51 protein-coding genes (2 of these 51 running past the window's edge) are annotated in these 56,089 nt (G+C 68.6%); 31 read left to right on the top strand and 20 right to left on the bottom strand.

From position 1 onward, the window contains the following. From EES48_RS13500 to EES48_RS13480, 5 genes are all read left to right on the top strand, one after another. Nucleotides 1–994, top strand: partial view of a DUF2254 domain-containing protein gene (locus EES48_RS13500; protein ID WP_122468216.1) — the 3' portion only. The gene continues 242 nt to the left of window position 1, outside the view; 994 of the gene's 1,236 nt are visible here — the last part of the coding sequence; the start codon falls outside the window, past its left edge; its stop codon occupies nucleotides 992–994. Between the two features lie 126 nt (nucleotides 995–1,120). Then, entirely contained in the window at nucleotides 1,121–1,933 is an 813-nt protein-coding gene (gene phnC, locus EES48_RS13495) for a phosphonate ABC transporter ATP-binding protein (protein WP_122468213.1), read from the top strand. Continuing rightward, complete coding sequence (phnD, locus tag EES48_RS13490; RefSeq protein ID WP_122468209.1) at nucleotides 1,930–2,940, top strand: phosphate/phosphite/phosphonate ABC transporter substrate-binding protein; 1,011 nt, start codon at nucleotides 1,930–1,932, stop codon at nucleotides 2,938–2,940. Before phnC ends, phnD begins: the two co-directional genes overlap by 4 nt. Further along, a complete protein-coding gene (gene phnE / locus EES48_RS13485; RefSeq protein ID WP_240623366.1) occupies nucleotides 2,937–3,764 on the top strand; it encodes a phosphonate ABC transporter, permease protein PhnE in 828 nt (275 codons plus the stop codon). Before phnD ends, phnE begins: the two co-directional genes overlap by 4 nt. A 143-nt stretch (nucleotides 3,765–3,907) precedes the next feature. Next, complete coding sequence (locus EES48_RS13480; protein WP_122468205.1) at nucleotides 3,908–4,969, top strand: substrate-binding domain-containing protein; 1,062 nt, start codon at nucleotides 3,908–3,910, stop codon at nucleotides 4,967–4,969. Between the two features lie 10 nt (nucleotides 4,970–4,979). Here EES48_RS13480 and EES48_RS13475 read toward each other — a convergent pair whose 3' ends face one another. Beyond that, nucleotides 4,980–5,462 carry an RNA pyrophosphohydrolase gene (locus tag EES48_RS13475; protein WP_122468201.1) on the bottom strand — a complete coding sequence of 161 codons (483 nt, stop codon included), beginning with the start codon at nucleotides 5,460–5,462 and terminating at the stop codon, nucleotides 4,980–4,982. A gap of 122 nt (nucleotides 5,463–5,584) precedes the next feature. Between EES48_RS13475 and prfA the strand changes: the two genes are divergently transcribed. Next, on the top strand, nucleotides 5,585–6,655 hold the full coding sequence (prfA, locus tag EES48_RS13470; protein WP_122468198.1) for a peptide chain release factor 1: 1,071 nt from the start codon (nucleotides 5,585–5,587) through the stop codon (nucleotides 6,653–6,655). On the opposite strand, the gene EES48_RS13465 is transcribed toward prfA, so the two are convergent. Beyond that, the gene (locus EES48_RS13465; RefSeq protein WP_122468195.1) at nucleotides 6,652–7,902 is read right to left on the bottom strand and encodes a YihY/virulence factor BrkB family protein; all 1,251 of its coding nucleotides are present in this window, start codon (nucleotides 7,900–7,902) and stop codon (nucleotides 6,652–6,654) included. The two genes, prfA and EES48_RS13465, sit on opposite strands and share 4 nt — an antisense overlap. Before the next feature lie 95 nt (nucleotides 7,903–7,997). On the opposite strand from EES48_RS13465, the gene prmC reads away from it, so the two are divergent. The 5 genes from prmC to EES48_RS13440 all read left to right on the top strand — a co-directional run bounded on the left by prmC (nucleotide 7,998) and on the right by EES48_RS13440 (nucleotide 12,707). After that, a complete protein-coding gene (gene prmC, locus EES48_RS13460) occupies nucleotides 7,998–8,891 on the top strand; it encodes a peptide chain release factor N(5)-glutamine methyltransferase (RefSeq protein WP_122468191.1) in 894 nt (297 codons plus the stop codon). A gap of 252 nt (nucleotides 8,892–9,143) precedes the next feature. After that, complete coding sequence (locus EES48_RS13455) at nucleotides 9,144–10,094, top strand: DUF4167 domain-containing protein (protein ID WP_122468188.1); 951 nt, start codon at nucleotides 9,144–9,146, stop codon at nucleotides 10,092–10,094. 74 nt (nucleotides 10,095–10,168) lie between these two features. Beyond that, nucleotides 10,169–11,452, top strand: coding sequence for a sensor histidine kinase (locus EES48_RS13450; protein WP_122468185.1), 1,284 nt, complete (start codon nucleotides 10,169–10,171; stop codon nucleotides 11,450–11,452). Between the two features lie 38 nt (nucleotides 11,453–11,490). Beyond that, nucleotides 11,491–12,234 (top strand): DUF4893 domain-containing protein, encoded by a 744-nt coding sequence (locus EES48_RS13445; RefSeq protein ID WP_122468182.1) that lies wholly within the window; start codon nucleotides 11,491–11,493, stop codon nucleotides 12,232–12,234. A 56-nt stretch (nucleotides 12,235–12,290) separates the two neighbouring features. Further along, nucleotides 12,291–12,707, top strand: coding sequence for an SPFH domain-containing protein (locus EES48_RS13440; RefSeq protein ID WP_122468178.1), 417 nt, complete (start codon nucleotides 12,291–12,293; stop codon nucleotides 12,705–12,707). A gap of 4 nt (nucleotides 12,708–12,711) precedes the next feature. On the opposite strand, the gene EES48_RS13435 is transcribed toward EES48_RS13440, so the two are convergent. The 4 genes from EES48_RS13435 to EES48_RS13420 all read right to left on the bottom strand — a co-directional run bounded on the left by EES48_RS13435 (nucleotide 12,712) and on the right by EES48_RS13420 (nucleotide 19,933). Beyond that, the gene (locus EES48_RS13435) at nucleotides 12,712–14,556 is read right to left on the bottom strand and encodes a pilus assembly protein TadG-related protein (RefSeq protein WP_122468175.1); all 1,845 of its coding nucleotides are present in this window, start codon (nucleotides 14,554–14,556) and stop codon (nucleotides 12,712–12,714) included. Between the two features lie 124 nt (nucleotides 14,557–14,680). Then, nucleotides 14,681–16,546, bottom strand: a complete 1,866-nt coding sequence (locus tag EES48_RS13430) for a M2 family metallopeptidase (protein WP_122468170.1) — start codon at nucleotides 16,544–16,546, stop codon at nucleotides 14,681–14,683. Between the two features lie 90 nt (nucleotides 16,547–16,636). Beyond that, nucleotides 16,637–18,289 carry a M28 family peptidase gene (locus EES48_RS13425; protein ID WP_122468166.1) on the bottom strand — a complete coding sequence of 551 codons (1,653 nt, stop codon included), beginning with the start codon at nucleotides 18,287–18,289 and terminating at the stop codon, nucleotides 16,637–16,639. A gap of 90 nt (nucleotides 18,290–18,379) precedes the next feature. Beyond that, nucleotides 18,380–19,933, bottom strand: a complete 1,554-nt coding sequence (locus EES48_RS13420) for a helicase HerA-like domain-containing protein (protein WP_122468162.1) — start codon at nucleotides 19,931–19,933, stop codon at nucleotides 18,380–18,382. Between the two features lie 105 nt (nucleotides 19,934–20,038). On the opposite strand from EES48_RS13420, the gene EES48_RS13415 reads away from it, so the two are divergent. From EES48_RS13415 to EES48_RS13395, 5 genes are all read left to right on the top strand, one after another. Next, entirely contained in the window at nucleotides 20,039–21,184 is a 1,146-nt protein-coding gene (locus tag EES48_RS13415) for an AI-2E family transporter (RefSeq protein ID WP_162998174.1), read from the top strand. A gap of 283 nt (nucleotides 21,185–21,467) precedes the next feature. After that, nucleotides 21,468–22,307: an outer membrane protein gene (locus EES48_RS13410; RefSeq protein ID WP_240623365.1), complete on the top strand. Its 840-nt coding sequence runs from the start codon at nucleotides 21,468–21,470 to the stop codon at nucleotides 22,305–22,307. Nucleotides 22,308–22,451: 144 nt separating this feature from the next. Then, nucleotides 22,452–27,377 carry an NAD-glutamate dehydrogenase gene (locus EES48_RS13405; protein WP_122468155.1) on the top strand — a complete coding sequence of 1,642 codons (4,926 nt, stop codon included), beginning with the start codon at nucleotides 22,452–22,454 and terminating at the stop codon, nucleotides 27,375–27,377. Between the two features lie 16 nt (nucleotides 27,378–27,393). Further along, a complete protein-coding gene (locus tag EES48_RS13400) occupies nucleotides 27,394–27,858 on the top strand; it encodes a universal stress protein (RefSeq protein WP_122468152.1) in 465 nt (154 codons plus the stop codon). Between the two features lie 10 nt (nucleotides 27,859–27,868). Then, nucleotides 27,869–28,741 carry an isoaspartyl peptidase/L-asparaginase family protein gene (locus EES48_RS13395; protein WP_122468150.1) on the top strand — a complete coding sequence of 291 codons (873 nt, stop codon included), beginning with the start codon at nucleotides 27,869–27,871 and terminating at the stop codon, nucleotides 28,739–28,741. Here EES48_RS13395 and trmB read toward each other — a convergent pair. Then, nucleotides 28,738–29,454, bottom strand: coding sequence for a tRNA (guanosine(46)-N7)-methyltransferase TrmB (trmB, locus tag EES48_RS13390; RefSeq protein ID WP_122468147.1), 717 nt, complete (start codon nucleotides 29,452–29,454; stop codon nucleotides 28,738–28,740). The two genes, EES48_RS13395 and trmB, sit on opposite strands and share 4 nt — an antisense overlap. A 151-nt stretch (nucleotides 29,455–29,605) precedes the next feature. On the opposite strand from trmB, the gene EES48_RS13385 reads away from it, so the two are divergent. Next, on the top strand, nucleotides 29,606–30,046 hold the full coding sequence (locus tag EES48_RS13385; protein ID WP_162998173.1) for a hypothetical protein: 441 nt from the start codon (nucleotides 29,606–29,608) through the stop codon (nucleotides 30,044–30,046). 5 nt (nucleotides 30,047–30,051) lie between these two features. After that, a complete protein-coding gene (locus tag EES48_RS13380; RefSeq protein ID WP_240623364.1) occupies nucleotides 30,052–30,606 on the top strand; it encodes a hypothetical protein in 555 nt (184 codons plus the stop codon). Nucleotides 30,607–30,616: 10 nt separating this feature from the next. Here EES48_RS13380 and ku read toward each other — a convergent pair whose 3' ends face one another. Further along, on the bottom strand, nucleotides 30,617–31,480 hold the full coding sequence (gene ku, locus EES48_RS13375) for a non-homologous end joining protein Ku (RefSeq protein WP_122468140.1): 864 nt from the start codon (nucleotides 31,478–31,480) through the stop codon (nucleotides 30,617–30,619). Nucleotides 31,481–31,576: 96 nt separating this feature from the next. Here ku and EES48_RS13370 point away from each other — a divergent pair, with 96 nt between their 5' ends. Genes EES48_RS13370 through trpS form a run of 4 tightly spaced genes read left to right on the top strand, consistent with a single transcriptional unit; the run spans nucleotide 31,577 to nucleotide 37,042 of the window. Next, nucleotides 31,577–32,626 (top strand): ligase-associated DNA damage response exonuclease, encoded by a 1,050-nt coding sequence (locus EES48_RS13370; RefSeq protein WP_122468267.1) that lies wholly within the window; start codon nucleotides 31,577–31,579, stop codon nucleotides 32,624–32,626. Further along, the gene (locus EES48_RS13365) at nucleotides 32,627–34,234 is read left to right on the top strand and encodes a cisplatin damage response ATP-dependent DNA ligase (RefSeq protein WP_122468136.1); all 1,608 of its coding nucleotides are present in this window, start codon (nucleotides 32,627–32,629) and stop codon (nucleotides 34,232–34,234) included. 47 nt (nucleotides 34,235–34,281) lie between these two features. Next, a complete protein-coding gene (murJ, locus tag EES48_RS13360) occupies nucleotides 34,282–35,967 on the top strand; it encodes a murein biosynthesis integral membrane protein MurJ (RefSeq protein ID WP_122468134.1) in 1,686 nt (561 codons plus the stop codon). Between the two features lie 40 nt (nucleotides 35,968–36,007). Further along, nucleotides 36,008–37,042, top strand: coding sequence for a tryptophan--tRNA ligase (trpS, locus tag EES48_RS13355; RefSeq protein ID WP_122468130.1), 1,035 nt, complete (start codon nucleotides 36,008–36,010; stop codon nucleotides 37,040–37,042). Nucleotides 37,043–37,049: 7 nt separating this feature from the next. On the opposite strand, the gene EES48_RS13350 is transcribed toward trpS, so the two are convergent. Beyond that, nucleotides 37,050–37,463 carry a metallopeptidase family protein gene (locus EES48_RS13350; protein WP_122468126.1) on the bottom strand — a complete coding sequence of 138 codons (414 nt, stop codon included), beginning with the start codon at nucleotides 37,461–37,463 and terminating at the stop codon, nucleotides 37,050–37,052. A 140-nt stretch (nucleotides 37,464–37,603) separates the two neighbouring features. Here EES48_RS13350 and EES48_RS13345 point away from each other — a divergent pair, with 140 nt between their 5' ends. After that, nucleotides 37,604–39,949, top strand: a complete 2,346-nt coding sequence (locus EES48_RS13345; RefSeq protein WP_122468123.1) for a sensor histidine kinase — start codon at nucleotides 37,604–37,606, stop codon at nucleotides 39,947–39,949. A 42-nt stretch (nucleotides 39,950–39,991) separates the two neighbouring features. On the opposite strand, the gene EES48_RS13340 is transcribed toward EES48_RS13345, so the two are convergent. Both EES48_RS13340 and EES48_RS13335 read right to left on the bottom strand, forming a co-directional pair. Then, entirely contained in the window at nucleotides 39,992–41,431 is a 1,440-nt protein-coding gene (locus EES48_RS13340; protein WP_122468120.1) for an ABC transporter permease, read from the bottom strand. After that, nucleotides 41,428–42,390, bottom strand: a complete 963-nt coding sequence (locus tag EES48_RS13335) for an ABC transporter ATP-binding protein (RefSeq protein WP_122468116.1) — start codon at nucleotides 42,388–42,390, stop codon at nucleotides 41,428–41,430. The genes EES48_RS13340 and EES48_RS13335 overlap by 4 nt, the downstream gene beginning before the upstream one ends. Nucleotides 42,391–42,520: 130 nt before the next feature. Between EES48_RS13335 and mutM the strand changes: the two genes are divergently transcribed. Then, on the top strand, nucleotides 42,521–43,384 hold the full coding sequence (gene mutM, locus EES48_RS13330; protein WP_122468113.1) for a bifunctional DNA-formamidopyrimidine glycosylase/DNA-(apurinic or apyrimidinic site) lyase: 864 nt from the start codon (nucleotides 42,521–42,523) through the stop codon (nucleotides 43,382–43,384). A 7-nt stretch (nucleotides 43,385–43,391) separates the two neighbouring features. On the opposite strand, the gene EES48_RS13325 is transcribed toward mutM, so the two are convergent. Both EES48_RS13325 and EES48_RS13320 read right to left on the bottom strand, forming a co-directional pair. Continuing rightward, nucleotides 43,392–43,925 (bottom strand): BamJ family beta-barrel-assembly machinery protein, encoded by a 534-nt coding sequence (locus EES48_RS13325; protein WP_122468109.1) that lies wholly within the window; start codon nucleotides 43,923–43,925, stop codon nucleotides 43,392–43,394. Then, nucleotides 43,906–45,108: a threonine ammonia-lyase gene (locus EES48_RS13320; RefSeq protein WP_122468106.1), complete on the bottom strand. Its 1,203-nt coding sequence runs from the start codon at nucleotides 45,106–45,108 to the stop codon at nucleotides 43,906–43,908. The genes EES48_RS13325 and EES48_RS13320 overlap by 20 nt, the downstream gene beginning before the upstream one ends. A 127-nt stretch (nucleotides 45,109–45,235) precedes the next feature. Here EES48_RS13320 and EES48_RS13315 point away from each other — a divergent pair, with 127 nt between their 5' ends. The 3 genes from EES48_RS13315 to EES48_RS13305 all read left to right on the top strand — a co-directional run bounded on the left by EES48_RS13315 (nucleotide 45,236) and on the right by EES48_RS13305 (nucleotide 46,465). Then, a complete protein-coding gene (locus tag EES48_RS13315; protein ID WP_122468103.1) occupies nucleotides 45,236–45,751 on the top strand; it encodes a hypothetical protein in 516 nt (171 codons plus the stop codon). A 98-nt stretch (nucleotides 45,752–45,849) separates the two neighbouring features. Beyond that, nucleotides 45,850–46,044 (top strand): hypothetical protein, encoded by a 195-nt coding sequence (locus EES48_RS13310; protein WP_122468100.1) that lies wholly within the window; start codon nucleotides 45,850–45,852, stop codon nucleotides 46,042–46,044. A 118-nt stretch (nucleotides 46,045–46,162) separates the two neighbouring features. Beyond that, nucleotides 46,163–46,465, top strand: coding sequence for a hypothetical protein (locus EES48_RS13305; protein WP_162998172.1), 303 nt, complete (start codon nucleotides 46,163–46,165; stop codon nucleotides 46,463–46,465). Between the two features lie 8 nt (nucleotides 46,466–46,473). Here EES48_RS13305 and EES48_RS13300 read toward each other — a convergent pair whose 3' ends face one another. From EES48_RS13300 to rplU, 3 genes are all read right to left on the bottom strand, one after another. Next, a complete protein-coding gene (locus EES48_RS13300; protein ID WP_122468094.1) occupies nucleotides 46,474–47,007 on the bottom strand; it encodes a GNAT family N-acetyltransferase in 534 nt (177 codons plus the stop codon). A gap of 166 nt (nucleotides 47,008–47,173) precedes the next feature. Continuing rightward, entirely contained in the window at nucleotides 47,174–47,449 is a 276-nt protein-coding gene (rpmA, locus tag EES48_RS13295; protein WP_122468091.1) for a 50S ribosomal protein L27, read from the bottom strand. 97 nt (nucleotides 47,450–47,546) lie between these two features. Continuing rightward, a complete protein-coding gene (rplU, locus tag EES48_RS13290) occupies nucleotides 47,547–48,152 on the bottom strand; it encodes a 50S ribosomal protein L21 (protein ID WP_122468088.1) in 606 nt (201 codons plus the stop codon). 233 nt (nucleotides 48,153–48,385) lie between these two features. Here rplU and EES48_RS13285 point away from each other — a divergent pair, with 233 nt between their 5' ends. Beyond that, nucleotides 48,386–49,690 carry an SAM-dependent methyltransferase gene (locus tag EES48_RS13285; RefSeq protein ID WP_122468085.1) on the top strand — a complete coding sequence of 435 codons (1,305 nt, stop codon included), beginning with the start codon at nucleotides 48,386–48,388 and terminating at the stop codon, nucleotides 49,688–49,690. Here the strand turns inward: EES48_RS13285 and EES48_RS13280 are convergent. Further along, nucleotides 49,681–50,700 (bottom strand): glycosyltransferase, encoded by a 1,020-nt coding sequence (locus tag EES48_RS13280; protein WP_122468081.1) that lies wholly within the window; start codon nucleotides 50,698–50,700, stop codon nucleotides 49,681–49,683. The two genes, EES48_RS13285 and EES48_RS13280, sit on opposite strands and share 10 nt — an antisense overlap. Further along, a complete protein-coding gene (locus tag EES48_RS13275) occupies nucleotides 50,697–51,347 on the bottom strand; it encodes a hypothetical protein (RefSeq protein WP_122468078.1) in 651 nt (216 codons plus the stop codon). The genes EES48_RS13280 and EES48_RS13275 overlap by 4 nt, the downstream gene beginning before the upstream one ends. 65 nt (nucleotides 51,348–51,412) lie before the next feature. Between EES48_RS13275 and EES48_RS13270 the strand changes: the two genes are divergently transcribed. After that, nucleotides 51,413–52,618 (top strand): BaiN/RdsA family NAD(P)/FAD-dependent oxidoreductase, encoded by a 1,206-nt coding sequence (locus EES48_RS13270; protein WP_122468074.1) that lies wholly within the window; start codon nucleotides 51,413–51,415, stop codon nucleotides 52,616–52,618. A 4-nt stretch (nucleotides 52,619–52,622) separates the two neighbouring features. Here EES48_RS13270 and pyrF read toward each other — a convergent pair whose 3' ends face one another. Next, complete coding sequence (gene pyrF, locus EES48_RS13265) at nucleotides 52,623–53,342, bottom strand: orotidine-5'-phosphate decarboxylase (protein ID WP_122468264.1); 720 nt, start codon at nucleotides 53,340–53,342, stop codon at nucleotides 52,623–52,625. Between the two features lie 90 nt (nucleotides 53,343–53,432). Here pyrF and EES48_RS13260 point away from each other — a divergent pair, with 90 nt between their 5' ends. Then, nucleotides 53,433–54,131, top strand: coding sequence for a MarC family protein (locus tag EES48_RS13260; protein WP_122468071.1), 699 nt, complete (start codon nucleotides 53,433–53,435; stop codon nucleotides 54,129–54,131). A gap of 7 nt (nucleotides 54,132–54,138) precedes the next feature. Here the strand turns inward: EES48_RS13260 and EES48_RS13255 are convergent, their stop codons facing one another. After that, a complete protein-coding gene (locus EES48_RS13255; RefSeq protein WP_122468067.1) occupies nucleotides 54,139–54,714 on the bottom strand; it encodes a TetR/AcrR family transcriptional regulator in 576 nt (191 codons plus the stop codon). Between the two features lie 180 nt (nucleotides 54,715–54,894). On the opposite strand from EES48_RS13255, the gene EES48_RS13250 reads away from it, so the two are divergent. Further along, nucleotides 54,895–56,089, top strand: the 5' portion of a protein-coding gene (locus tag EES48_RS13250) for an efflux RND transporter periplasmic adaptor subunit (protein ID WP_122468064.1). 5 nt of this gene lie beyond the right edge of the window; the window shows 1,195 of its 1,200 coding nt (coding positions 1–1,195); the start codon lies at nucleotides 54,895–54,897; the stop codon falls past the right edge of the window.

Genomic DNA, 56,089 nt, shown 5'->3' with positions numbered 1-56,089 from the left:
GGCGGTGTCCTCCAGCGTGACGCCGCGCGTGGCCGCCATCGTTACCGACGATCCCCAGACCCAGAACGCCCTGGCCACCTTCGTTGGCGGCTTCCTGTTCTCGATCGTCGCCCTGGTGGCGGTCGAGGCCTCCTATTACGGCGCAGAGGGACGGGCGATCATCTACTTGGCCACCCTGGTCATGATCGGGCTGGTGGCGCTGGCCCTGGTGACATGGATCGGCCACCTCGGGCGACTGGCGCGGCTCAGCTACATGGTCGACCGGGTCGAATCCCTCAGCAAGGACGCCTTCGAAGCGCGCATCACGTCGCCTTGGCTGGGCGGTCGTCGATGGGAGGGCGGCGCCCCTCCGGCAGGCGCGGAGATTCGGGCTCGGCGCGCCGGGCATGTGCTCAATGTCGATGTCGCCTCACTGGAGGCGGCCGCCGCAGAGGCTGGAGGCGAGGTGGTGGTGCTGTGCACGCCGGGCCGGTTCGTCGCCAAGAACGATCTGCTGGCCGTGGCGACGGGCCGCGTCGAGGCGATCGAGCCGTTCGCGGCCGCCTTCACCGTGAGCCCCAACCGCAGTTTCGACCAGGATCCCCGATATGGTCTGGCCGTGTTGGGTGAGATCGCCGCCCGCGCCCTGTCGCCGGCCGTGAACGATCCGGCCACCGCCGCGTCGACTGTGGGGGCCGGCCTGAGGCTGTTGCAGGCCTGGGCCGACCGCGAACTGCCGGATCACGCGCGCTGCGCTCGGGTTCTCGCGCCTGGCCTCGACCCTCAGGGGCTGATCGACGACGTGTTCGGTCCCGCGTCGCGGTACGGCGCCTCCGATCCGGTGCTGGCCGAACCTCTCCTCAGGGCATTGACCGTGCTGGCCGACAGCCCCGATCGCGACTTGGCCCAGGCCGCATCGGTTCTCGCCGACGAGACCTTGGCGCGCGTGCTCCAGTCCTCTATGGAGCCGCGCTGGAAAACGGTCTGCGAAGCCTGTCTCGACACGGCCCGCTGAGCGCGACACGGAGCCGCCGGTCGGCGCTCTGGACGCGCGCGGGGCCATCGTGTCATTAAGCCGTCAGATCGCCCCGCCATCATCGATCCCTTTCCGGCCTGACCGGCCGTCACCCCCGACGAGTTCATGACGACCCCCAACGCCGCCGCCTCCGGCCTCGTTCAGGTCCGCGACGTGTCCAAGACCTACGGCAAGCGCAAGGCGCTGGACGGAGTGTCGGTCAGCGTCGCCCAGGGCGAGATGGTCGCCCTGATCGGGCCGTCCGGCTCCGGCAAGTCCACTCTGCTGCGTTCGATCACCGGTCTGATCCCCATCGATGCGGGCAAGGGCACGATCGCCATCTTCGGCGAGACGGTTCAGTCGGACGGCCGGACCAGCCGCAATGTGCGTCGGTCTCGCGCCAAGCTCGGCTTCATCTTCCAGCAGTTCAACCTGGTCGGGCGGCTGAGCCTGTTCTCCAACGTCATGCTGGGCGCGCTTGGCCGTATTCCCGGCTGGCAGGGCTTCCTGGGCATGTGGCCGCGCGCTGACAAGGAGCGCGCCATGGCGGCGCTGCACCGGGTGGGCGTCGCCGACTACGCCTCGCAGCGCGCCAACACCCTGTCGGGCGGCCAGCAGCAGCGCGGCGCCATCGCCCGCGCCATCGTTCAGGGCGCCCAAGCCATCCTGGCCGACGAGCCGGTGGCCTCGCTCGATCCGGTCTCGGCCCGCAAGGTCATGGAACTGCTGGTCGAGCTGAACCAGCGCGACGGCCTGGGGGTGATCGTCACCCTGCACCAGGTTGATTACGCCATCCGCTACTGCAAGCGCGTCATCGCGCTCCAGGCCGGCAAGGTGGTGTATGACGGACCTTCGTCCGGTCTGGATTCCGAGACCCTGATCGGCATCTACGGCCCCGAATTCGAGGACGCCTTCTGGGAAGAGGGCGCAAAGGCATGATCTCCACCCGCAGAACCGCTTCCCGTCTGATCGCCGGCGCCGTGGCCGCGACCTTCGCCCTGGGCCTGGCCGCCTGCGGCGACGGCGGATCGGCCGACAAGGCCGGCCAGCCGGACCGCATCGTCTTCTCCATCCTGTCGGCCGAGAACCAGGCGGCGTCCGGGCCGCTGTGGCAGCCCCTGCTCGACGACATGTCCGAGGAGATCGGCGTCGAGGTCGCGCCCAACTTCGCCACCAATTACAATGGCCTGATCGAGGGCATGCGCTTCAACCAGATCCAGGTCGGCTGGTTCTCGGCCCTGCCGGCGCTGCAAGCGGTCGAGCGGTCGCAAGGCGAAATCGTCGCGCGCACGGTCGATAGCGAGGGCAAGGATTCCTATACCTCGACCCTGATCGTTCGGCGCGGTTCGGGGATCACCCTCGACGACGTCCTGGCCTGCGGCAAGCAGTACGACTTTGGTCTCGGCGACGCCCAATCGACTTCGGGCACCCTGGCGCCCATGACCTTCCTGTTCGGCCCGCGCAACATCAATCCGACCGACTGTTTCCGCACCGTTCGCTCGGCCAACCACCAGGCCAACTCCTTCTCCATCGCCACCGGCGTGCTGGACGTGGCCACCTCCAATTCGGTCAACACCGTGTTCCTGACCCGCCAGAACCCGCAGGTGGCCAGCCAGATCGAGCAGATCTGGGAATCGCCGCCGATCCCGGAGTCCGCCATCGTGGTGCGCGGCGATCTGGACCCGGCGCTGAAGGAGCGCATCCGCAGCTTCTTCCTGACCTATGGCCGCGGCGAGGGCGCCGAGGCCGAGCGCCAGCGCACGGTGCTGGCGGGGCTGAACTATTCCGGCTTCAACCCGGCCGACGCCTCCTATCTGGATCCCATCCGCGAGATGCGCCTGGACCAGGCCCTGCGCGAGGCGCGCAACGAGGGTGATCAGGCAGAGGTCGCCGCCATCCAGACCCAGCTGGCCGAACTGCGCGCGCGTCGCGAGGTCCAGCCTTGAGCGACGTCGCCCTCAAGCCTGCCGCGGCGTCGCCGGGGGCCGTCCCCGCGCCGCCGCAGAAGTCGATGGCCGCCTGGGCCATGGACGTCCTGTTGTGGGGCGGCCTGGCGCTGGTGCTGATCATCAGCTTCGGCCCGGTCGACATGGATCGCTTCGGCTATCTGTTCACCAACACCGAAAACATCCGCATCTATGGCCGCGATCTGCTGCGGCCGGACTTCTCGGACATCGGCCGGCTGATCGAGCAGATGTGGCTGACCATCCAGATCGCGCTGTGGGGCACCTTCCTGGCGGTCTTCCTGGGCATTCCCCTGGGGTTGCTGGCCGCGCGCAACATCGCGCCCAACTGGATCGTCTGGCCGGTGCGCCGTCTGATGGACCTGCTGCGCTCGGTGCCCGATCTGGTCATGGCCACCATCTTCATCGTCGCCGTGGGTCTGGGGCCGCTCGCGGGCGTGCTGGCCCTGACGCTCAATACCGGCGGCGTTCTGGCCAAGCTGTTTTCCGAAGCCGTCGAATCGATCGACCACGGGCCGGTCGAGGGTGTGCGCGCCACCGGCGCCCAGCGCCTGCACGAGATCGTCTGGGGGGTGATCCCCCAGGTGGCCCCGTTGTGGACGTCCTTCGCCCTTTATCGGTTCGAGTCCAACAGCCGCGCGGCCACCGTTCTGGGCCTGATCGGCGCGGGCGGCATCGGCCAGCTGCTGTTCGAGAACATCCAGGCCTTCGACTACGGCCAGGTTTCGGCCATTGCCATCGTCATCGTCGTGGCGGTGACCCTGATCGACATGCTGTCCCAGGCCATCCGCAAGCGTCTGCTCTGACTCTCGTCGTCGATTACGGCCGGGCTCGCCCGGCCGTAATCAATCCGTCATAAAGCCGTCGCTCTCGCGTCATGGCCGGTTGCTAACCGGCGGGGAGCCGGCGCCGCGCCTGTCGTGCGGTCCTTCGGGCTGGAGATCGACCCATGAAGACCCCGCTGATCCTCGCCGTTGCGGCGACCGCTCTTCTGGCCGCCTGCGGCCCCCAAGCCGGCGGTGGCGGCCAGGGCCCGCGCGACGCCATCTGGGCCGCCGGCTCCTCAACTGTGTTTCCCTTCACCTCACGCGTGGCCGAGAACTTCCAGCGCACCTCGGGCGGCGCGGCCCCCCGGGTCGAGAGCCTCGGCACCGGCGGCGGCATCCAGGCCTTCTGCTCGGGCGTCGGCCCCGCGACCCCGGACATCGCCAACGCCTCGCGGCCGATGAAGGCCTCGGAGTTCGACCTGTGCGCCGAGAACGGCGTCACCGACATCATCGAGATCCAGATCGGCTATGACGGCATCGTCGTGGCCACCGCCCGCGACGGCGGCGACTTCGACTTCCGGATCCAGGACCTCTATCTCGGCCTGGCCAAGGAGGTCCCCGGCGCCGACGGCCAGCTGGTCGCCAATCCCAACACCACCTGGGCCCAGGTCAATCCGGCCCTGCCCGATCAGCGCATCCAGGTTTATGGCCCGCCGACCACCTCGGGCACCCGCGACGCCTTTCTGGAACTGGGCATGACCCCGGGCGCCCAGGCCGTGCCGGCCGCCGCCGCCATCGAGACCTCCGACGAGGACCGCTTCGAGGCCCTGGCCCACACCCTGCGTGAAGATAACGCATGGATCGACGCCGGCGAGAACGACAACGCCATGGTCCAGACCCTGACCCGCACCCCCGGTTCGCTGGGTGTGTTCGGCTACTCCTTCCTCGAACAGAACCTCGACTCCGTGAAGGCCGCCTCCATCAACGGCGTGTCGCCCAGTTTCGAGACCATCTCGGACGGCAGCTATCCGCTGGCCCGGAGCCTGTTCATCTATGTCAAGAAGGCCCACATCGGCGTGACGCCGGGCCTCAACGAGTTCTTGCAGGAGTTCCTGTCGGACGCCTCGGCCGGCTCGGGCGGCTATCTGCAGGATCGCGGCCTGGTGCCGCTGTCGGCCGACGGTGTCGCCGCCGAGCGCGCCAAGGTCGAGGCCGGCACGGCGATGGCTCGCCCGGCCGAGTGACGCCCGACCGTCAGGCGGCCAGATGGGCGAAGGCCCGCACGACCGCCTGATAGGCCTCTCGCTTGAAGGGCACGATCAGTTGGGGCGCGTCTTCCAGACGCCCCCAGCGCCAGGCGTCGAACTCGGGCTCGCCCTGGGCCCCGAGGTCGATCTCTGACTCGTCGCCGGTGAAGCGATAGGCGAACCAGGCCTGCTTCTGGCCTTTCCAGCCGCGCGCGATCTTCGAGCCCGAAGCCTCGGGCGGAAAGTCGTAAGCGATCCAGCCCTCCGTCCGGGCCAGCGGCTCGACCGACACGACGCCGGTCTCCTCGGCCAGTTCACGCCGGGCGGCCGTCTCCAGATCCTCCCCGTCGTCGACACCGCCCTGAGGGAACTGCCAGGCGTCAGCGTGGCCCGCGCGTCGGCCGTACCAGACCCGGCCATCGGGATGGAACAGCACCACGCCTACGTTGGGGCGATGCAGGGGCAGGTCGTCGTGGGGCGATGAGGCCAATGGAGCGGTCCCTATGCGGCGGCCCCTTTCTCTAGCAGCCTGTCGCGCGCCCTTCGACGGTTCGACAGCCGGCCCGGCTTCGGGGTAGAGAGCGCGCCCACCCTCGGCGAGATATGTCCCCTTTGCGACTGCCCCAGGCCCGGCTTGATCAGGTGCTCGACCGCTTCCACGAGGTGGAGGCGCGAATGGGCGCGGCCACGGAAGGCGCCGAGATCGTGCGCCTGGGCAAGGAGCACGCCGAACTCAAGCCGGTGGCGGACGCCGTCGAGGCGCTGAGCCGCGCGCGCGCCGAGGTCGAGGATCTCAGGCTCCTGGCTGACGACCCGGAGATGGGCGCCCTGGCGGCGGAAGAACTGGCCCAGAAGGAGGAGGGGCTGCCGGATCTGGAGCGCTCCGTCGCCTTGCTGCTCGCGCCCCGTGACGCCGATGAGAAGGCTTCGGCCATTCTGGAAGTGCGGGCGGGAACGGGCGGCGACGAGGCGGCCCTGTTCGCCGGCGACCTGTTCCGCATGTACGCCCGCTACGCCTCGTTGCAGGGCTGGCGGGTCGAGGTCGACAGCGTCTCCGAAGGCGAGATGGGCGGGTACAAGGAGATCATCGCCTCGATCACCGGCGATGGCGTCTTCGGCCGCATGAAATTCGAGAGGGGCGTCCACCGGGTGCAACGGGTGCCCGAAACGGAGGCCCAGGGACGCATCCACACCTCGGCCGCCACCGTCGCGGTGCTGCCAGAAGCCGAGGACGTCGATATCGTCATCGAGGACAAGGACATCCGCATCGACACCTACCGCGCGTCCGGCTCTGGCGGACAGCACGTCAACAAGACGGATTCGGCCGTGCGCATCACCCACCTGCCGACCGGCCTTGTCGCCACCTCGTCGGAGAAGAGCCAGCACGAGAACCGGCGCAAGGCGATGATCAACCTCAAGGCCCGGCTCTATGACATGCAGCGTCAGGAGAAGGACAAGGCCCGCTCGGATTCGAGGAAGAGCCAGGTCGGTTCGGGCGACCGGTCAGAGCGCATCCGCACCTACAACTTCCCGCAAGGGCGGGTGACGGATCACCGCATCAATCTGACCCTATACAACCTCGCCCGGATTGTGGCCGGCGACGCCCTCGACGAGGTGATCGAGCCGCTGATCGCCGAGGACCAGGCCGCCCGTCTGGCCGACCTTGAGGCCGAACTAGGCTAGCCCTCGCCGCGCTTGGCCTTTCGCTGCATGACCCGGTCGGCCATGGCCTCGGCGTGCTTGAGGGTGAAGGCCAGCGCCGCCGGATTGCCGCGCCGCGGCCCCACGGTGTCAGCCATGATGGCGCCGCGATCGCCCAGCGGGGCCGGATCGCCGGTGGTGGTGTCGATCGCCGTCTGGTGTTCGATCTCGGCGTTGAACTTGGCCCCGATCAGGATGATCTGCACCGACAGCCAGGTCCAGATCAGGAAACCCATGGCGGTGGCGAGTGGTCCATAGCTGTCCAGTCGCACGAAGGTGGTCAGGTACCAGCTGAAGACGAAGGAGACGAGCACGCTCAGCGTCGCGGCCAGCAGCGCTCCCGGGGTCAGCCACCGCCAACGCGCCTTCTGTCGGCAGGGCCCAAAGCGATAGATTACCGTAAGGGCGGCCACATAGCCGGTGAACAGCAGCGGCCAGCGCAACGGCGCCAGATAGGCCCACTCGTCTTCCAACCCAAACACCGCCAGCACCACGGGAACGCCCACGACCAGGGCGGCGCTGAGCAGAACCGCCGCCAAGCCGGTCAGGGTGAAGGCGAAACCCAGCAGGTTGTAGGTGACGATATTGCGCTTCTCCACCTCATGGTAGGCAAGATTCAGGCCGTAAAACAGGGTCTTGATGCCGTTGTTGGCGGTCCACAGCGATAGGGCCAGGGTCCAGATCAGGGTGAAGGTTAGTTGGCCCTTCGATCCTGTCGCCAGGCGCTGCATTTCCCCGCCCAGGAAGCTGGCCACGTTTTCAGGCAGCACGGAATAGAGGAAGGCGATCCGCTCCCACGCTTGGGACGGGTCGGCGAACAGGCCGTAGATGGTGACGAAGGCGCCGAGCGTCGGAAACAGAGACAGCAGAATGAAGAAGGTCACCCCGCCGGCCACGAACCCCACCCGGTCCCCGAAGTAAGCCCCGCCCAGCCGCCATAGGATATCGACCCAGCCCTTGCGAGGAATGTGCTCGGGGCGCTGGGCCAGGCGGCCGCGGCCTGGCTCCCGGACATCGTAGTCCTCAATCGCCATCTTGGGCGGTATGGCCGGTTCAGGCGCCAGATCAACGCCGGTGCGGTCGCTGATCCGATCCCGCACCCCGGCGCCGCGCGTGTGCAGCAGGTGCGCCGAGGCGGCGCCGGCGGCCAGTCCTCCAAAGATCGCCGCGCCATACTTGCCGATCGTCGAGACCAGGCGGCGGGCGTCGGGGGAGGGGCTGCGGCGCATCCGCTCCGAACGAAACCGACGGCCCGGACGTTCCCCGGCTCGCCACGCACCCGCCGCTTGTCGCCCGCTTCTCCGGCGCGCTAGGAGCCTCCCCCATGACCGACGCTTCCCCGACCGGACCGACCATTCTCACCGCCTGGAAGGGTGCCCACAAGCGTTTGAAGGACGGCCGCATCGACAGCCCGGCCATCGACGCCCGCCTCTTGCTGGAGGCGGCGTCCGGCGCGACCCGCACCGACATCCTGACCGACCCCTATCGGCCGGTAACGCCCGAGCAGCAGGCAACGCTGGACGGCTACGTCGAGCGCCGTCTGCGCCGCGAGCCGGTTTCGCGCATCCTGGGCCGTAAGGCCTTCTGGAAAATCCTGCTGAATGTCACGCCGGACGTGCTGAGCCCTCGGCCGGACACCGAGACCCTGCTGGACGTGTCCTTGCTCGCCTTCCCGCCGAGCGAGGCCTTCAATGTGATCGATCTGGGCGTGGGCTCGGGCGCGATCCTGCTGGCGCTGCTGGCCGAGCGGCCGGCGGCCAGGGGGCTGGGCACCGACGTCTCGTCCGAGGCGATCGCCGTGGCGCGGGAGAACGCGGCGAACCTGGACCTCAATGGGCGCACCACTTTCTTGCGCACGGAGTGGGCGGCCGGGCTGGCCGATCACAGCTTTGATCTCGTGCTGTCCAACCCGCCTTACATTCCGTCCGGCGACATCCCCGGCCTTGATCCTGAGGTGCGCGACCACGATCCGCATCTGGCGCTGGACGGCGGCGAGGACGGGCTGGACGCCTATCGCGCCCTGGCCCCGGAAATCCTGCGCATCCTCAAGCCGGGCGGCATCTACGCCATCGAGATCGGCCACGATCAGGGCGAGGCGGTGAAGGCCCTGTTCGACGAGGCCGGCCTGCCGGGAGCGAAGATCGTGCGTGACCTCGCCGACCGCGACCGCGTCGTCACCAACGGCCCGGACCCCCGCACCACGCCGCGGCCATCCTGACAAACCCCTTGGAATTGTCGCCCGCTCGCGCTAAGCACGACGTCGCTTCCCTTCATCCTGCATCGCCCGCGACCCGATCGGTCATGCGCGCTGTGTGGCTGGAGACCGCGTCACGTCCCTGATCCAGGGGCGTCTCGGTCGGGGCGGCTTCCACCGAGGGCGGGGATGGTCTCCGCGACGCTGGAACCTTTCGAACGCACATTTCGACACGGCCGGCCCGATGGGCGCGGACCCAGAAGACGGTATCTCCCCATGCGAGACTTCAAGGGCATGAAGCGCCAGCGCGGTCGCAACCGGAAATCCGGCGGCGGCGGCAACAACGCAAATGCGACCAATCCGAACCGGTCGTGGGACTCGCAAGGCCCCGAGAACATCAAGGTCCGGGGCAACGCCCAGACCGTCTATGAACGGTACCAGGCCTTGGCGCGCGACGCGGCCTCCGCGGGCGACCGGGTGCTGGCCGAGAACTATTCCCAGCACGCCGAGCACTATTTCCGCGTGCTGCGCGCCCTGCAGCCGCAGAAGTCCTTCCAGGACATCGCCCAGCGCGAGACGATGAGCCAAGGCTTCGACATCGATTTCGAGGACGAGTCCGGCGCCCAGGCCGCCGCCATCCTGGCCGCCCAGCAGGCCGCCGAGCGCGCCCAGCAGCCGGGCCAGGAGGGTCGTCAGGAGACCCGTCAGGAGGGGCGCAACGATAGCCGCCCGGATGAAAGCTGGCGCGACCGGTCTGGCGACGACCGCCAGGACCGCGACCGCCAAGACCGCGACCGCCAGGATCGCGACGACGGCGAAGGCGGTCGTCGTGAAACCCGCCGTGAGCGCTGGGAGCGGCGTCAGGAAGAGCGTCGGGCCCGCTTCGAGCGTGAGGCGGCCGAGCGGGACGGTCGCGAACCGGCATCGCGTGATGAAGGCGACGCCGCGGCCAGTTCCGAACAGGCGCCCGACAACGCTGATCGGGCCCAGGATGGACCGCCGCCCGTCCAGGATACGGCGGCAGAGGAGCGTCCGCGTCGCGGTCGTGGCCGTCCGCGTCGAGAGGCAGCTGAGGATGCCGATACGGCGCCCGCCGATGACGGCGCCTCCCTGCCGGGGTTCCTCACGCGTCCGACGACCTTGAGCGAGGCCAGCGAAGACCCGGCTCCCAAGCCGCGGCGTCGCCGCGCGACCAAGGCGGACTCCGGACCGACCGAAGCCGCCTGATCCCGCATTACGAGCGTTTAACGGCAACGCAACCTATACGAGATAGCGTCTCTTCCTTCTGACGGAGGGTCGCCATGTCTCTCGCCTTTATCGCTCTCGGTTTCACCGCGTTCGGGGCAGTGGGCTTGGCCTATCGCTGTCTGTCGCTCGCGCGGCGCCTTCGCGACTGCCGGAGCGAGGCCGATGAGTCTGCCGGCGAGCGCGATCGGCTCGTCGCCGAGCTTATGGCCATCAACGGTGTCGCCGCCGCCGCCCGCTCCGAAACCTTGGCCGCTCGCGATCGGGCCGACGAACTGCTCGCCAGAGCAGCGCGCGCGGCGCTTGAGCCCCTGGCTGCCGCCAGGACCATGAGCGCCGCGCTGGTGGCCGCACCCTCGGGTCACCCGCAACAGCGCCGCCGCCTGGATATTCTGGCGGAGAGCCTCGCGCGCGCTCATGCCGCCTGCGAGGATCTGGCTCAGCTCAGCCGCTGTGGCGGGCCGACCCCGCACCTGAGACGGATCGACCCGCTGGTGGTCATCGACCGCGTGGCCGCACGCTATCGCTCCGGGGCCGACGCGCGGCGGATCGAACTGCGCAGTCCGCCGCCGGAGCCCCAGATGGCGGTCTGGGCGGACGCCGAGCGACTGGACCGCGTGCTCTCGGCCGTGCTCGATAACGCTATCCGCTATAATCGGGAGGGCGGGGTGGTCATGATCGAGGCGCGTCGCCAGTCGAACGGTCTGGCGATTCTGGTCCATGATTCGGGGCGCGGCGTGGAGGAGGGCCGGATCGAGGCCTTATTCGACCCCTTCACCGCCCATCCCGGCGGAGCCAGGCGGGGGGTGGGACTGGCGGTCGCGCGACGCCTGGCGCGCTCCATGGGCGGGGACGTCCGGATAGACAGCGCGCTCGGCGAGGGCTCTACCGTCACCATCCGCCTGAATCTGGCCAAGCCCGAGCCGGTCGAGGCCGAGGTCGCGCCGACGCGCCCGCGCCTGACCCTTGTCCACATCGATGCCGACCCCGTGGGCCGGGGCGTGGTTCGTCACCACTGCGAGGCGGTGGAGGGTGTCGCCCTGCATCAGGCGGAAACGCTGGAGCAGGGACAGGCGCTCGCGCACGACCTAAAGCCGGACGCGGTGATCGTCACCCTCGTCACGTCCAGGGACGCCGCGGACGGGCGGCGCGCGCTGGATCGCGATGTCTCGACGCGCGACATCCGGGTAATCGCGCTCGCGCGCCTCGACGCCCTGACGACGCGCGCCTCAGGCGTCTGCGAGTGGCTTGATCTGCCGCTGGAGGGCCGGGCCTTCGCCGCGGCCCTTATGCGGCTCAAGCCGGTCATGACTGAACCGACACGGGTGATCGTCCGTTAGCATGCCGACGGCGGGGGCCGTTCCAGTCTGAGGATCGCATGCGCCGTCACGCCCTTCTCCTGTCCGCCGCCGCCGTGCTCGCCGCCTGTCAGGGCGAACCGACGAACTCCGCTCCCCCGACCACGCCTGAGCCGGAACGCCCGGTGGGCGCCGAACCCACCGCGATGCGCGACGAAACGACCGGTGCAGTCCCCGACGCGCCACCGGCCGCGGGCGCGCAGCCCGGCGGTCTGCAAGGCGGCAGTTCCGACTGGCGAGAGGTAGCAACGGCGGATGACGCCGCACGGTTGTCGCGGCTGGATCAGGCCTGGCGCATGGCGCGCGCGGAGGCCGAGGCGAAAGGCTTCGCGTCCGAGGTCGAGGCTCTGGGCGCCCTGGTTGACCCGAACGCCGCCCTGCCGGGACGTCTTCAGCCGACGCCCGGCGACTATCGCTGTCGCACCTCCAAGATCGGCAGCATTAACGGCGACGGCCTGGGTTATGTCGCCTACCCATGGTTCCGCTGCACGGTCGAACTGACGGTCGGCGGCGACCTGATCCTGACCAAGACCACGGGGTCGCAGCGCAGCCAGGGCCTGCTTTATCCCGACAGCGAGCGCCGGTTGGTCTTCATTGGCGCGCAGGCCTGGGGATCGGACGAGCGGGGCTATCCTCGTTATGGCCAGATGCCCGAACGCGACCAAATTGGGGTTCTGGAGCGGATCGGGGATCAACGGTGGCGCTTGGTGCTGCCGTGGCCGAAGCAGGAAGCCAAGCTGGAGCTGCTGGAGATCAGCCGCTGACTTGACCGCGACGGCGACGCCCGCAACCTTCGCTCTCGTCAGCCAAGGAGCGCGCCATGAAGGGCAACACCCAACTCACCATCTGGACCAGCGTCGCCGTTCTGGTGCTGGTGGCGGGGCTGTTCTTCGGCTTCCCGCTCTACAACGTCTACTCCAAGCAGATGGCCGGACGCGCCGCCTATGAGGAGGCGGTGCAGAACCGGCGCATCCGTGTGCTGGAAGCCCAGGCGCTGCTGGATTCCGCCAAGCTGACCGCCCAGGCCGAGGTCGAACGCGCACGCGGCGCCGATCAGGCCAACCGGATCATGGCCGAGGGCCTGGGCGGCCCGGAAGCCTATCTGCGCTGGAGCTACATCAACATGCTTCAGGAAACCGCAGGCCAGCAGGGGCGCCAGACCATCTACGTCCCCACCGAAGCGGGCATGCCGATTCTGGAGGCCGGGCGCATCGCCAATCAGCGGCCGGCCGACTAGCTGGTTACTTGGAAATACGCAGGCGGGTGATGTCGCGACCGATGGCGCGGAAGGCGTTGGTGAGGTCCGAGCCGCTGGCCGGCAGATAGGCCGTCTGGGCGCTGGAGGCGCATTCCCGCATGATGTTGGCCGCGGCGCCGTTCGCCGGCACCTGGAACCCGACTGTATAGACCAGGATGCCCTGCGCCCTCATGGCGTCACACAGCGCCTCGGCCTGATCGAAGGCGTCGCCGTTGGTGGCGGCGCAGTTGATCTTGTCCTGATAGGCGCCGGACCCGTCGCCGGCGTCCCAGGCGATGACGCCCGAGCAGTAGGGGGTGTTGAACTCACCATCGGTCATCAGGATCACCGCCTTGAGCAGGCGATCGGGATCGTGGGCGCCGGGGGTCGAGGATCCGGTCCACAGGCTGCTGAAATTCGGCGACACCGCGTACCATCCCCAGGCCGCGCCGATGTGCCCCGCCGTCGATCCGCCGATCTGGAGCCCGTCGATCTTGCTCTTGAGGGCGCCGATATCGCTGGACAGGGGCATAAGGGTGCTGGTCGGGCAGGCGTTGTTCGAGGAGGCGTAGTTGAAACCCACCTTGGCGCTGGCGGGCGATGCGTCGGTGTAGGCAGCGACGCCCGTGCGCTCGCTGACGCATTTCGAAGCCTCGAAGGCGGTCAGATTGCCATAGGCGTTGTTGAAAACGCGCCAGGTGCAACCGTACCGACCGCACCAGGATTTTCCGCCCGACGAATACTGGCCCTGGGGCACGGTATTGATCCGGAACGTGGAGCCGGACACGCCGGACACCACATAGGGGCGGTTGTTCAGCCCGGCGAAGCCGCCGACGTCGGTGATATACACCCCCTCACCGTTGGACAGGCCGTGGCCCGACGCGGTGATGGTGGGGGCGCAGTCGTCCCGCGAGCATTTGGCCACCTTGACGTTGTCGCTGGAGCGGAAGCTGCTCCAGTTGCTGCTGTTGACGCCGCTGAGTTGGAAGCTGTTGTTGTTCCTGTTGGCGACGGTGAAGACGCGCCCGTTCAGGTCGTCCATGCGCGACGAGTTCCAGAACACCACCTTGTCGCCGTTCGAGAAGCCATGGCCATTGGCCGTGACAGTCGCCCAGTTGGCGCGGGTCACGCCGCCGACGTCGCGGATCGACCCGCTGTGCCAGCTGACCCCGGTGATGTTGACCGAACCCGTTGGCGTCCCGCGCGCGGCGGCGGCGTGGGTGTCGAGATTGACGCCCATCGAATACGGCACCACCGCCATCTTGGAATAGAAGGGCGACTGCTGGGTCTGGACCACGATATCGACCAGCACCTCGGCGGCGTCCTTCAGCAGGTCGATCTTGCCGTTGTTCATCGACCCGGTGATGTCGAGGACCAGAGCGACCTCGAGATTGCGTGAGGCGCGGTTGACCTCGGAGTGCGAGCCGACCTGGATCGTCTGGTCGAGGATCTGGCCGTAGGGCGGCAGGATGAACCCCGCCAGAAGGGTTTCCACATCGACCTTGGATGTTCCGACCACCACGCCGTTGCTGTCCAAAGTGAACTCGGTCAGATCCTCGCGCAGGGTGATCTCGGGGTAGGCTTGCAGGTTGGCGCGCAACGCCGGCAGGGCGACCGCGGTGATGCCTTCGTTGGTGGTGGCGGACGAGCGCGCGGCGGCCAGGGCCGCAGCATCGAGAGCGTCCTGCAGGTTCATGCGGACCGTCGACGCCCGGTGGATATCCACCCCCGCGACCGTAATCAGGAGCAGGGGCGGAAAGGCCAAGGCGTAGAGCATGGCGACCGCGCCCTCGCGAGCACGGGCCAGCCGTGCCGCAAATCGGTTCATTGCGCTCAGAAACCTGGCCATCGACCTGTCGCCACACGTCATGAGCGGGGCGCATGGCCCCGCAGTTGACCTCAGTGTGACAAGGCGCGGTGAATCATCCGCTCACGAGGGCGGTTAATGGACGATCAAGCCTGATGTCGCCCGCTCAGGCGGCGTCCCAGCCGCACGATCGACCCCGATTTTGAGTCGTCAGCCAGGCGTTCAGGGGCTCGAAATAGTCGGCCACGGCCGAGGCGTCGTTCTCGCGCTCGCCGCTGAAGGCCGCCATCGCCTCGGGCCAGGGCCGCGACTGGCCCATCTCCATCATGGCGTTGAAACGCTGTCCGACCTCCTCGTTCCCATAGACCGAGCAGCGGTGCAGCGGGCCAGTCCAGCCGGCCTGTTCGCATGCGGCGCGGTGGAACTGGAACTGATAGATGTGGGCCAGGAAGTAGCGGGTGTAGGGCGTGTTTCCGGGGATGTGATATTTGGCGCCGGGGTCGAAGGCGTTCTCCGGGCGCGGTCCGGGCGGAACCAGACCCTGATAGCGCAGCATGTTGGCGTTCCAGGCGTCGTTGTAGTCCTCTGGCGTCGTCTCGCCCGAGAACACGCCCCAGCGCCAGCGATCGACCATCAGGCCGAAGGGCAGGAAGGCGATCTTGTCCAGCGCAGTCTTGAGCAGGAACGGAATGTCCTCCTCGTCGCCCGGCACGGTGTCCAGCAGGCCGATCTGGTTCAGATAGGTCGGGGTCTGGGCCGACAGGGCGGCGAAATCGCCGATCGCCTCGTGGAAGCCGTCGTTGGCCCCGTTCCGGAACAGGAAGGGCTGCTGGTTATAGGCCCGCTGATAGTAGTTGTGCCCCAGCTCGTGGTGCATCGTCTGGAAGTCTTCGGCGTTGACCCGGGTGCACATCTTGATGCGCAGGTCGTCGACATTGTCGATGTCCCAGGCCGAGGCGTGGCAGACCACTTCGCGACCCTCCGGACGCACGATCTGCGACCGCTCCCAGAAGGTGTCCGGCAGCTCGGCCAGACCCATGGAGGTGTAGAAGCCTTCGGCCGTCTCGGCGATCTTTACCGGGGTGTAGTCGGCCTGGACCAGCAGGTCGGTCAGGTCGTAGCTGGACTCCGGCAGGTCCGAGGGGGCCACGACGTCATAGATGTTGCCCCACTGCTGGGACCACATGTTGCCCAGGAGATCGGCGCGGATGGGGCCGGTCGCAGGCTGGACCGCGTCGCCATAGCGTTCGTTCAGCTCGGCCCGGACATAGCAGTGCAGGTTCTCGTAGAAGGGTTTGACCTGCTCCCACAGCCGGTCGGTCTCGGCGGCGAAGGCGTCGGGGCCCATGTCATAGCCGGAGCGCCACAGAGCGCCCGTGTCGGCGTAACCCAGCTCGCGCGACCCCTCGTTGGCGATCTCGACCATGCGGGCGTAGTCGTCGCGCATCACCGGCGACACGGTGCGCCAGCCCTCGTAGATGGCCTTGGTGACCGCCGGGTCGCGCGACTCGGCCAGGATTTCCTCACCCTGCTGCAAGGTGATCTGCTCACCCTGATGCTCGAAGCGGCCGGTGGCGTAAGTCGAATCCAGCCGGGTGGTGATCTCGGCCAGCTCGCCCGCCGCGCCGGGGCGGTTCGGCGCCGGCAGGACGATCGACTGGCGCATCAGGTTCAGCTTGCGGCGGACATCGTCGGGAACCTCGACGTCGTTGAAGCGCGCCGCCTCATTCGCCAGGGCGACCTGCAGTTCGGTGTATTCGGCGTTGGCGCGCGCCTCCAGCCACATGGTGTCGAAGGTGATGTGGGTGGCGCGCACCCAGGCGACGCGCCCGACATATTCCGACAGAGCCATCAGCGTCTCCTCAGCCTCGGCGACGAAGGCGGCGGCGCCCTCGGCCGTGGCCGGATGCTGGGTGATGGTCGGCGTGGCGGCGGGGGCGGCCACCTGGTCCTGGCCATGCGACAGGGCCGCGCCGGCGCCGGCGGCCAGCAGGACGGAGGCCGCGGCGGCGGTCAGCAGGGTGCGCTTCATGGACGTCTTCCTCGTGGTTCGCGGCGCTGTCGCCGTCTTTCGGCGCGCACCTGACCCCCGGCGCCGACGAAGGTCAAGCCAAGGCGCCGGTCAGTCCCGCTGGTCTGCCGAGGCCTGGCGTGCGGCGGTGAATTCCGAGCCCTCGCTCCATTCGGGCCAGGCGCGGCTATCGGCCAGGGCGCGACCGGTTTTGTACATCAGCTGCACGTCCTGAGCAGCCGCCTCCATGGTCCAGCTCGCGTCCCATTCGTCCGAGGGCTGGTGATAGCGGTTGTCGACATAGTCGCGGCTGGCGGCCGAGGCGCCGGTAAAGCCGGCGGCGGGGAACAGGGCCGGCACGCCCTTGAGCGCCAAGGGGAAATGGTCGGAGCGATAGAAGGCGCCGGCCTGGGGCGCCGGGTCGGGGATCAGGCGACGGCCGACCTCGGCCGCCTGTTCGGCCAGCCAGTCGTCCAGCTGGTTCTTCCCATAGCCGATGACCACGACCTCGGGCTCGACAGTCTCCCCAGGCAACAGCGAGTCGAGGTTGAAGTTGGCCACGGTGGTCTCCAGCGGGACCAGCGGATTGGCGGCGTAGTGATAGGCGCCCAAGAGGCCCGCCTCCTCGGCGGCCCAGGCGACGAAGATGGTCGAGCGATCGGTGCGCGGGGCCTCGGCGAACAGGCGGGCCATCTCCAGCACCCCGGCCACGCCCGTCGCGTTGTCGACAGCGCCGTTATAGATGTCGTCGCCCGTGTCGTCGGGCGCGGCCCGGCCATAGGCGTCCCAGTGGGCGCCAAACATCACATGCTCGTCCGGGTGGGTCGTCCCGGGCAGCCGCGCGACGACGTTGCGGCTCATGAAGCGATCGACGCTCTGGCCGAAGTCCAGCGACATCGTCACCCCCTCCAGCTCCACGGGCTGGAAGTCGGCGTTCTGGGACCGGGTCTTGAGCGCGGCGTAGTCCAGGCCGGCGTCGGCCAGCATTCGCGCCGCGACATCGCGTTGGATCCAGCCCTGCGCCGGCACGCGCTCGGCGTCCGGGTCGGCGCGCACGATGTCCAGCTTGGGCGCGGTCGAGGAGTTCTCCAGCACCGACCAGGGATAGCCGGCCGCCTCGGTCTCGTGGATGACCAGTACGCCGGCCGCGCCGAGCCGCGCCGCCTCCTGGAACTTGTAAACCCAGCGGCCATAGTAGGTCATGGCCTGGCCCTCGAAGAGGTTGGCCGTCGGATGCCCCGCGGGGACCTCGAAGTCGGGGTCGTTGACCAGCACCAGCAGGATCTTGCCCGCGACGTCCACGCCCTTGAAGTCGTCCCAGTTCTTCTCAGGCGCGGTGACGCCATAGCCGGCGAAGATCACGGGCGCGTCGGCCACGGTGATGCGGGTGCGGGGCCGGTCCGAGGAAACCAGCACCTGCGTCCCCCGCTCCAGCGTGCGCTCGCCGGCGGGGGAAGCGACGGTGATGGTGGCCGGGCCATCCTGGCGCGTGCGGCTGATCGGGACATCCTGCAGGAAGGCGCCACCCGGACCGGCGGGTTCCAGCCCCAGGGTTTCGAACTGGTCAGCGATCCACTGGACCGTCAGCTCCTCCCCCGGTGTGCCGGGGCCGCGCCCGCCATACCGATCGTCGGCCAGTTCCCGGACATAGGCGTTCAGTCGTTCCGCGCTGACCTCGCCGTTCTCGCTGGCTCCACCAACAGTGGCGCAGGCGCCCAAGGCCAGGGTCGCCAAGGCGGCGAGGGGAGGGGCGAAACGGATCATGGCGAGGGCCTCGAGTAGAGAGAGTTCAGACCAGCCAGCCTGAGCGCCTTGAGCCGCCGTGTCGAGTTTCGCCCCGCCGTCAGCGTCGCCTCATCTCCGCTTGAGCCCGCCCAGCACGCCGCGCAGCAGTTCGCGGCCCAGGGTCGAGCCGACGCTGCGCAGCATGGACTTGGTGAAGGCCTCTCCGGCGCTCTGGCGGTTCGAGGCGCGGCGGGTGGGCGCTCGGGCGCGGGTCTGGCGGGCGGCCTCCCGGTCCGCCTCCCGCTCGGCCTTGTCGCGAGCCTTGGCGGCGGCCGCGTCCGCCTTGGCCTGGGCTTCGGACGCTTCGGCGCGGTCGGTTTCGGCTTGGGCGGCGGCGGCGCGGGCGGTCAGCACCTCGTGCGCCGACTCGCGATCTAGCGCCGTGTCGTAGGTTCCTCGCACCGGGCTCTGGGCCATCACCGAGGCGCGTTCGGCGTCGGTCGCCGGCCCCATGCGGCTGACCGGCGGGCGAATGGCGGTGCGGGCCACCACCGTCGGCGCGCCCTTGGCGTCCAGGGTCGAGACCAGGGCCTCGCCCACGCCCAGGGCCTGGATGGCCTCGGCCGTGTCGAATTCAGGGTTGGGACGGAAGCTCTCGGACGCCGCCTTCAATCCCCTTTGTTCGGCAGGCGTATAAGCCCGCAGCGCGTGCTGAATGCGGTTGCCCAACTGGGCCAGAACGCTGTCGGGGATGTCGGCCGGGTTCTGGGTGACGAAATAGACGCCGACACCCTTGGACCGGATCAGCCGCACCACCTGCTCGACCTTCTCCAGCAAGGGCCGGGGTGTGTCGCGAAACAGCAGGTGGGCCTCGTCGAAGAAGAAGACCAGGCGCGGCTTGTCCGGGTCGCCGATCTCGGGAAGCTGCTCGAACAGCTCGGACAGCAGCCACAGGAGGAAGGCGGCATACAGTCTGGGGCTATTCATCAGCCGGTCGGCCGCCAGCACATTGACCTGTCCCTGGCCGGACAGGTTGGTGCGGATCATGTCCTCAAGCCTCAACGCCGGCTCACCGAAGAAGCCCTTGCCACCCTGTTTCTCAAGCGACAGCAGGGCGCGCTGGATGGCGGCGATGGAGGCGGGGGCGACATGGCCGACCTCGCGCCCGATGCGGTCGGCGTTCTCGGCGACGTAGGTCAGAAGGCTGCGCAGATCGTCGAGATCGAGCAGCAGCAGGCCCTCGCTGTCGGCGACATGGAAGGCGACCGTCAGCACGCCTTCCTGGACATCGTTCAGCTCCAGCATCCGCGCCAGCAGCAGCGGGCCGACGTCGGAGACTGTGGCCCGGATGGGATGCCCCTTCTGGCCGTAGAGATCCCAGAACACCACGGGCGGCGCCTTGGGCGTCATGTTCAGGCCCATGCCCCGGCCGCGCGCCAGGATCTTCTCGGATGGCTGACCCGGCTGGCTGACGCCCGACAGGTCGCCCTTCACATCGGCGCAGAACACCGGAACACCGGCCTCGGCGAAGCCCTGGGCCATGATCTGCAGGGTGATGGTCTTGCCGGTGCCGGTGGCGCCGGCCACCACGCCGTGGCGGTTGGCCCGGTCCAGCCGCAAGGTCACGTCGTCATCGCCCGCGCGACCAAGGAACAGCGAAGGGGCGGCGTCCGTTTCGGCCATGGGGGAGTTGTCCTCTTTCCAGACCGCGCGATCTCGCGCATGGACGACTTATAGCGTCGCCGTGACCGCGCGCCACCGCGCGGACGGCGGCCCGGAACGATGTGAATGCCGCTGGTGACCCTGCCGTCCGATTCCGTGTCACGGAACGCCTTGGTGCTGATGGCCGTCGTGGCCGGGGGGGCGACCCTCTACTGGCTCAGGGACATCCTGACGCCGCTGGCCATGGCCATCTTCCTGCTGATCATGATCGACGGCCTCAGGGCCTATCTGGAGAAGAAGTGGAACGTGCCGCGGCGCTTCGCGGGCGGCGCAGCGCTGACGCTCGTGGTGCTGGGGTTTGCCTTGTCGATCTGGATCATCGTCGATGGCGCGGCCGGCTTTTTCTCGGAGGCCAGCGGCGTTTCGACCCGGATCGGGCCGCGTCTGGACCAGATCATTCAGGACGGCGCCGGCCTGTTCGGGATGGATCCGCAGGCCGCGCCCTCGGCGCGAGAGCTGGTCGATCAGGTCAACCTCAGAGACTACGTCACCCAAGCCGCCATGCAGGCTCAGGGCGTGGCCACCGGCGCGGCCTTTGTGCTGATCTACCTGGCCTTCCTGATCGTCTCCCAATCCGGCTTTCGGCGGAAGATGGTCGGCATGTTCCCGGATAACGACAGCCGCGACGAGGCGGTCGAGGTGATGCACCGGGTGCGCTCGGGCGTTGAGGGCTATCTCTGGATCCAGACCGTCACCGGGGTGATGATCTGCGCAGCCGCCTATCTGCTGATGATGGCGGTGGGCCTGGACAACGCCCTGTTCTGGACCTTCGTCATCTTCGTGGTCGGCTTCATCCCCGTGCTGGGCGGCGCCATCGCCGGCCTGGCCCCGCCGCTGTTCGCCTTGGTCCAGTTCGATTCCTACTGGCCGGCGCTGGTGTTGTTGGCAGGCCTGCAGGCCATTCTGTTCATCAGCGGCAACATCATCCAGCCCCGCATGCAGGGCGAGAACCAGAACATCGACCCCGTGGTGGTGCTGCTGGCCCTGGCCTTCTGGGGCCATCTCTGGGGGGTGGTCGGTATGTTCCTGTCGACGCCGCTGGCGGTGGCGGCCATGGCCATCCTCGCCGAGTTCCGGGGCTCGCGGTGGATCGCCGTGCTGCTGTCGGGCGATGGCCAACCCTATGAGAAGGAACGCGCGGAAAAGGCGGAAAAATCTTCTCTGTGGGACAGACTGCGCGGCAAGGCGACGCAGGCCGACCATGGGGCTTGAACCTATCCCCGGCTGCCCCATTTAGCCTCTCGAGACGCCGGTTCGACCCTCCCCCTCCCGGAACCGGCGTCAGCGGGCCGACCCGACCCCTCCCCCAAGGTCGGCTCCAATGTGATCGCCGGACGGTTCTCCGTCCGGCGATCGTGTTTTCAGGGTCACACTTCCAGTCAACCGAAGGTATTCGTGGAGCCGTGAGGCCGTCCGCGACGTATTTGTTTCCGTGAAATCGACCACTCCCCAGGTCGACGGGTCACTATTCGGCCCCACTTCAAGGAACATCAATATGCAGTTTGCTTATCGTAAAGCGCTCATGGGCGCCGCTAGTCTCGTGATCGTCTCCGGTTTCACCGCGTCTGCTCAGGCGCAGGACCAAGACTGGACGGGTTTCTATGCCGGCGGCCATGTCGGCGGCATGCCTCAGCTCGACGAGGATGACGAGACCCTGCTGTTCGACACCGATCTGAACGGCGAGTACGGCGACACCGTGCGCACGATGGCTGGAGACGACGCCTTTTCGCCGGGCTTCTGCGGCGGCGGCGCCTTGGGCGCCACGCCTGGCGCCGGCTGCGACGAGGATGAGTTCGGTGTCGAGGCCGGTGTTCGCCTGGGCTATGATCGGCAGTTCGGACCGATCGTAATCGGTGGCCTTGTCGAGGGCTCGGCGGTGTCGATCGAGGACAGCGTGACCGGATACTCCACAACGCCTGCGTCCTATACCGCCACCCGTGATCTCGATTATCTCGCCGCCGTCCGTCTGCGCGCCGGCTATGCGTTCGGTCCGAACCTGGCCTACGCCACCGGCGGCTACGCCTGGGGCAAGCTGGATCAGAAATTCGTCACCTCGAACGGCGCCAACAGCTTCGCCCAGAACGACGTTGATGACGCCGACGGCTGGCAACTGGGCGGCGGCGTCGAGCGCAAGGTGGCCGACAACCTTTCGATCGGCCTGGAGTATCTCTACACGCGGCTGGAGCCGGACGCCTACAACGTCCGGGTCGGCCAGGGCTCCGCGCCCGATACCAATCCCTTCCTGCTGGTCAACGAGGCCGGGACGGACCTCACTCGGAGCAACGAGGACTTCGACGTGCAGTCCGTGCGTCTGACCGCCGCCTATCGCTTCTGACCGCGATCGGTTTTGACGGCGCCAACGCCGGGTTCTTCGGAGCCCGGCGTTTTTCGTTTCTGACGGGTCGATTTCCGCGCGCGACCCGCCTAAGCCTGAGTTCGGAACAGCGGCCGACCAGAGCCGTGACGACTGGGAATTTCGATGGCCGCCGACGCCTCCGCCCGCACCGCCCCTCATGACGATCCCGCCGCCGACATCGAAACGGTCGGCCCCGCCTTCGCCAAGGCGGCCGGGCTCAGGGCCTGGAAGGACGCGCCGTCCTTCGCCCGCGATTTCCTGGCGCAGGCGCTGGAAGACTACGCCGCCGACGAGGCGCCGGAACTTAGCGCCGAGGATCTGGCCTGTGCGCTGGCCCGCTTTTGGTCCTCGGCCGACACGCGAGAGGCTGACGAGGACGCTCGGGTCGAGATCGCGCCCCTGACCGACGCCAAGGGCGAGCGGCTGGGCTATGACGTCATCACCGCCATCCAGTCCGACGCGCCCTTCCTGGTCGACAGCCTGATGGGCGAGCTGGCCGCCTCGGGCGTCGCCGTGCGGGCCATGTTCCACCCCCTGATCGCGGTCGGTCGCGACAAGACCGGGAAGCGCGTCGAAAGCGAGGATCGCCGCGAGTCGATGATCTTCGTCATCGTCGACCCTCTGCCGCCGCAACGTCGCGAGACGGTGATCGAGGGGCTGGAGGGCACACTGGGCGACGTGGCCGCCGCCGTGGCCGATCACGGCCTGATGCAGGACCGTATGGCCGAAGCGATGACGTCGCTGAAGTCGTGCGCTCCGAATGTCGTCGACCCCGAGGTCTTGAGCGAGAACCTGGAGTTTCTCGGCTGGCTGAACGCCGACAACTTCGTCTTTCTCGGCGCTAGAACCTACGAATTCCCGCGGACCGGCGAAGGCGGCTACGAGACCGAGGCGCCGCTGGTCCAGGCCGGCGACGGCCTGGGGATCCTGCGCGATCCCGAGCGGACCGTGCTGCGCCGGGCGTCCGAGCCGGCGGTGCTGACCCGCCAGATGAAGCGCCAGCTGGGCGTGTCCGAGCCGGTCACCGTGGCCAAGGCCAACGCCCGCTCGCGCGTCCACCGTCGGGCCTACATGGACTACATCGGGGTCAAGACCTACGGCGCGGACGGCAAGGTGTCGGGGGAGGTTCGCTTCGTCGGCCTGTTCACCGCCGAAGCCTATGATCGGGCTGTCGCGCAGGTGCCGCTGCTGCGCCGCAAGGTGAAGAATGCGCTGGACCGCGCCGGCAAGTCGCCGGGCAGCCATAACGCCAAGCGGCTGAAGAACATCGTCGAGAACTATCCGCGCGACGAGCTCTTCCAGATCAGCGAGGACGAACTGCTGAAGACCGCTTTGGGCGTGCTCCATCTGCTGGACCGCCCCAGGGTCAAGATGTTCGCGCGCAAGGATCCCTACGACCGGTTTATCTCGGTCCTGGTCTACATCCCCCGCGAGCGGTTCGAGGCGGCGGTGCGCGAGCGGATCGGCCGGATACTCGCCGAGGCCTACGGCGGCCGGCTGTCGGCCTGGTATCCGCAGCTCTCAGACGCGCCGCTGGTGCGCATTCACTACATCATCGGCGTCGAGCCGGGCGACCATCTGGAGCCCGACCCGGCCGAGGTGGAAGCCCGGATCGTCGAGACCGCGCGCGGCTGGGGCGAACGGTTCGAGGGCGCGGCCAGAAAGGCTGGGGTCGACGAGAGCCAGGTCGCGGCCATCAGCCACCGTTGGGCCGAGGCGTTCTCCATCGGCTATCGCGACCGCTACGACGCCGACGAGGCCATCGTCGATTATCAGCAGCTGGACCAGCTGATCGAGGCGGAGGGCGATCACGCCGTGGCGGTGCGCGCCTTCCGTCGCCCGTCCGACAGCCCGCTGCAGTTCCACTTCAAGCTCTATCGTCGTGGCGACGCGGCCCCCCTGTCGGACGTTCTTCCGATCCTGACGGACATGGGCCTGAAGACCCTGGAGGAGTACGGGCATCAGGTGACGCCCGCCGGCGGCGGCGCGGTGCACATCCACGAATTCCTGATGGAGGACCCGCGCGGCGAGAGCCTGGTGTTTGAGGACATCAAGACCCCGTTCGAGCAGACCTTCGCCGCCGTCTGGACCGGCAAGACCGAAAGCGACGGCTTCAACCGCCTTGTCATGGAGCTGGGCATCGGCTGGCGCGAGGCGGCGGTGTTCCGCACGCTGTGCCGCTATCGGCTGCAGACCGGCATGGACCCGTCGCAGGCGATCCAGGAAGAGGCGTTGCGCGATCACCCCGTAGTCAGCCGCGCCATCCTCAGTCTGTTCCTTTGCAAGTTCGACCCCGAGGGGCCCAAGCTGGAGCGGCGCGAGGCCGACGCCGAAGAGCTGGTCGAGAAGATCGAGGCCGGCCTGCGCGACGTGCCCAGCCTGGACCATGACCGAGCCCTGCGCCGCCTGGCCCGGCTGGTTCGCGCCCTCAAGCGCACCAACTATTTCCAGCTCGGCGAAGACGGTGAGCCCAAGCCTTACATCTCGATCAAGATCGCCAGCCGCGAGCTGGAGGATCTGCCTGCGCCCAAGCCCTATCGCGAGATTTTCGTCTGGGCCCCTCACGTCGAGGGGGTGCACCTGCGCTTTGGACCCGTCGCGCGCGGCGGTCTGCGCTGGTCGGACCGGCGCGACGATTTCCGCACCGAGGTGCTGGGCCTGGTCAAGGCGCAGCAGGTCAAGAACGCGGTGATCGTGCCGGTCGGCTCCAAGGGCGGCTTCTATCCCAAATGCCTGCCCCAGATCGTGCGCGAGGGCGGCGACCGCGAGGCCGTCCAGGCCGAAGCCATCCGCGCCTACAAGACCTTCCTGTCGGGCTTGCTCGACCTGACCGACAACCTGGTCAAGGACAAGGTGGTGCGACCGCCCCAGGTGATCGCCTGGGAAGGCGACGATCCCTATCTGGTCGTGGCTGCGGACAAGGGCACGGCGACCTTCTCGGATATCGCCAACGGCATCTCGGCCGACTACGGCTTCTGGCTGGACGACGCCTTCGCCAGCGGAGGGTCGGTCGGCTACGACCACAAGGTCATGGGCATCACCGCCCGCGGCGCCTGGGAGGCGGTCAAGCGCCACTTCCGCGAGATGGGCAAGGACATCCAGTCCGAGCCCTTCACCGTGGTCGGCGTGGGCGACATGTCGGGCGACGTGTTCGGCAACGGCATGCTGCTGTCGAAGTCGATCCAGCTGGTCGCCGCCTTCGACCACCGCGATATCTTCGTCGACCCCAATCCCGATCCGGCCTCCAGCTGGAAGGAGCGGGACCGCATGTTCGCCCTGCCGCGCTCGTCCTGGCAGGACTACGACAAGACCAAGATCTCCAAGGGCGGCGGCGTCTTCCCCCGCACCATGAAGTCGATCCCGATCTCGGCCGAGATGAAGGCGGCGCTGGACATCGCCGAGGACGAACTGGATCCCACCGCCCTGATGCGGGCCATCCTCAAGGCGCCGGCCGAACTGCTCTATCTCGGCGGCATCGGCACCTATGTGAAGGCGCCGGGCGAGAGCGACCTGATGGTCGGCGACAAGGCCAATGACGCCCTGCGCGTCGACGCGCCCGAGTTGCGGGTCAAGGTGGTGGGGGAGGGCGCCAATCTGGGCCTGACCCAGGCCGGCCGCATCGCCTTCGCCAGGAACGGCGGACGCATCAACACCGACGCCATCGACAACTCCGCCGGGGTCGACAGCTCCGACCACGAGGTCAACATCAAGATCCTGACCGGCGGCGCCATCCAGTCCGGCGCGCTGAAGGGAGAGGACCGCAACGCGCTGCTGGCCTCCATGACCGAGGAGGTGGGCGAGAAGGTGCTGGCCCACAACTACGACCAGACCCTGGCCATCAGCCTGCAGGAACGAAACGCCGTCGTCGAACTGGACGCCCAGGAGCGGTTCATGCGCGCCCTTGAGGCGGAGGGGAAGCTCAACCGCAAGGTCGAGGGCCTGCCGTCCTCAGCCGCCGTCGTCGAGCTGCAGGCCAACGGCCAGGGCCTGACCCGGCCTGAGATCGCCGTCCTGACGGCCTATTCGAAACTGGAGCTGTCGGACGACATCGTCGCCTCAAGCGCTCCCGAGGATCCGTTCTTCGAGCGCACCCTGGTCGGCTATTTCCCCGACCCGCTGGCGAAGTTCGAAGCCGAGATGAAGCGCCACCGGCTGCGGCGCGACATCGTCGCCACCGTGCTGTCCAACGACATCGTCAACATGGCCGGCGCCACCTTCCCCGAGCGGCTCAAGGCCAGCGCCGAGTGCGATGACACCTGCCTGGTCATCGCCTTCGAGGCGGCCCGGCGCGTGTTCCGCCTGGACGAGGCCTGGGATGCGGTCAATGCGCTGGACCTGAAGATTCCTGCCGACGCTCAACTGGCGCTGCAGAAGGAGATCGCCGCCGTGTTGCGCCGCCAGACCTTCTGGCTGGCGCGCGGCAAGGCTCAGACGCGGGCGCGGGGCGGCAAGATCACGGTCCAGGGCTTCATCGACGCCTATAGAGACGCGGCCGACACGTTGCGCGCGGCAGGCGGCTCGGTGCTGTCACGCTTCGAACAGGCCAAGCTGGATGAGCGCGCGCAGGCGCTGATCGATCTCGGCGCGCCGGAAGACCTGGCCCGCACCGTGGCGATGCTCAAGCCGCTGACGGCCACGCGCGACATCGCCGACCTGGCCCGCGCTCACAAATGGCCCGAGCCCGAGATGGCGCGGCTCTATCACCAGGTCGGGGCCGCCTTCGATATGGACCGGCTGCGTTCGGCGGCGGGGTCGCTGGCCTCGGCGGATCACTATGAGCGCCTGGCCGTGCGCCGCCTGATCGAGGATCTTAACAACGAACAGCTGGTCCTGACCCGCGCCGTCGCCAAGGCCTCCAAGGTCGAGGCCGGCAAGAGCGAGGAGACGGCCGAGCATGCCGTCGACAGCTGGATCGGCGAGCGTTGCGAACTGGTCGAGGGCGTTCGCCGCTCGGTTGACGAGATCGAGCAGTCGGGTCACGGGTGGAGCTTCGCCAAGCTGACGATCGCCAATATCGTCATCCGCGAAATGGCGGCCCAGGCGGGCTGACGGGGGTCCATCCACCATGCCGCGCAAGTTTCTGGTCGTCGCCGACGACACGCCCGAGTTCGACTCCGCCCTGCGCTTCGCCGCCCGGCGCGCGCGTTCGACGGGGGGACGGGTGGTGCTGCTGCGCATCCTGTCGTCGTCGGATTCCAACGCCCACTGGTCAGGGGTGCGCGACGAGATCGAGCGGGAGCAGCGGGCCGAGGCCGAGGCGCTGCTCGGCAAGCTAGGGGCCCGGGCCGAAGAAATCTCGGGCGCGACCCCGGTGCTGATCATCGAGACCGGCGACACCGCCGCGGCCATTCGCAAGGCCGTGGCCGAAGACGTCGAGATCAAGATTCTGGTGCTGGCTGCATCCTCAGGCCGCAATCCCGGACCTCTGGTTCAGGAGGTTGCGCGCGGCGAGGGGCCGTCCGGCCGCAAGCTGCCTGTGACCATCGTGCCCGGCGACCTGTCCGACGACGAGATCGAGGATCTGGCGTGAGGGCTGGGCGATGAAGCGCTGCGCCCTGATCCTGCACGGCGGCGCGGGTGCGCGCCGAAGCCAGGACTATGCCCGCGAGACCGCGCACATGCGCCAGGTGGTCGAGGTGGCGGCCAAGCGCCTGCAAGGCGGCGCGCCGGCGCTGGATGTCGTGGTGGAAGCGGTCCAGGCGCTGGAGGCGTCGGGCCTCTATGTCGCCGGGCGCGGAGCGTCGCCCAATCTGGACGGCCGCTATGAACTGGACGCCAGTCTGATGGACGGGGCGACGGAGCGCGCGGGCGCCGTGGCCGCTCTGGAAGGGTTCAAGAGCCCGATCGCCGCCGCCCGCGCCGTGATGGAGCGGACGCCGCACGTCATGTTGGCCGGGGACGGGGCGGCGGCCTTTGCGGGCGCGCAGGGGCTGGAACGGGTCAAGGATGCCGAGGCCTGGTTCACCCGCGCCGGCAAGGGCGAGGACAACCATCCGCCGGGAACCCTGGCCCACGGTACGGTCGGCTGCGCGGCGCTGGACCTCGACGGCCGGCTGGCGGCGGCGACCTCCACCGCCGGGGTGTTCGGCAAGATGCCGGGCCGGGTTGGCGACAGCCCCATCCCCGCCGCCGGAGTCTGGGCCGACGGCCATGCCGCCGTCTCCTGCACCGGGCAGGGCGAATACTACATCCGCATCGCCGCAGCCGCGCGCGTCGCCTGGCGGGTTGAGGCCGGGGAGGCGCTGGCCAGCGCCGCCCGGGGCGTCATCGACCGCATCGGGGCCATGGGCGGCGACGGCGGCCTGATCGCCGTGGATCGCCACGGGAACATCGCCGATCCCTACAACAGCCAGGGCATGAAGCGCGCTTGGCTGACCACCGACGGCGAGATCGGCGTCCGGGTGTTCGACTAGCGCCGCTCGAACTCCAGGAAGATCGGCGGCGTGTCGCCGAGCTTTTTCTCTTCATAGCGGGTGACGACATGGTCGGCGGGCGCGACCCGCCAGTCGTCGGCCGCCTCGGCCCGCCAGTCGAGGCCCGGCGTCCGCTCCAGCCGCTCCAGCGACCAGGCGGCGTAGTCCTTCCAGTCGGTGACGAAGCGCAGTCGCCCGCCGGGCTTCAGCAGCCGCGCGATCTCGGCGGCGGTCTCGTCCTGAATCAGCCGGCGCTTGTTGTGCCGCGCCTTGGGCCAGGGGTCGGGGAAAAGGATCATCACCCGGTCCAGTGAGGCGTCCGGCAGGGCCGCCATGATGTCGCGCGCGTCCCCAGGGTGCAGGCGGACGTTCTCGAGACTTCGCTCCTCGATGTGACGCAGAGCCGAGCCCACACCGTTCAAAAAGGGCTCGCAGCCGATCATCAGGGCATGGGGATGGCGCTCGGCCTGCTCGACCAGGTGCTCGCCGCCGCCGAAGCCGATTTCCAGCCAGACCTCGCTCGCTCCCGGCATCAAGGCTTGCGGGGCGATGGGCCCCGCCGCCGGGTCGGGCACGGCGATGCGGGGCAGCAGGCTGTCGAACAGCGCCGCTTGCCGTGGCTTGAGGGTGCGCGACTTGATCCGGCCGAAAGAGCGCACCGGGCCCCAGGTCGGCGCGGCCGCGGTATCTGGACGGTCGGATGGCGAAGACATGGGCGGGCTGTAAGCCGGTCACGTTTCGGCGCCAAGCGCCCCCACCAGTGAACCCGATCCGACGAGCGACGTTGCGTCACCCGGGTCCGACGTCTCGCGCGGGCCGATCCAGCCCCTGTTCGGGGCGTCGACCGTCTGGGGGCGGACGATCATGATACTTTTCACCCTCGTAGCCCTGGCCATGCAGCCGGCCGCCGAGCCGGGCTGGACCTGGTCCCTTTACGCCGACGCCGATCCGGTGGTGCTGGCCGAGGAAATTCCCGACACCCCGCGGCTGCGCACGACCTTTGAATGTGAACGGGGCTCGGGTGTTGTCGAGGCGACCCTCTATCGGGAAGCGACGGCGCGGGCCGAGGGCGATGCCGGCGCGCCGGGCTTCGTCACGCTCAGCGCCCGGGGGGCTGCGGCGACCAGCGAGCTTACCGCTCGCAGCGAGCGATTGAGTTTCTCCCTGCGAACGGATCACCCGGTCTTCGCCGGTTTCGCCGCCGAGGGGCGGCTGTCGGTCCAGGGCCTGGGCCGACCGCAAATGATCGAGGTGGATGAGGCGGCCCGCGCGGGTCTGCGCCGCTTTGTCGCCCTGTGCGGATGAGTGCGGTGATTGAGCGCCTGGCCCCTTACGAGATCGTTCCGTCGCGCGGCCGCCGCGCCTGGCTGGCCATCCTTCTGGTCACGGGGCTGACGACCGCCTGTATGAGCACGACACCCGAGAGCGCCGCCACGGCGCCCGTCGGCGCCGCGGCGGACAGCGGCGCGCCGCAGCCGGTCGCGGGTCTTGACTGGACCTATACGGTCGACGGCGCCGAGGCCAAGCTGGCTTATGGCGCGCCCTACAGCGACGATCTGCGACTGGGTCTGGAGTGCGCGCGCGGAAGCGGGCTGGTCACCGTGTCGAGAGACGCCTGGCCGAACGAGCCGGACCAGTTCCATCTGGAGTCCGGCGGTGAGACGGAACGCATCGCGGCCGTCGCCGAGGCGTCCCCAACCGATGGCCGCTTTCTGACCGCCGAGTTGGAGACCACGCATCCGGTGCTTCAGCGCTTTCGCCAGACCGGATGGCTGGCGCAATGGTCGGGTGACGATCGTCAGATGATGGCGCCCCAGGCGGCCTCGCGCCCCAAGGTCGAGGCCTTCTTCGCCCATTGCGGCTGATCGCCCGGGCCTAGCTCGCCTTCTTCCTCGGCGCGGCTTTCTTGGCCGGAGCCTTTTTCGCCGTCGTCTTCGCAGGCGTTTTGCGCCGCGAGCCCGAGGCCTGGCCCTTCAGGCTGTTCCTCAGCGCCGCCATCAGGTCGATGACATTGGTGTCGCCGGGCTCGGGGGCCTCGACCGTGGCCTTGCCGCCCTTTTGCTTGGCCTTGATCATGTCGCGCAGGGCGTCGTCATAGCGATCGGTGAACTGGGTCGGATCGAAGTCCGCCTCCTTCTGGCCGATGATCCGGGCGGCGATCTCGACCATGTCCTTGTCGGGCTTCACCTCGGGGATGTCGTCGAAATAGTCTTCCGCCGCGCGCACCTCGTCGTGGGCGCGCAGGGCATAGGCGACCAGCCCCTTGCCTCTGACCTCCAGCGCGAGTTGCCGCTCGCGACCGCGCAGCACCAGGCATCCGATGGCGATCTTGCCGGCCTTGGTCATCGCCTCGCGGATCACCGCGAAGGCCTCGGCGCCCACACCCTTTTCCGGCACGAGGTAGTAGGGGCTGTCCAGATACAGCCGGTCGATGTCCTTCTCATCGACGAACTGGTCGATGGAGATGGTGCGGGTCGAGTCCAGCTTGACCTTGTCGAAGTCGGCGTCGTCGAACAGGACGTATTCGTCCTTGGACACCTCGTATCCCTTGACCAGGTCGGACCGTTCGATCGGGCCGGTGTCCGGGTCGGTCGGCACCATGCGGATGCGGTTGTTGGTGTCCGGATTGATGAGGTGAAAGCTGACGTGCGCCGTCGAGGACGTCGCGGTGTAGAGCGCCACCGGACAGGTGACGAGCGACAGCTTCAGATGCCCTTGCCAGGTCGGTCGCGCGGCCATGTCGTCCTCCGGAATTCGAGGACTCGTCAACGCCGCTGATGCGCCGGGGTTCATGCGGGCGGAACATCGCTCGGCGATGCGGCCTTATTGCAGGCCATGACGCGATCCGCCCTCAAGCCCGAGGCCCTGCTGCGACCGACGCCCAAGGGCCTGTGGTGCGAGCCCGGCGACTTCTACATCGACCCGCCCTGGCCGGTGGATCGCGCCGTCATCACCCACGGCCATGCCGACCATGCCCGCGCCGGCCACGGCTCGGTGCTGGCCACGCCCGAGACCCTGGCCATCATGGCCGAACGCTATGGCCAGGACTTCGCCGGCCACACTCAGGCCGTGGCCTATGGCGAGACGGCAAGCGTGGGCGGTGTCGATGTCGGCCTGGTCCCCGCCGGCCATGTGTTGGGCTCGGCCCAGGCCGTCCTGACCCATAGGGGCCTGCGTATCGTCGCCTCGGGTGACTACAAGCGCCGCCGCGACCCGACCTGCGCCCGGTTCGAGCCGGTGCGCGGCGACGTCTTCATCACCGAGGCGACCTTCGGCCTGCCGGTGTTTCGCCATCCGCCGGATGCGCAGGAGATCGGGCGGCTGCTGGCCTCGGTGCGCCAGTTCCCCGAGCGCGCCCACCTGGTCGGCGCCTATGCGCTGGGCAAGGCGCAACGGGTCATCCGCCTGGTGCGCGAGGCGGGCTATGACGAGACCATCTATGTCCATGGCGCGCTGGAGCGGCTGAACAGACTCTACGAACGCTTCGGCGTGGCGCTCGGGCCGCTCGCGCCCGCCACGGGGTCCAAGGCCGATTTCGCGGGCAAGATCATCGTCGCCCCGCCCTCGGCCATCGCCGACCGCTGGAGCCGGCGATTTCCCGACCCGGTCACCGCCTTCGCCTCGGGCTGGATGCGGGTCCGCGCCCGGGTCCGCCAGCGCGGCGTCGAGCTGCCGCTGATCCTGTCAGACCACGCCGACTGGGACGAACTGACCGATACCCTGACCGAGCTGTCGCCGGGCGAGGTGTGGATCACCCATGGCCGCGACGACGCCCTGTGCCGCTGGGCCGAGCTGAACGGGCTCAAGGCCCGGGCGCTGCATCTGGTCGGCTATGAAGACGAGGACGACGAGGAGATCGCAGCCGATCCGGCGGAGGGCGGCTGAATGCGCGCCTTCGCCACCCTGCTGGACCGGCTGTCGTCCACGGCGTCGCGCAACGCCAAGCTGGTGCTGATCCGCGACCATCTGGCCGACCAGCCGGACCCCGACCGGGGCTGGGCGCTGGCGTCCCTGACCGGCGCGCTCAGCTTCAAGACCGCCAAGCCGGCGATGATCCGCGCCGCGGTCGAGAGCCGCGTGGACGCCCAGCTGTTCCGTCTGTCGCGCGACTATGTGGGCGACATGGCCGAAACCGTCGCCCTGATCTGGCCCGCTCGCCACGGGGCCAACCGCGAGCCGGAGCTGTCGGAGGTCATCGACGCCCTGAACACGGCCAAGCGCGGCGAGGTGCAGGGATTGCTGGAAGGCTGGCTGGACGCGCTGGATGCCGACGGCCGCTGGGCCCTGCTCAAACTGGTCACCGGCGGTCTTCGCGTGGGGGTTTCGGCGCGGCTGGCTTGGCAAGCGGCGGCCGACTACGGCGGCGTTACGGTCGCCGACATCCAGGAGGTCTGGCACGCCCAGGAACCGCCCTACGCCGATCTGTTCGCCTGGCTGGACGGCAAGGCCGAACGCCCCTCAGCCGACGCCCACGGCCGCTTCCGCCCCGTCATGCTGGCCCATCCGCTGGACGAGGATGTGGACCTGAAGAAGCTGGACCCGTTCGCCTACGCCGCCGAATGGAAGTGGGACGGCATCCGGGTCCAGGCCGTATCCGAGGGCGGGGTGCGGCGCCTCTACAGCCGCGCGGGCGAGGACATCTCGAACGCCTTTCCCGACGTGCTGGACCAGCTGACCTATGAGGGCGTCATCGACGGCGAGCTTCTGGTCATGCGCGAGGCGGGACAGGCGGCGGCCTTCGGCGACCTGCAACAGAGGCTGAACCGCAAGGTGGTCGACCCCAAATTGATCGCCGCCAGCCCGGCCGCCATCCGCGCCTATGATCTGCTGGCCGCTGACGGCGAGGACCTGCGCGGCTTGGCCTTCACCGAGCGCCGGGCGCGGCTCGAGGCCTTCGTCGCGGCGACCGGCTCGCCCCGGATCGACCTGTCGCCGCTCCAGCCCTTCGACAGCTGGGAGGATCTGGCGAAACTCCGCGCCGATCCGCCCGAGGGCGAGCCGGCCATCGCCGAGGGGCTGATGCTGAAACGGCTCGACAGCGTCTATCAGGCCGGCCGGCCCAAGGGCCTGTGGTTCAAGTGGAAGCGCGACCCGCACTTGGTCGACGCCGTGCTGATGTACGCTCAGCGCGGCTCGGGCAAACGCTCCAGCTTCTATTCCGACTTCACCTTCGGCGTCTGGGTCGAGGACGCGACCGGCGCCCACGTCCTGACCCCGGTGGGCAAGGCCTATTTCGGCTTCACCGACGAGGAGCTGAAACAGCTGGACAAATTCGTCCGCGACCACACCACCGATCGTTTCGGACCCGTCCGCGCCGTGCGCGCCGACCGCGAGTTCGGCCTGGTTCTGGAGGTGGCGTTCGAGGGCCTGCAACGCTCCAAACGCCACAAGTCCGGGGTCGCCATGCGCTTTCCGCGCATCAGCCGCATCCGCTGGGACAAGCCATCCAAGGAGGCCGACGAACTGGCGACGCTGGAGGCGATGCTGGACTGATCGCGGCGCCCGTTTCCCTCGGCGCGATTAGCCCCTAAGGCGGAACGGTGAGCCAGCCCCGCGACCCGATCGAACCCTCCGCCCCCGGCGCGGCCTCCGGCGCTGCGGATCAGCCGCTGGTCGAGCCGGCCGCCGGGGGCGCGGTCTCGGCCAGGGCATCGAGCGGCAGCATGATGCGCTCCTCGGCCATCTTCAGTGGCCTGACCCTGATCAGCCGGCTTGCCGGCTTCGCCCGTGACCTGACCATCAGCGCTTTTCTGGGCGCGTCCAACGGCCCGGCGGCCGACGCCTACAACACCGCGCTTTCGTTCCCCAACCTGTTCCGCCGCATCTTCGCCGAGGGCGCCTTCGCGGCCGCCTTCGTGCCCGCCTATGCCCGCACCCTGGAGAGCGAGGGTCCGGAGGCCGCCGACCGCGTGGCGCGCGACGCCCTGGCGGTGGTGCTGGTCGCCACCGTGGTCCTGACCCTGGCGGCCCAACTGGCCATGCCGTGGCTGATGACCGTCATCAACATCGGCTTTCTGGACGATCCGGCCCGGTTCCGCCTGGCCGTGACCCTCACCCAGATCACCATGCCCTATCTGCCGTGCATGACGGCGGCGGCGCTGCTGTCAGGCGTGCTGAACGCGCGGGGCCGGTTCATCGTCTCGGGCGCCTATCCGATCCTGCTGAACCTGATCATGCTGGCGGCGGTCTGGCTGTGGCGGGGAGACCAGATCCAGGCGGCGACGGCGGCCAGCTGGGCCGTGCTGGTCTCCGGCTTCGCCCAGGCCGGCCTGTGCTGGTGGGCGGTCAGGAAGGCCGGCGCGCGCATTGGGCCAGTGATGCCGCGCCTCAGCCCCGAGGTGAAGCTGATCGTCATCACCGCCGTGCCGGCACTGATCGGCAATTCGGCGACCCAGATCAACGTCTTCATCTCCCAGAACCTGTCCAGCTTCGTGAACGGCGGTCGAACCTGGCTGGCCACCGCCGACCGGCTGTATCAGCTGCCGCTGGGCCTGGTCGGCGTGGCGATCGGCGTGGCGCTGTTGCCCCGCCTGTCGCGAGCGGTGGCCAGCGGCGATCACGCCCAGCAGCAGGCCTCGATGGACGAGGCCCTGGCCCTGTCGATGGCGCTGACCCTGCCGGCGGCGGCCGCCATCCTGGGCATGCCCTTCTTCCTGATCGACGGGCTGTTCACCCGGCTGGAGTTCCTGACCTATGACGCGGTCAACACCGCCCGGGCGCTGTTCCAGTACGGCTGGGGCGTGCCGGCCTTCGTGCTGATCCGCATCCTGGCGCCCGGATTCTTCGCGCGCGGCGATACGCGCCGGCCGATGATCTTCGCCCTGGTCTCGGTGGCGGTGAACGCGGCCCTGGCGCTGGGGCTGTTCTGGGCCGGCATGGGCGTGGCCGGCATCGCGGCGGCGACCAGCGCGGCGGCCTGGGTCAATGTCGCCTTGTTGGCCGGGGCCCTGTGGCGACGCGGGCACTGGCGGCCGGGTCCGGCGGTGCTTTCGCGTGTGCTGAGGATCGGTCTGGCCAGCGCCGTGCTGGGCGGACTGGTCGCCGTGGCCGAGCGCTTCCGTCCCCAGATCGAGGCCCCGATCGCCGCGGTGCTGCAGCACGGGGCCAAGGAGATCGCCCTGATCGTTGTCACCGCCGTCGGCGGCCTGGCCTATCTGATCCTGCTGTTCGCCACCCGCGCCGTCACCGTGGGCGAGATCAAAGGGCTGGTCCGCCGGGCGCGGTGATCTTGCCTCGCCGCACGGGCTCGGGCATCAGCCGGACGCCATGACTGACACCCCCGCTCCCTCCTATTCCGGCCCCCGCCGCATCCTCAGCGGCATCCAGGCTTCCGGCGCGCTTCATCTGGGCAACTACCTCGGCGCCCTGAAGCGGTTCACCCAGCTGCAGGACGCGGGCGCGCCGTGCTTCCTGTTCGTCGCCGACCTGCACGCCATCACCGTCTGGCAGGAGCCCGAGAAGCTGGCCGCCCAGACGCGCGAGATCGCCGCCGCCTATCTTGCGAGCGGCCTCGACCCGGCGCGCAGCGTGATCTTCCCACAGTCGGCGGTGCGCGCCCATTCCGAGCTGGCCTGGATCTTCAACTGCGTCGCCCGCCTCGGCTGGCTGGACCGCATGACCCAGTTCAAGGAGAAGTCCGGCAAGCACAAGGAGCGCTCCTCCGTTGGGCTCTACACCTATCCGGTGCTCCAGGCGGCCGACATCCTGGTCTACAAGGCCACCGAGGTGCCGACCGGCGAGGACCAGAAACAGCACCTTGAACTGACCCGCGACATCGCCGCCAAGTTCAACAATGACTTCGGCGCCCCCGGCTTCTTTCCCCTGCCCGAGCCCCTGACCCAGGGGCCCGCGCCGCGCGTGATGAGCCTGCGCGACGGGGCGGCCAAGATGTCCAAGTCCGACCCCTCGGACCAGAGCCGCATCAATCTGACCGACGACGCCGACACCATCGCCGCCAAGGTGCGAAAGGCCCGCACCGACCCAGACGCCCTGCCCGAAACCTGGGACGAGCTGGAGGGCCGGGCCGAGGCGAAGAACCTGGTGACCATCTACGCCGCCCTGTCGGATCAGAGCCGGGACCAGGTGCTGGCCGAGTTCGCGGGCCAGGGCTTCGGCGCCTTCAAGCCCAGGCTGGCCGAGCTGGCCGTCGCCTCAATGGCGCCGGTGACCGCCGAGATGCGCCGCCTGATGGCCGACCGCGCCGAGATCGATCGGGTGCTGCGCGACGGCGCCGAGCGCGCCTCGGCCGTGGCCGACCCGGTGGTCGACGAGGTCAAGGGCATCGTCGGCTTCTGGCGCTGACCCGCGCTCAGTCCGCCGCCGCCTCGATGGCGTCGATGTCGTCGTCGGACAGGCCGAAGTGGTGGCCGATCTCGTGGATCAGCACGTGGGCGATCAGGTCGTAGAGGCCGATGTCGCCGCGCTCGGCCCACTCATCCAGGATCGGCCGGCGATACAGGAACACCCGCGACGGCTCGGGCGATGGATCCATGACTGACCGGTTGGCCAGATCGACGCCCTGATACAGGCCGGTTAGTTCGAACGGATCCTCCATGTCGAATTCGGCCAGGATCTCCTCGTCGGCGAAGTCGTCGATGCGGAACACCACCTCGCCCGCCGCCAGGCGAAATTCCTCGGGCAGGCCGTTGAAGGCCAGCCGGGCCAGCCGGGCGAAGTCGTCGAGCGAGGGGGCGAGGGCGGTGTCGGCGGGGTCGGGGGTCATGCGCTCCCTATCGCCGGACCAGAAGCCGGGCGCAATTCGCCCGATGTCGCGGCTGCAATCGACGCCATCTGCGTTATGGTTACCGCGAATCAGTGGGGCTGGTTCTGAACGCGGGCAGTTGGGGGCCGATCCTGGCAAGCATGGCCGAGGCTGAGTTCGCCTTCATCGCTGCCGCTGGTGCGGCGAGCCTGGCGCTGGCCGTCAGCGCCTGGTCCATGCGCCTGCGCCGCAAGGCGGCCGAGGCCAATGACCTGCTGGCCCAGCGTCTGGGCGCGACCGAGGCGCGACTGGCCGCGCGCGACAGCGCCTTTTCGGCCTTCGAGGATGTTCGCCTCGAAGTGTCTGGCGAAACACTCCAGGGCGGCAGTTCGCCGGCGGTGCTGGGCAGCGCACCGGCCATCGCCCAAGTCGAAAAGGTGATGTTCGGCGATGGGCCCGCCGGAGACCTGTTCGCCGCGGTGGCCTCCAGTTCAGTCTCTGTGCGCGAACGTCTCGACGCCCTGATCGCGCGCGGCGAGCCCTGTGATTTGACGATCGAGACGACGCACGGCGCGCTGCATGTCGAGGGGCGGGCCATCGGCGGATCGGCTTGGCTGCGGCTGGCGCCCGAGGCGGCCGTGGTCCGCGACGTGCCCGTCGAGCCGCTTGTCGACAATTCGCCGACCCCAACCTGGCTGGTGGATCGCGAGGGCGCGCTGGTTTGGGCCAACCAGGCGTGGCTGGCCGAAATGGGCGCCGACAGCGTCGAGGCGGCGCGCGAGGCGAAGCTGGGCTTCGACCGCAACATCGAGGCGGTGGTCGGAGAGGCGCGTCGGACGGGCGAGCTTCAGGACAGCTTCCGCTGGACCACTCTGGGCGGTCGCCGACGGGCCTGGCGGATCGTCGCCCAGCCGGTGGCTTCGGTGACCCGGGGCTTCAACCGATCGGGCTTGATCGCCGCTTTCGCCATCGACGCCACCGAGGCCGAGGAAACTCGCGACACCCTGCGCCGCCATGTCGAGGGACACGACGAGACCCTCAACCACCTGGCCGACGCCGTGGCCATCTTCGGCCCGTCCAAGCGTCTGGCCTTCCACAACACCGCGTTCCAGCAGCTGTTCACTCTCGATCCCGCCTGGCTGGACGAGCGGCCGACCCATTCCGAGCTGTTGGACCGCCTGCGCCAGCGCCGCCAGCTGCCGGAGATGCGCGACTACGGCGCCTGGAAGGCGGCTGAGCTGGACTTCTATGGCGCGTCCGAGGCTTCGCCGGACGACAGCTGGTCCCTGCCAGACGGCCGCACCCTGCGTGTAGTGCGCCAGCCTCACCCTCTGGGCGGCGTGTTGCTGCTGTTCTCGGACATCACGCGGGAGCTCGAACTACGGGCGCGCTACAACGCTCAGCTCCAGGTCCAGACCGCGACCCTCGACAAGCTGAATGACGCGGTGGCGGTGTTCGGCTCGGACGGGCGGCTTCGGCTGCACAACGAGGCATTCGAAACCTTCTGGCGCGTCAGCGCGGATCAGCTGGCCATGGCGGCCGATTTCGACGCCGTGGCCGAGCTGTGCCGACCGGTGATCCCTGACGAGAGCCTGTGGTTGGGGCTGAAGGCTCGTGTCGCCGATCCCGACCCCCAGAGCCGGGTGCCGATCTCGGGCGAGGGTCGCACCGCCGACCGCCGCGTCGCCGCTTGGCAGACACGGCCCCTGCCGGACGGCGCCACCCTGGTGGCCTTCTCCGATGTCACCGCCCGGCGCGAGCTGGAGACGGCTCTGGCCCAGCGCGAGGCGGCCCTGGCGGAAAGCCAGCTGTTGAAGCGCGAGTTCGTCGGCAGCGTCTCGTACGAACTCCGCACGCCCCTGACCACCATCGTCGGCTATTCGGAACTGCTGGAGGCCCAGCCGGGCCTGCCGGACCGCAGCCGCCAGCATGCGGGTGCCATCCGCGTGGCGGCGAGCCAACTAACCCGCTCGATCGACGACGTGCTGGATATGGCCCAGATCGACGCCGGCGAGATGCAACTGACGCTTGGCGACATGCGCATCGACGATCTGCTGAACGACTGCGCCGAGCGGGTGCGGCCCAAGGTCGAGGGGCGCGACGCGACGCTGACGGTGCGCTGTCCCGAAAACATCCGCACGGTGCGAGCCGATGTCCGCCGCATCAGCCAGGCCCTGGACCATCTGCTGGACAACGCCGCCCGCTCCGTCGGCGAGGGCGGCGAGGTCACCCTCAGCGCCCAGGCCGGGCCCAGCGACATCCGCGTCTCGGTATCCGACACAGGGCGCGGCATCCCCTATCACCTGCAGGCCCATGTCTTCGACCGGTTCGTGCGGCGGGACCGGGGCGGACCTGGCCTCGCCCTGGCGCTGGTGAAGGCGCTGGTCGAGCTGCATGGGGGCTGGGCCGAGGTGGAGAGCGAGCCCGGCAAGGGTGCGACCTTCATCCTGCACCTGCCCTTCGAGGCCCTGCCGGACGCGGCGGCGCCGGAGCTGTCGCTGGGCTAGAGGCGGATCTCCCTCGCTCAGAGGCGAGGGAGACGTTCGGCGTCAGTTCCCGCCGCGCACCACGGATCCCAGGCTCTTCCAGCTGAGCTTCACGTCCGACAACGCCCCGGCGCGGAAGGCTCGACCCGAAAGCCAGATGGCCAGGACGATTAGCAGCGCCATGCCGCCGATGGCTCCAACATGCTCGATCAGCGGCGGCTGCGACGGCGCCCGGGCGCTCATCAGGAAGGGCGTGAAGGGCGGCACCAGCGAGAGAATCTTCACCAGCGGCGCATCCGGGGTCCGCACCGCCAGCTGCATGACCAGCAGCGGCACGATCAGCACCATCATGATCGGCCCCATCAGGGTTTGCGCGTCCCTCGGAGTCTCGCAGAAGGCGCCGATAGCGGTGAAGATCACGGCGTAGAGAAGATAGCCGCCCACCAGATAGATCAGCAGATAGATCAGGAGCCCCCCCTCCATCAGAACCGATCCGACATCGGCCAGGACCTGCGGCTGAAAGGACGTCAGGGCGACGATCCCCATCACCGCATAGGCGGCCAGTACCGTCAGGGTCAGCATCGCCACGCCCAGCACCTTGCCGACCATGATCTCGGTGGTGGAGGCCGACGACAGCAGCACCTCCAGCACCTTGGACGCCTTTTCTTCCATGACGCTGTTCATCAGGATCGAGGCGCCGGTGATGACCAGCGACCAAAGCAGGAAACCGATCGCTAGGCCGATGATGCCTGGCAACTGGTCGCGGAACGAGACCTCGGCGCCAGAGGCCGAACTGGGCGAGAAGCTCTGCAGATCCGGCCGGAACAGCTCCAGGCCCGAGACCAGCCCCGGATCGACGCCGGCGCGCTCCAGGCTCTCGCGGCGATTGACCTCGATCAGGGCGTCTCGCACGGCGAACTCGGCCTCGCGGTCCGACGCCTTGCGCACCCAAAGCTCCGCCGATGGCGCTCCAGCCGCGTCGCGACCCAACAGGGCGATGGCGTCGAGCTGCGGCTCCGCCTCCGACGCCAGGGCGGCGCGCACCGCCTCGATGCGGGCCTCGCCCGTGGCCGAGGTGATCGCCTCTGGCGCATCGACGACCCGGACATCCTGATCGGGCGCGGAGAAGCCCGCGGCCGCCCGCGGCGCCACGCGTCGCATCTCGGCCAAGGCCGGTTCGGTTCCCTCCTGCAGCGCCAGGCTGCGGAGACGCTCGGCCTCCTGCGGGCCAGCTTCGGTGACCGCCGCCGACCGTATGGACTGGGCGATCGATTTGCGCTGCTCCAGCGCCAGGGCGTCCAGCACCGCCGGAGTCATAGGCCGCTCGGCGGTCTCGGCCTCGACAAAGGCGACATTGCGCACCGGATCACCGCGCTCGACCAGATAGGCCATGCCGCCGCCGATCCCGGCGAAGAAGGGGAGGGCCAGGAGCGACAGCCAGAAGCCCACCGTGCGGGCATAGGCGCCATACTCGCGGCGCGCGATCAGAAGGGCGCGGTTCATCGGGCGGCCTCCTCGGCGCGGATCTCGGTCTGTCGCTGGTCCTGATCCGGGTCGTCGCCGGTCAGGTCGATGAAGGCGTCGTGCAGCGTCGGCTCGCGCATCTCGAACCGGCGCACGTCCAGCCCGGAGATGAAGGCCGAGCGCAGTGCGGCCTGGGCCTCGGCCCCGGGCGCCAAGGCGGCGCGGAACTTGGCGCCCCCCTCGCCCTCGCCAACGGCGTCCACCGAGGCGACGCCCGGCAGGGCGGCGACGGCGGCCTGCTCCAAGGCGCCTTCAAGCTCCAGGAACCGGGTCGATCGGGCGCGCGCCTCTGTCACCGTACCCTCGAACGCCTTCTGGCCCCGGGCCAGGAGCACCACCTTGTCGCACAGCCGCTCGGCGTGCTGCATCACGTGGGTCGAGAACAGCACCGTCGCTCCGCCCGCCGCCAGGTCGCGGATGATCTGCTCCAGCCCCTGCTGGTTGACGGGATCAAGCCCGGAGAAGGGCTCGTCCAGAATAACGAATTCGGGTTGATGAGCGATCGAGGCCAGGAGCTGGACCTTCTGCGCCATGCCCTTGGACAGCGCCTTCATCTTCTTGGTCTTGGACGCGCCGAGGCCATGGGCGTCCAGCAGCGCCCTGGCTCGTTTACGCCCCTCGCCGGTCGGCACGCCCTTGAGACCCGCGAAGAAGGCGATGGTGTCGACCGGGGTCATCTTCTTGTAGACGCCCCGCTCCTCAGGCAGGAAGCCGATCCGGTCGCGGACCTTGCGGCCATCGTCGGCGCCCAGAATCTCGATGCGGCCGCTGCTCGCAGGCTGCAGGCCCAGCATCATCCGAATGGTTGAGGTCTTGCCCGCCCCGTTCGGGCCCAGAAAGCCGCAGATGGTCCCGGGCTCGACCTGAAAGCTCAGATCCCTGACCGCCTGAAAGGCTCCATAGCGTTTGGACACATCGTCCAGAACCAGCGCCGGCATCCGTTTCCCCCTGCTGCGTGACGCTCAGGGGTAGCGACCCGGACGCGCCCTGTCTGCCCCCAGCGGATTACATCGGGTTCAGGTTCGGCGCGTCGCCTTGCTATAGCGGGCGCGAACCGGAGAGCCGCCTATGCCCGAACTGCCCGAGGTCGAGACGGTCCGCCGGGGCCTGGAGCCGATCCTGGCCGGCGCACGATTGGGCCAGGTGCGGCAGAACCGGCCCGACCTGCGCTTTCCGTTTCCCGACGATTTCGCGGCGCGGCTGGACGGGGCGACCGTCGATCATGTGGGACGGCGAGCCAAATATCTGCTGATGCCGCTGTCCACCGGCGAGACCTGGGTCACCCATCTGGGCATGACCGGGCGCTTCACGCTCGACGGCCGCCAGTTGGGCGAGTTCGAGGAGCCGGCGCCGATCGCCGGCAAGCACGAACATCTGAGTCTTTGCGCTCACAAGGACGGCGCCCGGACGCGGGTCGGTTTCGCCGACGCCCGGCGGTTCGGTTTCATGGGGCTGATTGCGACGGATGAGGTCGAGACCCATCCCTGGTTCGCCAACCTGGGTCCCGAGCCGCTCGGTAACAGCTTTTCGGGCGCGCATCTCGCCGAGCGCTTCCGGGGCAAGGCGCAGAACATCAAGGTCAGCCTGCTGGATCAGCGGATCGTCGCGGGACTGGGCAACATCTATGTCTGCGAGGCCCTGTACCGCGCGCGGATTTCGCCGACGGTCGCCGCCGGCAAGGTGTCGCGACCGCGCCTTGAGAGGCTGGCGGCGGCAGTCAGGCTCGTGCTGGAGGACGCCATCGCCGCCGGGGGATCGACCCTGCGGGACTTCGCCAACGCCGAGGGTGGGCAGGGCTATTTCCAGCATCGGTTCGACGTCTACGGCCGCGAGGGCGAACCCTGCCGGGACGCCGATTGCTCCGGCGTGGTCCGGCGCATCGTCCAGGCGGGACGCTCCACCTTCTACTGCCCCCGTTGCCAGAGGCGGTGACCGGGCGTCAGACCCGCGCGGTGTTGGCCGATCCCGCCCCCGGCGCCTTGGCCACGGCCAGCAACTCCATGCGGAACACCAGCACCGAATTGGGCGGAATTTGCGGGCCCTGCCAGCGATCTTCATATCCTAGAGCGGGCGGCACATAGAGCATCCACTCGTCGCCGACCTTCATCCGCTGCAGGGCCTCGGTCCAGCCGGCCACGACCTGTTCGGGCGTGGTGACATAGGGGGCGCCACGTTCATAGGAGCTGTCGAACACCGTGCCGTCGATCAGGGCTCCTTCGTAATGGACCCGCACCAGATCGTTGCCGTCGGGGCTCTCGGCGCCCTCGGGGGCGGCGCGGATTACCTTGTACTGCAATCCTGACGGCAGGGTCTGGACCCCATCGGCCGAGGCGTTGCGCTCGAGGAAGGCCTCGGCTTCCCTGAGGTTTTCGGCGGCCACACCTGCGTCCACATCATCGCCGCCTCCGCGCCCGCAGGCGGCCAGCAACAGGACGCCGGCCAGCGCCGCCCCCCTAAGCCATGCGCATGTCATAGCCGGCCTCCTTCATGGCTTCGCGAATTTCCTCGGCGTGGTGGGCGTCGCGGGTCTCCACCATGATGTCAAACTCCGCGCCCTTGGCGGGGACGTCGAGAGCCAGGCGGTTGTGGACCACGTCGATGATGTTGCCGCCCAGGCCGCCGATCACCGCGCTCATCTTGGACAGCATGCCCGGACGATCGTCGCCGAGGATGCGATAGACCACCAGCCGCTTCTCGCGCACCAGCTCGCGGTTCAGCACCACCGCCAGCATCCGCGCATCGATATTGCCGCCGCACAGCACCAGCCCAACCTTGCGACCCTTGAAGCGTTCGGGGTGGGCCAGCAACGCCGCCAAGCCACCGGCTCCGGCCCCTTCGGCCACGGTCTTTTCCAGAGTGGCGTAGAAGGCCACCGCCTTTTCGAAATCGGCCTCTTCACAGACGATGATGTCGTCGACCAGCGGATCGGCGATGGCGAAGGGGATGTCGCCCACAGCCTTGACGGCGATACCCTCGGCGATGGTCTGGCCGCCGCAGCGCGGCTCCTCGCCCTTTCGCTTGGCCGTGAACGACGGATACATCGCCACCTCAACTCCGATGATCTCGATATCGGGCTTGATCGCCCTGGCGGCCAGAGCGCATCCGGCCATCAGGCCGCCGCCGCCGATCGGCACGATCAGGGTGTCGATTTCGGGCGCGTCCTCCAGGAACTCGACGGCGCAGACGCCCTGGCCGGCGACGATGCCCTCGTCGTCGAAAGCCGAAACGAAGATGTAGCCGTGCTCGGCCTGCTGGCGTTTGGCCTCCTCGGTCGCGCCGGTGAAGTCGGCGCCGTGGATAACGACCTCGGCCCCGTGGCGGCGCGTGCCGTCGATCTTCACGAAGGGCGTGCCCTCGGGCATGACGATGGTCACCGGCACGCCCAGCCGACCGCCGTGATAGGCCAGGGCCTGGGCGTGGTTACCGGCCGAGGCGGCCACCACGCCTCGCGTCCGCTCTTCCGGGGTCAGCAGCATCAGGCGATTGAGCGCGCCGCGCTCCTTGAAGCTGCCGGTGTAGTGCAGGTTGTCGAATTTGACCCAGACCTCCGCCCCCGTCAGCTCGGACAGGCGGCGCGAATGGCGGGTGGGAGTGTGGTCGACCTGACCCTTGATGCGCTCGCGCGCGGCCAGGATGTCGGCATAGGTGACGCTCATCACGCCTCGTGAAATGGCTTGTGATGACCTTCTAGGCCGGTTCGATGTCCGGGCGATAGGGTGGCGTGCAGAGGCTCAGGAGGGTAGACTGGTCCGACCCTGACATTCGCGTCCCGGAGCCGTCGCCATGACCCGCCTCGCCCTGTTCGCCGCCGCCGGCTTGGCGCTCGCCGGTGCGGCCTGCGCCCCGACCCAGACAGGGCCGATGTATGGCGGCGCAATGAGCCGCGACTTCAACGCCGCCGACTTCGCCTGGTCGCAGCAGGCGGGCCAAAGCGCCATCGCCGGTGTCGTGCGCTACTCCGACGGCGGCCAGGCCTACCGTTGCGCTGGCTCGGTGGGACTGAATCCGGTTACGCCCTACACAAGGCACCGCTTCAACACTCTGTACGGCTCGATCGAGCGGGCGGCGGTTCCGGCGTCGGTGGTGCGGGCGCGCACCGTCGAGGCGGCCGACCCCGATTATCCGCCCTATGTTCGCTCGACCGCCTGCGATGCCGACGGCCGCTTCGCCTTTCGGGGTCTGCCGGCCGGCGAGTGGTTTGTGATCGCCCCGGTCCAGCCCGGCGGCGGCGAGCCTGTGGTGCTGATGCGGCGGGTGGTGACGCGGTCGAACGGAACGGCCGAACTTACCCTGAACTGATCGCGGCGAGGCGCGGAGTTCGACGAGCGCGGATCGCCCTTTTTCGGCCCTACCCGGATGAAACCTCACTCCCCGATCGTACGAAGGGGGAGACGCCCATGCGCCACAACATCGTCGGGTCCGAGGCCTTCCAGAAATCCGGGGCCTATCATGTCGCCGAGCTGAAGCCGGGCGGGTTTCGCAAACGCCGCGCGCGCATGGTTATGGCCTTTGTCGGCGGCGCCCTGGCGGCCGTCATTCTGGGCGGCGGGGCCGTCGCGGTCGTTTTCGCGTCCGGCGCCGGTCTGATCTAGGGCGCTGAAAATGCTCCGCAAACGGAGTGTCACGAATTTGTCGCTCAGGGTTTACAGAACCGTCAAAGAGCTCATCCTCGTCTCCTGAAGCGCCCTGCGAGGGGCTGGGAGGATGAGCATGAAAAAGACCACAGCCGCAGCCGTCGCTCTGACGATCATCGCGATTTCAATGACTTCCGGCGTGGCGGCGCAGGATCGTCCGCAGACGGATCAAGGCGACCGTCCTTTGATGGTGTGCGCCAACGACCGTGACACCCGTGTCGCTTTCCGGCGCGAGTTCGGCCAGGAGCCCGTATTTTTGACCGCGGAGGAGGCGCGCGACGCCGCCCGGCGCGGCGAGAGCTGGGAAACGCCGCGCTGCATCGCCGAGGCGCAAGAGGCCCGGCTGCAGCGCGCCAGTCTGGATCGCTCGCCAAACTGACCCGACAGTCAGGCCATCCAGATCATCATTCGGGTGGCGACGGGCTCGCCCCGGGCGCGGCTGAATTGCGGGCGGACCTCGCCGGTGGGCAGAAATCCTGCCTTGTCCAGCACGCGCCCGGAGGCCGGGTTGTCGGTGAAATGCCCCGATAGCAGGGCCCTCTTGCCCCAGCGCCTGGAGGCCCACTGCACCAGGCCGTCCACCGCCTCCGTGGCCAAGCCTCGACCCCAGTACGGCTGGCCGATCCAGTAACCGATTTCGGGCAAGGGATCGTTGGAATAGAAGACGCCGATCACCCCGACCGGGCCGTGGTCGTCGTGATCCAACAGAAAGGTGTAGCCCGCCTTCGGATCCTGCGCGGCTACGGCGGTGACGAAGGCGTTGGCGTCCTCGAGCCCGTAGGGGCTGGGCATGCGGGTGGTGTTGCGCGCGATGGCCGGATCGGACGCCAGGCGCGCGATCGTCGCCGCGTCCTCGGGCGCGGGCGCGCGAAGGGTCAGGCGCCGCGTGGCCAGGACCGGGGTTGTTTCGATGACGCACATGGGCGCCCCTCCGCAGACTGTCCGCCCTCCTGTATCCGTCAGGGTCCGGGGCGGTTCGGCGCGGGGAAACGAAAACGGGGAGCCCGGTGACCCGGACTCCCCGCGGAAACATGTCCCTGGTCCGGATCGCGGCTTCTGAGAGCGGCGATCCGAAAAGGGCGGATCGCTACTCGGCGGCCATCGGCATGTCGGCGCTAAGAATCGACACGTAACAGCGGCCGCCACGCTTGGTGGTGAATTTCACCGCGCCGGTCTTCAGAGCGAACAGAGTGTGGTCGCGGCCCAGGCCGACGTTGTCGCCCGGATGGAAGGTGGTGCCGCGCTGGCGCACGAGAATGTTGCCGGCCAGCACCTGCTCGCCGCCGAACTTCTTTACGCCGAGGCGTTTCGACTCGGAGTCGCGCCCGTTACGCGACGAACCACCGGATTTCTTGTGAGCCATGGGATGCTCTCTCTTCCTTGGGCGCTATCGCTCGGCTCGCGGAGCCTCGCTGCTTGAGCGCGGTCGTTACTTGGTCGCCCGAAGGCGGTCTGAATTCTTAGGCGTCGTCGCCGGCCTTATCGGCCTTCTTGGCCGGAGCCTTTTTGGCGGCGGGCTTCTCGGCGGTTTCGGCCTTGGCGGTCTTCGGAGCCGCGGCCTTCTTGGTTTCGGTCGTCTTGGCTTCTGCCTTGGGAGCCTTGGCTTCGGTTTCGGCGATCTCTGACTGGGCGGCCGGCTTGGCCTTGGCTTTCGGGGCCTCGGCTTCCACGCGGGGAGCCAGGCCGCGGGCGCGGGCGTTCTTCTCGGCCAGCGTCAGGGTCTCGGCCTTGCCGTCCCACTTGGCGTTCTCGTCCTTGCCCGAGATGCCGGTGATGCGCAGCACCGATTCCATCTGGCGATGGCCGTTGGTGCGGCGATAGCCCTGACGACGGATCTTCTTGAAGACCTTGATCTTCTCACCCTTGCGGGTTTCGACCAGCGAGGCCGCGACCGAGGCGCCGGCCACCAGGGGCGCGCCCAGGGTCACGCCCTTGTCGCCGCCCAGCATCAGGACGTCGTCGAACGTGATGTCCGCGCCGGTGTCGCCGTCGAGCTTCTCGACAACGATCACGTCGCCAGGTTGAACCCGGTATTGCTTGCCGCCGGTCTTGATCACCGCGTACATATTGAGCCTCGGCGTTAACGCAAAAAAGTATGCGCCCGCGAGGGGTCCCGCGGGCGAAGAGCGGCGGTGTATACGCAGGCGCCCGCCGGAGTCAACGAAAACCCGGCTGAATGCCCTGATTTCCCAGCCAGGCCTTGGGATGTGTCGGTCGGATCACGCTTGGCCGCCCGCCCCGGGCCGCGCTAAGCGAAGGCGACCGTCTCGACCCGTCCATCGCCCGCCGGAGCCCGCCCATGACCGACAAGACGCTGGAGGCCGCACGCCGCATCGTCGCCCATGTGGCCGATCGCCTTCAGGCCGACCTGTCGATCCGCCTGTGGAACGGCGAGGTTCTGCCGCTGGGGCCGAACGCCCGCGACGACATCCAGCTGACGGTCGCCCACCCCGGCGTGGTCCGCCGCCTGCTGCTCAAGCCCGGCATCATGACCCTGTTCGAACTGGTGGCCTCGGGCGAACTCGGCATCGAGGGCGGCAGTCCGATGGAGGCCGCCGACCGCTGGGACCACGGCCGCGCGGTCCATCTGGCCAAGCGTGTCGACAAGCTGTTCCTGGCCCGCCAGGCCGTGCCCTTCCTGACCATGAAGGAGGATCGCGTCCGCCCCCTGCCGGCCTTCGACGCCACCGGGGAGGACGGCATCGGCGCTGCGCGCAAGGGCCGCAAGGACCAGGATTTCATCCAGTTCCACTACGATGTCTCCAACGACTTCTACGGCCTCTTCCTGGATCCGCGCATGGTCTATTCCAGCGCCTATTTCACCGACGCCGAGGTCAGCCTGGAGGAGGCCCAGGCCGAGAAGCTGGACCGGATCTGCAAGAAACTGCGCCTGAAGCCGGGACAGAAGCTGCTCGACATCGGCTGCGGTTGGGCCGGTCTCGCCTGCTGGGCCGCCCAGAACTATGGCGTCGAGGTCCACGGCGTCACCCTCTCCCAGGCCCAGTTGGACTATGGCCGGGCCCGGGTTGAGCGCCTGGGACTGTCAGACCGCATCACCCTGGAACTGCGCGACTACCGCGACATCGACGCGCCGGGCGCCTATGACGCCGTGTCCCAGGTGGAGATGTTCGAGCACGTCGGCTTCGCCAACCACGAGCGGCACTTCGAGACGGTGCTCAAGCTGCTCAAGCCGCGCGGCCTGTACTTCCACCAGGCCTCGGTGCGTCGGGGCGGCCGCGACGCCTTGAAGCCGACCGCCACCACCGCCGCCATCACGCGCTTCATCTTCCCGGGCGGCGAGCTGGACACCATCGGCATGACGGTGACCAACATGGGCCGACTGGGCTTCGAGGTGCTGGACGTCGAGGACATGCGCGAGCATTTCGAGCTGACGCTGCGCCACTGGTGCCAGCGTCTCTCCGATAATCGCGCCCAGGCCATTGTCGAGGCCGGAGAGGCCCGCACCCGATTGTGGGAAATCTACTTCGCCCTGTTCGCCAAGGGGTTCGAGCGCGGCGCGGTCCTGGTCTATCAGACGGTGGGCCAGAAGCGCCGGCCGGGCGCCAGCGGCTTGCCGTTGGATCGTGCCAGCCTTTACAACTGATCCTCGACGGCCTCCTCGACCGCAGGCGACGCGGCGCGCTTCTCTAGCCGGTCGAGGCGCTGGGCGGCGCGGCGGGTCAGGGGAGAGGCGGTCCGCGATTCCCGCTCGAGGATCCGCCACAGAGAATCCGTCAGCCGCTCGATCCGCGTCGGATCGTCGATGTAGGCGGCGTTCCAGGGCTTCTTGTCCGCGCCGACATAGTGGAGCAGGCGAACCCGATCGAGATGCTTCAGCTGGGTCGGCGCCGACAGCGAGGCCAGGAAGCCGTGGTTGAAGTTGTCGTACGACGACAGCGCGCCCATTGAATAGCGGTCCGATCGCCGGATGAAATCCCGCACCACGGCCTGCTCGACCGTATAGGGCTTGCTCTCGGCCGTGGCGATCAGGCCGGCACGGAACTCGGGCTCCATGGCGCGGCGATTGATCACCATTACCCCGCTGTTCAGCGACCGCTCATTGCCGTCGGCCAGAAAGGCGGACATCCGCTGTTCGCGCTCGACCACCGGACGACGCGCGCCGGTCTCGTCGATGATCAGGTCGCGCTTGAATACGGGCGCGCCGTAGAGATCGTGCTCGCTGAGCGCCGCGAGGTGTTCACAATCGTTCAGAGCGACGATGTCGGCGTCGATGTAGATGTGCCGGTCGTAGCCGTAATCCTGGAACACCAGCCACTTGAGGAAGGTGTATTTGGCGATCCAGCCCTTTCGCAGATCCTCTCGAACCCGTTCCGGAGAGATATTGGCGAACTCGGCGATCTGCTCCGGTCCGGCCAGAATCTGGTGATCGGTCACGGCCCTGACCAATGGGTCGCGGAACACCGCCGCGTCCTCGCTGATCACAATGATCGGATATTTTGTCAGGGTTCGAACCCGGGCCAGCGAATAGGCCAGGACGTGAAAGGGTCGGAGAAACGCCGAGTTCAGCACGAAGATCAGAGCGGTGCGCGGCTCAGGCGGTCCCGAGGTCGAGACCGCTCCGTGAATGGCGAGCGCCAGGCGACGGAGGCTCATACGCCCACCGACCAGAGCATGACGCCGGCGTTTCGAATCCCGTGGCGCAGCACGCGCGGCACCTCGATATTCCAGGGGCGCCGGCTGCGGAAGAAGTGGTCGGCATAGGCCCGCTCGAGTGGGCGGCGGTAGTCGTCGACGAAGACGTGAGTGCTCTCAGTGGCTACGCGATGCGACCAATAGATCGAGAGACTACGCCCCGGCATCGCAGGCTTCGAGCCCATGGGCGAGTCCACCAGTATGACGTCCCACGCGGCGCTTGCGATGACGTCGGGCACGGGGAAACGCGCCAACTCCGCCTCGTCGATCGGGAGACTGTCGGCTACCGTGCGGCCGCGATAGCTGATCTCCCGAATATCGAGATCCGGGAACCGCTCGCGCGCCTCAGGAAGCCAAGTGCGGTGATTCTCCAGAAAAACGGTCTCGCCGCCGGGATTCATCGCCGCCCAGAGCGGGCTGTCGTTGCCGCACCCGAACACCAGGACCTTGGCGCCGGGACCGCGACCCGCAATCGCAGATCCGATCACCGTGGCCTGGCCGCGCGATATCTGGATGGTGTCCTGATAGTGTGTCTGGATGGCTGCGGTGACCACGCCGCCGGTGGCGACAGGGGCGACCGGCGAAGGCGAGGCGGCTTGCTCTGACATCGCGGACCTGTCTAGGCGAGGCGTTCCCGCGTCTCAATGGCGCGACCGCCAAAAGGAAATCGCGTTTGGCCGAGCCTGTCCGCAACATCGACGTCTGCGTCGTCGGCGCCGGGGCGGCCGGGCTGATGTGCGGGATCGAGGCCGGGCGGCGGGGGCGGTCGGTGGTGGTGCTGGACCACGCGCGGGCTCCGGGCGAGAAAATCCGTATCTCGGGCGGGGGGCGCTGCAACTTCACCAATCTGGGCGTGGGACCGCACGCCTTTCTGTCGAGCAACCCACGCTTCGCCCTGTCGGCGCTGCGACGCTACACTCAGCACGACTTCGTAGACCGCGTGAACCGGGCCGGCATCGCCTGGCACGAGAAGACCCTGGGTCAACTGTTCTGCGACGGCTCGGCCAAACAGATCGTGCAGATGCTCGTCGATGATTTGAGAGCGGCGCAAGGGGACCTGCGGCTGGGCGCGGCCGTGGACACGCTAGAGCGCGATGGCGAGGGCTTTCGGCTGGTGACCAGCGACGGGCGGACGATCGCCTGCTCGTCCCTGGTCGTCGCAACCGGCGGCAAGTCGATCCCCAAGATGGGGGCGACAGGCTGGGCCTATGACGTGGCGCGGCGGTTCGACCTTCCTTTGGTGGAGACGCGACCGGCCCTGGTTCCCCTGACCTTCGAGCCCGGCCTGCTGGAGCGGCTGAAGCCGCTGGCGGGGGTCGCGGTCGATGTCGAGGCGCGGGCCGGAGAGGGAGGGCGAAAAGGGGCGTTCAGGGAAGCCATGCTGTTCACCCATCGCGGCCTCAGCGGCCCGGCCATCCTGCAGATCAGCTCCTACTGGCGCGAAGGCGAGGCGATCACGCTGGACATGGCGCCCGGTGTCGACGTGTTCGGGCGCCTGAAAAGCGAGCGGGCCGACAATGGCCGACAGGCGGTGGCGACGGCGCTGTCGCGGGTGGTGCCGAAGCGGTTGGCGGAAACGATGAGCACGGCGGAAGGGGCCCCGGCGACCTTGGCGGACGCGCCGGACAAGACCCTGCGTCGGCTGGATGAGGCGGTGCGGCGCTGGACCGTCAAGCCGGTCGGATCTGAGGGCTATCGCACCGCCGAGGTCACCCTGGGCGGCGTCGATACCGCGGCGCTGGACCAGAAGACCATGCAGGCGCGCGGTCAGCCGGGCCTGTATTTCATCGGCGAGGCGGTGGACGTCACCGGCTGGCTGGGCGGTTATAATTTTCAGTGGGCCTGGTCGTCCGGCTGGGCCGCCGGGCAGGTGTGCTGATCGCTCAGGCCCTTCGAAGCGCGGCGGTCGCCATCTCGCGCACGATGGCCTCCGCCGCCGCTTTCGGATCGGCGGCAGCGACGATGGGGCGGGCGACGACCAGATGGCTGGCCCCGGACTGGAGCGCCTTGGCGGGCGTCGCGACCCGCTGCTGGTCGCCGACCTCGGCGCCGGCGGGGCGCACGCCGGGGGTGACCACCAGGAAATCCGGCCGGCCGGCCTCGGTGGCCAGGGCGCGGGCGCGGGCGGCTTCGAGCGGGCTGGAGACGACGCCGTCGACGCCGGCTTCCAACGCCTGGCGCACGCGGCGCGCCACGAGGTCGGAGGCGGTATGGGCGTAACCGATCTCGGCCAGATCCGCGTCGGACAGGCTGGTCAGGACCGTGACGGCCAGAAGGGCGGTCGGATGATCGCCACGCCCGGCGATCGCCGCGCGCATCACCTGCGGTTCGGCGTGGACCGTCAGCCAGTCGCAGCCGCCCTCGGCGACGGCGCGGGCGGCGCCTTCGACCTGGGCCCCGATGTCGTGCAGCTTCCAGTCCTGAAAGACCTGGCAGCCGCGTTCGCGCAGCCGGTGGGCGAACGCGACGCCACCTGGCCGGGCCAGCAGGGTCAGCCCGACCTTCCATGAGGTGATCACGCCGTCGAGCCGCTCGGTCATGGCCTCGGCCGCATCAACCGACGGCAGGTCCAGCCCGACGATCAGGCGTGGATCGGCTGTCACGGTTTCGGTCATCGACGATCTCCCGGCGAACGGCTAAGCAGAGCCATAATCGAAGCACGCACGCGGGGTGCGGTCGCGCCGGGGGTCCAGATGAACGCCGTCGACCTGGGGGTCAACCTGTTCGTGGCGCTGTTCGCCCTGATCGACCCGATCGGCAACATTCCGATCTTCGCGGCGGCCACGGCCGGCGCCTCGGGCGCTCAGCGGCGCGGGGTCAGCGCCCTGCTGTGCCTGTTCGTCGTCGTCTTCCTCAGCTTCTTCTTTTTCACCGGTCTGGGGCTGCTGGAATTCTTCGGCATCTCGCTGGCGGCATTCCGTATCGCCGGTGGCATCCTCCTGCTGCTGCTGGGTCTCGATATGGCGCGGGAGAATTTTCTGGAGAGCTTCGCCGACCCCGACGCGCTGAAGGACGCCGGCGACGTGCGCGGCTATGCGCGACGGCGGTTTCAGCGGCTGGTGGTGCCCTTCGCCATGCCTCTGATGATCGGGCCCGGCGCGATCTCGACCATCATCATCCAGGCGGGTGAGGCCCAGGCTATCGGCTACCAGGGCACGGTCGCCGGCATGGCGGCGATCCTGGCGGCCGGCGTGGTGACCTTCGCCATCTTCGCCCTGACCGGCCCGATCCACCGGCTGCTGGGCGAGGTCGGCATGGCGATCGTGGTGCGGGTGCTGGGCCTGATCCTGTGCGCCCTGGCGATCCAGTTCATCCTCGCGGGTCTGGGTGAGGCGCTGCCGGGCATGATCGCTCTGGAGGTCACCAGCCCCTATCCCGACGGCGGGCACTGACCCCGGCTCAGCAGTCCTCGTCGTCGAGCAGCGACTGCAGCAGGCGGGCGAAGCGGGTGGTGAACCGCGCCTTGGCGTCGTCGTCCAGCGGCAGGCCGCCGGTGATCTCCTTGCCCATGGCCACGCCCATAACCACGCTGGCGGCCAGGCGGGCGCGGACCTCGGCGTCCTTGCCACCCATCCATTCGATCAGGGGGCGAAAGAACCGCTCGTCGCTCGACCGGCCGATGATCTCCATCGCCTTTGCCGAGCCGAGCGAGCGCAGCATGATCGGCAGGCTGTCCATCTTGGATTCGGGCTTGGGCTTGGTCATCACCTGTTCGGCGATGCGCCGACCCCAGGTGGCGCGATCGCCCAGCATGAAGCCCTCGCCGTTGTCGCAGCTTTGCATGACCTGGAGGAACAGATCCTCCTTGGATCCGAAATAGCGGCTGATCAGGGCGGCATCCACACCGACCTCACGCGCGATGTCGCGCAGCCCGACCTCGTCGTAGCCGTCGCGGGCGAACCGCTTGCGAGCGGTGAGCAGGATGTCGGCGCGCGTGGCTTCGGCGTTGCGCGGCCGCGGATAGCAGGGCCTCAAGGGCGGCGTTTCCTGTCCGAGAGTTAATGACCTTGCGACCCTTATGGACTTGTCATCAGCTGTTGACAACCTTCGCGCCTGCGATACAAGTCATCGCCTGATGACAGGGCCGCGACTCTTCATGACGGCCCGCACACCCCGGTTCCTCCCCAAGGTTCCCCAGACGACGGAGACGCGCGAATGCGCAAGCTGATGATCGCTGTGGCGACGGCGCTGGGCGTCGTGGCCCTGCAGGGCTGCTCGCGCCCGGCCGAAGGCGGCGCCCCGCCCGCGCCCCAGGTCACCGTGGCCACGCCCCTGGTCCAGCAGGTCGAGGAGTGGGACGATTTCTCCGGTCGTTTCGAGGCCCCCCAGACGGTCGACGTCCGCGCCCGCGCCGGCGGCTACATCCAGAACGTCCACTTCTCGGACGGCGACTATGTGCGTCGCGGCCAATTGCTGTTCACCCTCGATCCTCGCCCGGCCCAGGCGGCGCTCAACGCCGCGCGGGCCCAGCTGAGCCAGGCCCAGGCCCAGCTCAGCCTGGCCCAGTCGGAACTGACCCGCGCCGAGACCCTGTTGTCCAGCCAGGCCATCAGCCAGGCCGAGGCCGATACGCGCCGCGGCGCCGTCGAACAGGCCGAGGCGGCCGTGGCCTCGGCCAACGCCGCCATCCGCGCGCGTCAGCTCGAGCTTGAGTTCACCCGCGTCACCGCCCCGATCTCGGGCCGCGTGTCGGACCGGCGGATCGACCCCGGCAATGTCGTCGCCGGCGGCTCGTCGGCAGGCGACATCCTGACCACCATCGTGTCCTCCAGCCCGATCCATTTCGTGTTCGAGGGCTCCGAGGCGGTGCTGCTGAAGTACCAGCGCCAGGCCCGCGAAGGCGCCGCGCCGATCCAGGTGCGGCTGCAGGACGAGGCGGAATATTCGCGCACCGGCACGCTCGACTTCACCGACAACGCCATCGACCCCGCCTCCGGGGTGGTGCGGTTGCGGGCCGTGGTTCCCAATGCCGACGGCTTCCTGAAGCCCGGCATGTTCGGCCAGGGCCGGCTGGCCGGGTCCGGCAGCTATCAGGCCATGCTGGTGCCCGACGCCGCCATTGCGACCGACGCCGCCCGCCGGGTGGTCTACGTGGTCGCCGCCGACGGCTCGGTCGCGCCCAAGCCGGTCCAGCTGGGCCCGGTGGTCCAGGGTCTGCGCGTGATCCGCTCCGGCCTTTCCGCCAACGATCGCGTGGTCATTTCCGGCCTGCAGCGCGTGCAGCAGCCTGGCGTGAAGGTGCAGGCCCAGAACGGCCGGATCCAGCCCGTCGCCCAGGAAACGCCGCAGCCCGTCACCCAGGCCGCTCCCGCGTCGAGCGCCAGTTTCACCGGCGCCCTGGCGTCGGGCG

It is taken from the genome of Brevundimonas lutea (assembly GCF_003704105.1).
GTDB classification, from domain to species: domain Bacteria; phylum Pseudomonadota; class Alphaproteobacteria; order Caulobacterales; family Caulobacteraceae; genus Brevundimonas; species Brevundimonas lutea.
Note: the sequence above shows the minus strand (reverse complement) of the source record. Positions and strands in the feature narration are given on the sequence as shown.

Excerpts from the sequence above, each read along its gene's own strand:
- EES48_RS13340 (WP_122468120.1), bottom strand. The coding sequence starts at position 41,431 with ATGAACCGCGCCCTTCTGATCGCGCGCCGCGAGTATGGCGCCTATGCC.
- EES48_RS13430 (WP_122468170.1), bottom strand. The coding sequence starts at position 16,546 with ATGAAGCGCACCCTGCTGACCGCCGCCGCGGCCTCCGTCCTGCTGGCC.
- rplU (WP_122468088.1), bottom strand. The coding sequence starts at position 48,152 with ATGTACGCGGTGATCAAGACCGGCGGCAAGCAATACCGGGTTCAACCT.
- phnC (WP_122468213.1), top strand. The coding sequence starts at position 1,121 with ATGACGACCCCCAACGCCGCCGCCTCCGGCCTCGTTCAGGTCCGCGAC.
- EES48_RS13310 (WP_122468100.1), top strand. The coding sequence starts at position 45,850 with ATGCGCCACAACATCGTCGGGTCCGAGGCCTTCCAGAAATCCGGGGCC.
- EES48_RS13345 (WP_122468123.1), top strand. The coding sequence starts at position 37,604 with ATGGCCGAGGCTGAGTTCGCCTTCATCGCTGCCGCTGGTGCGGCGAGC.
- EES48_RS13465 (WP_122468195.1), bottom strand. The coding sequence starts at position 7,902 with ATGCGCCGCAGCCCCTCCCCCGACGCCCGCCGCCTGGTCTCGACGATC.
- EES48_RS13450 (WP_122468185.1), top strand. The coding sequence starts at position 10,169 with ATGTCTCTCGCCTTTATCGCTCTCGGTTTCACCGCGTTCGGGGCAGTG.
- trmB (WP_122468147.1), bottom strand. The coding sequence starts at position 29,454 with ATGTCTTCGCCATCCGACCGTCCAGATACCGCGGCCGCGCCGACCTGG.
- EES48_RS13410 (WP_240623365.1), top strand. The coding sequence starts at position 21,468 with ATGCAGTTTGCTTATCGTAAAGCGCTCATGGGCGCCGCTAGTCTCGTG.
- EES48_RS13350 (WP_122468126.1), bottom strand. The coding sequence starts at position 37,463 with ATGACCCCCGACCCCGCCGACACCGCCCTCGCCCCCTCGCTCGACGAC.
- EES48_RS13385 (WP_162998173.1), top strand. The coding sequence starts at position 29,606 with ATGATACTTTTCACCCTCGTAGCCCTGGCCATGCAGCCGGCCGCCGAG.
- EES48_RS13425 (WP_122468166.1), bottom strand. The coding sequence starts at position 18,289 with ATGATCCGTTTCGCCCCTCCCCTCGCCGCCTTGGCGACCCTGGCCTTG.
- EES48_RS13445 (WP_122468182.1), top strand. The coding sequence starts at position 11,491 with ATGCGCCGTCACGCCCTTCTCCTGTCCGCCGCCGCCGTGCTCGCCGCC.
- mutM (WP_122468113.1), top strand. The coding sequence starts at position 42,521 with ATGCCCGAACTGCCCGAGGTCGAGACGGTCCGCCGGGGCCTGGAGCCG.
- EES48_RS13395 (WP_122468150.1), top strand. The coding sequence starts at position 27,869 with ATGAAGCGCTGCGCCCTGATCCTGCACGGCGGCGCGGGTGCGCGCCGA.
- EES48_RS13320 (WP_122468106.1), bottom strand. The coding sequence starts at position 45,108 with ATGAGCGTCACCTATGCCGACATCCTGGCCGCGCGCGAGCGCATCAAG.
- EES48_RS13440 (WP_122468178.1), top strand. The coding sequence starts at position 12,291 with ATGAAGGGCAACACCCAACTCACCATCTGGACCAGCGTCGCCGTTCTG.
- EES48_RS13405 (WP_122468155.1), top strand. The coding sequence starts at position 22,452 with ATGGCCGCCGACGCCTCCGCCCGCACCGCCCCTCATGACGATCCCGCC.
- EES48_RS13280 (WP_122468081.1), bottom strand. The coding sequence starts at position 50,700 with ATGAGCCTCCGTCGCCTGGCGCTCGCCATTCACGGAGCGGTCTCGACC.
- EES48_RS13435 (WP_122468175.1), bottom strand. The coding sequence starts at position 14,556 with ATGGCCAGGTTTCTGAGCGCAATGAACCGATTTGCGGCACGGCTGGCC.
- EES48_RS13335 (WP_122468116.1), bottom strand. The coding sequence starts at position 42,390 with ATGCCGGCGCTGGTTCTGGACGATGTGTCCAAACGCTATGGAGCCTTT.
- trpS (WP_122468130.1), top strand. The coding sequence starts at position 36,008 with ATGACTGACACCCCCGCTCCCTCCTATTCCGGCCCCCGCCGCATCCTC.
- rpmA (WP_122468091.1), bottom strand. The coding sequence starts at position 47,449 with ATGGCTCACAAGAAATCCGGTGGTTCGTCGCGTAACGGGCGCGACTCC.
- EES48_RS13400 (WP_122468152.1), top strand. The coding sequence starts at position 27,394 with ATGCCGCGCAAGTTTCTGGTCGTCGCCGACGACACGCCCGAGTTCGAC.
- prmC (WP_122468191.1), top strand. The coding sequence starts at position 7,998 with ATGACCGACGCTTCCCCGACCGGACCGACCATTCTCACCGCCTGGAAG.
- EES48_RS13370 (WP_122468267.1), top strand. The coding sequence starts at position 31,577 with ATGACGCGATCCGCCCTCAAGCCCGAGGCCCTGCTGCGACCGACGCCC.
- EES48_RS13285 (WP_122468085.1), top strand. The coding sequence starts at position 48,386 with ATGACCGACAAGACGCTGGAGGCCGCACGCCGCATCGTCGCCCATGTG.
- EES48_RS13365 (WP_122468136.1), top strand. The coding sequence starts at position 32,627 with ATGCGCGCCTTCGCCACCCTGCTGGACCGGCTGTCGTCCACGGCGTCG.
- EES48_RS13420 (WP_122468162.1), bottom strand. The coding sequence starts at position 19,933 with ATGGCCGAAACGGACGCCGCCCCTTCGCTGTTCCTTGGTCGCGCGGGC.
- phnD (WP_122468209.1), top strand. The coding sequence starts at position 1,930 with ATGATCTCCACCCGCAGAACCGCTTCCCGTCTGATCGCCGGCGCCGTG.
- EES48_RS13325 (WP_122468109.1), bottom strand. The coding sequence starts at position 43,925 with ATGACATGCGCATGGCTTAGGGGGGCGGCGCTGGCCGGCGTCCTGTTG.
- EES48_RS13480 (WP_122468205.1), top strand. The coding sequence starts at position 3,908 with ATGAAGACCCCGCTGATCCTCGCCGTTGCGGCGACCGCTCTTCTGGCC.
- EES48_RS13415 (WP_162998174.1), top strand. The coding sequence starts at position 20,039 with ATGCCGCTGGTGACCCTGCCGTCCGATTCCGTGTCACGGAACGCCTTG.
- EES48_RS13315 (WP_122468103.1), top strand. The coding sequence starts at position 45,236 with ATGACCCGCCTCGCCCTGTTCGCCGCCGCCGGCTTGGCGCTCGCCGGT.
- EES48_RS13275 (WP_122468078.1), bottom strand. The coding sequence starts at position 51,347 with ATGTCAGAGCAAGCCGCCTCGCCTTCGCCGGTCGCCCCTGTCGCCACC.
- ku (WP_122468140.1), bottom strand. The coding sequence starts at position 31,480 with ATGGCCGCGCGACCGACCTGGCAAGGGCATCTGAAGCTGTCGCTCGTC.
- EES48_RS13300 (WP_122468094.1), bottom strand. The coding sequence starts at position 47,007 with ATGTGCGTCATCGAAACAACCCCGGTCCTGGCCACGCGGCGCCTGACC.
- EES48_RS13260 (WP_122468071.1), top strand. The coding sequence starts at position 53,433 with ATGAACGCCGTCGACCTGGGGGTCAACCTGTTCGTGGCGCTGTTCGCC.
- EES48_RS13455 (WP_122468188.1), top strand. The coding sequence starts at position 9,144 with ATGCGAGACTTCAAGGGCATGAAGCGCCAGCGCGGTCGCAACCGGAAA.
- EES48_RS13305 (WP_162998172.1), top strand. The coding sequence starts at position 46,163 with ATGAAAAAGACCACAGCCGCAGCCGTCGCTCTGACGATCATCGCGATT.